Source organism: Conexibacter sp. JCM 18997 (assembly GCF_055391915.1).
In genome coordinates this window covers 4,192,849-4,248,539 of sequence record NZ_AP043885.1, presented here as the reverse complement: position 1 = coordinate 4,248,539, position 55,691 = coordinate 4,192,849, and the positions used below count along the sequence as shown (strand labels likewise).

General features: G+C 74.2%; 51 protein-coding genes (2 of these 51 only partly in view). 18 read left to right on the top strand and 33 right to left on the bottom strand.

The features are described 5' to 3' along the window. Positions 1–3,334, bottom strand: the 5' portion of a protein-coding gene (locus ACZ5UI_RS21420) for an ATP-binding protein (RefSeq protein WP_464190821.1). The gene continues 110 nt to the left of window position 1, outside the view; the window shows 3,334 of its 3,444 coding nt (coding positions 1–3,334); it begins with the start codon at positions 3,332–3,334; its stop codon lies beyond the left edge, outside the window. 84 nt (positions 3,335–3,418) lie between these two features. Here ACZ5UI_RS21420 and ACZ5UI_RS21415 point away from each other — a divergent pair, with 84 nt between their 5' ends. Beyond that, complete coding sequence (locus tag ACZ5UI_RS21415; protein ID WP_464190819.1) at positions 3,419–3,748, top strand: thioredoxin family protein; 330 nt, start codon at positions 3,419–3,421, stop codon at positions 3,746–3,748. Positions 3,749–3,761: 13 nt separating this feature from the next. After that, positions 3,762–5,171, top strand: a complete 1,410-nt coding sequence (locus ACZ5UI_RS21410) for an MFS transporter (RefSeq protein ID WP_464190817.1) — start codon at positions 3,762–3,764, stop codon at positions 5,169–5,171. On the opposite strand, the gene ACZ5UI_RS21405 is transcribed toward ACZ5UI_RS21410, so the two are convergent. Then, on the bottom strand, positions 5,124–5,993 hold the full coding sequence (locus ACZ5UI_RS21405) for a LysR family transcriptional regulator (protein WP_464190814.1): 870 nt from the start codon (positions 5,991–5,993) through the stop codon (positions 5,124–5,126). The two genes, ACZ5UI_RS21410 and ACZ5UI_RS21405, sit on opposite strands and share 48 nt — an antisense overlap. 30 nt (positions 5,994–6,023) lie before the next feature. On the opposite strand from ACZ5UI_RS21405, the gene ACZ5UI_RS21400 reads away from it, so the two are divergent. Beyond that, positions 6,024–6,734 carry a GNAT family N-acetyltransferase gene (locus ACZ5UI_RS21400; RefSeq protein WP_464190812.1) on the top strand — a complete coding sequence of 237 codons (711 nt, stop codon included), beginning with the start codon at positions 6,024–6,026 and terminating at the stop codon, positions 6,732–6,734. Between the two features lies 1 nt (position 6,735). On the opposite strand, the gene ACZ5UI_RS21395 is transcribed toward ACZ5UI_RS21400, so the two are convergent. From ACZ5UI_RS21395 to rpsD, 7 genes are all read right to left on the bottom strand, one after another. Continuing rightward, positions 6,736–7,335, bottom strand: coding sequence for a hypothetical protein (locus ACZ5UI_RS21395; protein WP_464190810.1), 600 nt, complete (start codon positions 7,333–7,335; stop codon positions 6,736–6,738). 23 nt (positions 7,336–7,358) lie between these two features. Further along, positions 7,359–7,901 (bottom strand): hypothetical protein, encoded by a 543-nt coding sequence (locus tag ACZ5UI_RS21390; RefSeq protein ID WP_464190808.1) that lies wholly within the window; start codon positions 7,899–7,901, stop codon positions 7,359–7,361. A gap of 22 nt (positions 7,902–7,923) precedes the next feature. After that, positions 7,924–9,138 carry an ABC transporter permease gene (locus tag ACZ5UI_RS21385; RefSeq protein ID WP_464190806.1) on the bottom strand — a complete coding sequence of 405 codons (1,215 nt, stop codon included), beginning with the start codon at positions 9,136–9,138 and terminating at the stop codon, positions 7,924–7,926. Next, positions 9,138–9,848 carry an ABC transporter ATP-binding protein gene (locus tag ACZ5UI_RS21380; protein ID WP_464190804.1) on the bottom strand — a complete coding sequence of 237 codons (711 nt, stop codon included), beginning with the start codon at positions 9,846–9,848 and terminating at the stop codon, positions 9,138–9,140. Before ACZ5UI_RS21380 ends, ACZ5UI_RS21385 begins: the two co-directional genes overlap by 1 nt. Further along, positions 9,845–11,266: an efflux RND transporter periplasmic adaptor subunit gene (locus ACZ5UI_RS21375; RefSeq protein WP_464190802.1), complete on the bottom strand. Its 1,422-nt coding sequence runs from the start codon at positions 11,264–11,266 to the stop codon at positions 9,845–9,847. The genes ACZ5UI_RS21380 and ACZ5UI_RS21375 overlap by 4 nt, the downstream gene beginning before the upstream one ends. 196 nt (positions 11,267–11,462) lie before the next feature. Continuing rightward, positions 11,463–12,107, bottom strand: coding sequence for a hypothetical protein (locus tag ACZ5UI_RS21370; protein WP_464190800.1), 645 nt, complete (start codon positions 12,105–12,107; stop codon positions 11,463–11,465). Beyond that, entirely contained in the window at positions 12,104–12,736 is a 633-nt protein-coding gene (gene rpsD, locus ACZ5UI_RS21365; RefSeq protein ID WP_464190797.1) for a 30S ribosomal protein S4, read from the bottom strand. The genes ACZ5UI_RS21370 and rpsD overlap by 4 nt, the downstream gene beginning before the upstream one ends. Before the next feature lie 83 nt (positions 12,737–12,819). Between rpsD and ACZ5UI_RS21360 the strand changes: the two genes are divergently transcribed. Next, positions 12,820–14,298 carry a DUF5715 family protein gene (locus tag ACZ5UI_RS21360; protein WP_464190795.1) on the top strand — a complete coding sequence of 493 codons (1,479 nt, stop codon included), beginning with the start codon at positions 12,820–12,822 and terminating at the stop codon, positions 14,296–14,298. A gap of 35 nt (positions 14,299–14,333) precedes the next feature. Next, positions 14,334–15,425 carry a calcium:cation antiporter gene (locus ACZ5UI_RS21355; protein WP_464197854.1) on the top strand — a complete coding sequence of 364 codons (1,092 nt, stop codon included), beginning with the start codon at positions 14,334–14,336 and terminating at the stop codon, positions 15,423–15,425. Position 15,426: 1 nt separating this feature from the next. On the opposite strand, the gene ACZ5UI_RS21350 is transcribed toward ACZ5UI_RS21355, so the two are convergent. Beyond that, positions 15,427–15,885: an NUDIX hydrolase gene (locus ACZ5UI_RS21350; RefSeq protein ID WP_464190793.1), complete on the bottom strand. Its 459-nt coding sequence runs from the start codon at positions 15,883–15,885 to the stop codon at positions 15,427–15,429. A 13-nt stretch (positions 15,886–15,898) separates the two neighbouring features. Then, on the bottom strand, positions 15,899–17,965 hold the full coding sequence (gene tkt / locus ACZ5UI_RS21345; protein WP_464190791.1) for a transketolase: 2,067 nt from the start codon (positions 17,963–17,965) through the stop codon (positions 15,899–15,901). Positions 17,966–18,012: 47 nt separating this feature from the next. Here tkt and ACZ5UI_RS21340 point away from each other — a divergent pair, with 47 nt between their 5' ends. Further along, positions 18,013–18,360 carry a CrcB family protein gene (locus tag ACZ5UI_RS21340; RefSeq protein WP_464190789.1) on the top strand — a complete coding sequence of 116 codons (348 nt, stop codon included), beginning with the start codon at positions 18,013–18,015 and terminating at the stop codon, positions 18,358–18,360. Next, the gene (locus ACZ5UI_RS21335) at positions 18,357–18,713 is read left to right on the top strand and encodes a fluoride efflux transporter FluC (RefSeq protein ID WP_464190787.1); all 357 of its coding nucleotides are present in this window, start codon (positions 18,357–18,359) and stop codon (positions 18,711–18,713) included. The genes ACZ5UI_RS21340 and ACZ5UI_RS21335 overlap by 4 nt, the downstream gene beginning before the upstream one ends. Here ACZ5UI_RS21335 and ACZ5UI_RS21330 read toward each other — a convergent pair. Next, positions 18,710–19,609, bottom strand: a complete 900-nt coding sequence (locus ACZ5UI_RS21330) for an SDR family oxidoreductase (RefSeq protein WP_464190785.1) — start codon at positions 19,607–19,609, stop codon at positions 18,710–18,712. The genes ACZ5UI_RS21335 and ACZ5UI_RS21330 overlap by 4 nt on opposite strands. Positions 19,610–19,696: 87 nt before the next feature. Between ACZ5UI_RS21330 and ACZ5UI_RS21325 the strand changes: the two genes are divergently transcribed. The 3 genes from ACZ5UI_RS21325 to ACZ5UI_RS21315 are packed head-to-tail and all read left to right on the top strand — an operon-like array spanning position 19,697 to position 23,909. Further along, complete coding sequence (locus ACZ5UI_RS21325; protein WP_464190783.1) at positions 19,697–20,995, top strand: hypothetical protein; 1,299 nt, start codon at positions 19,697–19,699, stop codon at positions 20,993–20,995. Positions 20,996–21,035: 40 nt separating this feature from the next. Then, a complete protein-coding gene (locus ACZ5UI_RS21320) occupies positions 21,036–22,457 on the top strand; it encodes a calcium-binding protein (protein WP_464190781.1) in 1,422 nt (473 codons plus the stop codon). A 54-nt stretch (positions 22,458–22,511) separates the two neighbouring features. After that, entirely contained in the window at positions 22,512–23,909 is a 1,398-nt protein-coding gene (locus ACZ5UI_RS21315; protein ID WP_464190779.1) for a calcium-binding protein, read from the top strand. Here the strand turns inward: ACZ5UI_RS21315 and ACZ5UI_RS21310 are convergent. Then, positions 23,906–25,291, bottom strand: a complete 1,386-nt coding sequence (locus ACZ5UI_RS21310) for an adenosine deaminase family protein (protein ID WP_464190777.1) — start codon at positions 25,289–25,291, stop codon at positions 23,906–23,908. The two genes, ACZ5UI_RS21315 and ACZ5UI_RS21310, sit on opposite strands and share 4 nt — an antisense overlap. 45 nt (positions 25,292–25,336) lie before the next feature. On the opposite strand from ACZ5UI_RS21310, the gene ACZ5UI_RS21305 reads away from it, so the two are divergent. From ACZ5UI_RS21305 to ACZ5UI_RS21290, 4 genes are read left to right on the top strand one after another with little or no spacing between them, the layout of a single operon-like run. Then, positions 25,337–27,310 carry an FAD-dependent oxidoreductase gene (locus ACZ5UI_RS21305; protein ID WP_464190775.1) on the top strand — a complete coding sequence of 658 codons (1,974 nt, stop codon included), beginning with the start codon at positions 25,337–25,339 and terminating at the stop codon, positions 27,308–27,310. Beyond that, a complete protein-coding gene (locus ACZ5UI_RS21300) occupies positions 27,307–28,170 on the top strand; it encodes an alpha/beta fold hydrolase (RefSeq protein WP_464190773.1) in 864 nt (287 codons plus the stop codon). The genes ACZ5UI_RS21305 and ACZ5UI_RS21300 overlap by 4 nt, the downstream gene beginning before the upstream one ends. Positions 28,171–28,182: 12 nt before the next feature. Continuing rightward, positions 28,183–28,893 carry a DUF3105 domain-containing protein gene (locus tag ACZ5UI_RS21295; RefSeq protein ID WP_464190771.1) on the top strand — a complete coding sequence of 237 codons (711 nt, stop codon included), beginning with the start codon at positions 28,183–28,185 and terminating at the stop codon, positions 28,891–28,893. 7 nt (positions 28,894–28,900) lie between these two features. Then, positions 28,901–29,263, top strand: a complete 363-nt coding sequence (locus tag ACZ5UI_RS21290; protein ID WP_464190769.1) for a cupin domain-containing protein — start codon at positions 28,901–28,903, stop codon at positions 29,261–29,263. Here ACZ5UI_RS21290 and ACZ5UI_RS21285 read toward each other — a convergent pair whose 3' ends face one another. From ACZ5UI_RS21285 to ACZ5UI_RS21275, 3 genes are all read right to left on the bottom strand, one after another. Further along, entirely contained in the window at positions 29,264–30,802 is a 1,539-nt protein-coding gene (locus tag ACZ5UI_RS21285) for a PH domain-containing protein (RefSeq protein WP_464190767.1), read from the bottom strand. Then, the gene (locus ACZ5UI_RS21280) at positions 30,799–31,257 is read right to left on the bottom strand and encodes a PH domain-containing protein (RefSeq protein ID WP_464190765.1); all 459 of its coding nucleotides are present in this window, start codon (positions 31,255–31,257) and stop codon (positions 30,799–30,801) included. The genes ACZ5UI_RS21285 and ACZ5UI_RS21280 overlap by 4 nt, the downstream gene beginning before the upstream one ends. A gap of 91 nt (positions 31,258–31,348) precedes the next feature. Beyond that, complete coding sequence (locus ACZ5UI_RS21275) at positions 31,349–32,584, bottom strand: hypothetical protein (RefSeq protein ID WP_464190763.1); 1,236 nt, start codon at positions 32,582–32,584, stop codon at positions 31,349–31,351. A gap of 125 nt (positions 32,585–32,709) precedes the next feature. Here ACZ5UI_RS21275 and ACZ5UI_RS21270 point away from each other — a divergent pair, with 125 nt between their 5' ends. Further along, positions 32,710–33,687 (top strand): DMT family transporter, encoded by a 978-nt coding sequence (locus tag ACZ5UI_RS21270; RefSeq protein ID WP_464190761.1) that lies wholly within the window; start codon positions 32,710–32,712, stop codon positions 33,685–33,687. Here ACZ5UI_RS21270 and soxR read toward each other — a convergent pair. Beyond that, positions 33,590–34,045 (bottom strand): redox-sensitive transcriptional activator SoxR, encoded by a 456-nt coding sequence (gene soxR, locus ACZ5UI_RS21265; RefSeq protein WP_464190759.1) that lies wholly within the window; start codon positions 34,043–34,045, stop codon positions 33,590–33,592. The two genes, ACZ5UI_RS21270 and soxR, sit on opposite strands and share 98 nt — an antisense overlap. 42 nt (positions 34,046–34,087) lie before the next feature. On the opposite strand from soxR, the gene ACZ5UI_RS21260 reads away from it, so the two are divergent. Beyond that, entirely contained in the window at positions 34,088–34,894 is an 807-nt protein-coding gene (locus ACZ5UI_RS21260; RefSeq protein WP_464190757.1) for a hypothetical protein, read from the top strand. A 37-nt stretch (positions 34,895–34,931) separates the two neighbouring features. Here the strand turns inward: ACZ5UI_RS21260 and ACZ5UI_RS21255 are convergent, their stop codons facing one another. The 13 genes from ACZ5UI_RS21255 to ACZ5UI_RS21195 all read right to left on the bottom strand — a co-directional run bounded on the left by ACZ5UI_RS21255 (position 34,932) and on the right by ACZ5UI_RS21195 (position 49,720). After that, positions 34,932–35,678 carry an amino acid ABC transporter ATP-binding protein gene (locus ACZ5UI_RS21255; protein WP_464190755.1) on the bottom strand — a complete coding sequence of 249 codons (747 nt, stop codon included), beginning with the start codon at positions 35,676–35,678 and terminating at the stop codon, positions 34,932–34,934. After that, the gene (locus tag ACZ5UI_RS21250) at positions 35,675–36,508 is read right to left on the bottom strand and encodes an amino acid ABC transporter permease (protein WP_464190753.1); all 834 of its coding nucleotides are present in this window, start codon (positions 36,506–36,508) and stop codon (positions 35,675–35,677) included. The genes ACZ5UI_RS21255 and ACZ5UI_RS21250 overlap by 4 nt, the downstream gene beginning before the upstream one ends. Then, positions 36,505–37,413 (bottom strand): ABC transporter substrate-binding protein, encoded by a 909-nt coding sequence (locus ACZ5UI_RS21245; RefSeq protein ID WP_464190751.1) that lies wholly within the window; start codon positions 37,411–37,413, stop codon positions 36,505–36,507. Before ACZ5UI_RS21245 ends, ACZ5UI_RS21250 begins: the two co-directional genes overlap by 4 nt. Continuing rightward, positions 37,410–38,750 (bottom strand): FAD-binding oxidoreductase, encoded by a 1,341-nt coding sequence (locus tag ACZ5UI_RS21240; protein ID WP_464190749.1) that lies wholly within the window; start codon positions 38,748–38,750, stop codon positions 37,410–37,412. Before ACZ5UI_RS21240 ends, ACZ5UI_RS21245 begins: the two co-directional genes overlap by 4 nt. 25 nt (positions 38,751–38,775) lie before the next feature. Beyond that, positions 38,776–40,317 carry an O-antigen ligase family protein gene (locus ACZ5UI_RS21235; protein ID WP_464190747.1) on the bottom strand — a complete coding sequence of 514 codons (1,542 nt, stop codon included), beginning with the start codon at positions 40,315–40,317 and terminating at the stop codon, positions 38,776–38,778. Beyond that, positions 40,314–42,116, bottom strand: a complete 1,803-nt coding sequence (locus tag ACZ5UI_RS21230; RefSeq protein WP_464190745.1) for a FlgD immunoglobulin-like domain containing protein — start codon at positions 42,114–42,116, stop codon at positions 40,314–40,316. Before ACZ5UI_RS21230 ends, ACZ5UI_RS21235 begins: the two co-directional genes overlap by 4 nt. Continuing rightward, on the bottom strand, positions 42,113–42,652 hold the full coding sequence (locus ACZ5UI_RS21225; protein ID WP_464190743.1) for a histidine phosphatase family protein: 540 nt from the start codon (positions 42,650–42,652) through the stop codon (positions 42,113–42,115). Before ACZ5UI_RS21225 ends, ACZ5UI_RS21230 begins: the two co-directional genes overlap by 4 nt. Continuing rightward, on the bottom strand, positions 42,649–43,995 hold the full coding sequence (locus tag ACZ5UI_RS21220) for a LytR C-terminal domain-containing protein (protein ID WP_464190741.1): 1,347 nt from the start codon (positions 43,993–43,995) through the stop codon (positions 42,649–42,651). The genes ACZ5UI_RS21225 and ACZ5UI_RS21220 overlap by 4 nt, the downstream gene beginning before the upstream one ends. 52 nt (positions 43,996–44,047) lie before the next feature. Next, positions 44,048–45,085, bottom strand: coding sequence for an endonuclease/exonuclease/phosphatase family protein (locus ACZ5UI_RS21215; RefSeq protein ID WP_464190739.1), 1,038 nt, complete (start codon positions 45,083–45,085; stop codon positions 44,048–44,050). A gap of 38 nt (positions 45,086–45,123) precedes the next feature. Next, a complete protein-coding gene (locus ACZ5UI_RS21210; protein WP_464190737.1) occupies positions 45,124–46,977 on the bottom strand; it encodes a polysaccharide biosynthesis protein in 1,854 nt (617 codons plus the stop codon). Positions 46,978–47,041: 64 nt separating this feature from the next. Next, the gene (locus ACZ5UI_RS21205) at positions 47,042–47,830 is read right to left on the bottom strand and encodes a methyltransferase domain-containing protein (RefSeq protein ID WP_464190734.1); all 789 of its coding nucleotides are present in this window, start codon (positions 47,828–47,830) and stop codon (positions 47,042–47,044) included. Beyond that, a complete protein-coding gene (locus tag ACZ5UI_RS21200) occupies positions 47,830–49,023 on the bottom strand; it encodes a DegT/DnrJ/EryC1/StrS family aminotransferase (protein ID WP_464190732.1) in 1,194 nt (397 codons plus the stop codon). The genes ACZ5UI_RS21205 and ACZ5UI_RS21200 overlap by 1 nt, the downstream gene beginning before the upstream one ends. Before the next feature lie 34 nt (positions 49,024–49,057). Beyond that, positions 49,058–49,720, bottom strand: a complete 663-nt coding sequence (locus tag ACZ5UI_RS21195; protein ID WP_464190730.1) for an acetyltransferase — start codon at positions 49,718–49,720, stop codon at positions 49,058–49,060. A 91-nt stretch (positions 49,721–49,811) separates the two neighbouring features. On the opposite strand from ACZ5UI_RS21195, the gene ACZ5UI_RS21190 reads away from it, so the two are divergent. After that, positions 49,812–50,963: a glycosyltransferase family 2 protein gene (locus ACZ5UI_RS21190; protein WP_464190728.1), complete on the top strand. Its 1,152-nt coding sequence runs from the start codon at positions 49,812–49,814 to the stop codon at positions 50,961–50,963. 12 nt (positions 50,964–50,975) lie between these two features. Here the strand turns inward: ACZ5UI_RS21190 and ACZ5UI_RS21185 are convergent, their stop codons facing one another. Then, positions 50,976–51,947, bottom strand: a complete 972-nt coding sequence (locus ACZ5UI_RS21185; RefSeq protein WP_464190726.1) for a glycosyltransferase — start codon at positions 51,945–51,947, stop codon at positions 50,976–50,978. Positions 51,948–52,008: 61 nt separating this feature from the next. Between ACZ5UI_RS21185 and ACZ5UI_RS21180 the strand changes: the two genes are divergently transcribed. Beyond that, positions 52,009–53,154: a class I SAM-dependent methyltransferase gene (locus ACZ5UI_RS21180; RefSeq protein ID WP_464190724.1), complete on the top strand. Its 1,146-nt coding sequence runs from the start codon at positions 52,009–52,011 to the stop codon at positions 53,152–53,154. A gap of 154 nt (positions 53,155–53,308) precedes the next feature. Here ACZ5UI_RS21180 and ACZ5UI_RS21175 read toward each other — a convergent pair whose 3' ends face one another. Beyond that, a complete protein-coding gene (locus ACZ5UI_RS21175; protein WP_464190721.1) occupies positions 53,309–54,853 on the bottom strand; it encodes a lactonase family protein in 1,545 nt (514 codons plus the stop codon). A 25-nt stretch (positions 54,854–54,878) separates the two neighbouring features. After that, a protein-coding gene (locus ACZ5UI_RS21170) for a DUF354 domain-containing protein (protein ID WP_464190719.1) crosses the window boundary here: on the bottom strand, positions 54,879–55,691 show its 3' portion. The gene runs 171 nt beyond the window's last position; only the last 813 of its 984 coding nucleotides appear in the window; its start codon lies beyond the right edge, outside the window; it ends in the stop codon at positions 54,879–54,881.

The following is a 55,691-nucleotide window of genomic DNA, read 5'->3' as shown; positions in this document are numbered from 1 at the left end:
CGACCAGCACCCGGGCCAACGCGACGTCGCGGTCGGCGCACAGGCCGGCGGGCGGCTCGGGTCCCAGCCCATCGATCGCCGCGTCGAGGTGGGCCCGCGCCTGCGCGGGGCGCCCGAGCGCGGCCTCCAGCAGCGCCAGCCGGGCGTCGACCGGCCCGTGGACCGTCCCGCCCAGATGCTGGAGGATCCAGCCGCCCGCGTTGGGCGCCAGCGCATCGCGCAGGCGGGCCAGCGCGTCGGGCGGGGCCGCGCTGACCACGCCCGCCGTGGCCAGGTAGGACAGCCCGGTCAGGCGATTGGGGTCGACGATCCGGTCGGGGTCGGCCGCGCACGCGCGCACGACGCGGTCGCGCGCGCCCTCGCGGTCGCCGCTGATCGCCTGGCAGAAGGCCACGCCCGCGTCCCACGCGGGCAGCGTGCCCTGCGAGGCGATCACCGCCTCCAGCCCGCCCCGGGCCGCCTCGATCTCGCCGCTGGCCACCTGCAGCGACAGCCATTGGGCGACCTGCGCGGCCAGCACCACCACGTCGGCGCCCAGCGGCCGGGCCAGCAGGCGGGCGCGCTCGACCTCGTCGCGCACGTCGTCCAGGCGCCCGTCGAGCAGCGCCAGCGTGGGCCGGCGGATGGCGGCCGCCCAGTGGTGGTAGGGCGCGTGGGCGGCGGCCGCCTCGGCGCTCCAGGCGTCCATCTCGGCGCGCGCCTCGGCCAGGCGCCGCCCCTCGAGCAGGTCGCCGAAGCGCAGCAGCCGAGCGTGCAGCGCCAGCTCGGTCAACCCGTGCGCGCGCGCCAGCGCCTCGGCCTCGTCGACCAGCGGCGCGCGTTCGGCGGGCCGCCCGCGGTGCAGCAGCCCGACGTGGCGCCACAGGAGCGTCTCGGCCAGCGCGCGGGCATCGCCGGACGCGCGGGCCAGCGCGACCGCCTCCAGCGAGAGCGCGTCGCGCCGGGGCGCGGGCCCCTCCAGCAGCGCGGCGGCCAGCCGCCCGGCCAGGCGGGCGCGGAGCACGTCGTCGCCCCCGGCGCCGGCGGCCGACAGCCCCTCCTCGAGGACCGGCACCAGCGCGTGATCGCGCAGCCCCGCGCCCATCCGGTGCCCGCCGTGCTCGATCGCCGCGCGGGCGATCAGGTCGCGCCGCCCCAGGCCGCGGGCCCGGGCCAGGGCATCGCCGAGCACCGCGCGCGCCTCGACGGGCGCGCCGGCGCGGTGGCGGGCGTCGCCCTCCAGCAGCAGCAGCGCGACCCGGTGCGCGTCGTCGCCGCCGGCCCCGTCGTGCTGCTCGCGCGCGTCGCGGGCCAGCGTGGCCGCCTGTTCGTAGGCCAGCGAGCCGAGCGCGCGGCGGGCGGCCCGCTCGGCGTAGTGAGCGGCGCGAGCCGAGGTGGCGCGGCCGTCGGCGGCGCCCCAGTGCCCGGCCAGCTCCGCGGCGACGGCATCCAGATCGGCGGCGTGGACGGCCTCGTAGGCCACGGCCAGGCGCGCGTGCAGGGCCGAGCGCTGGGCCGGCCCCAGCGAGGCGAGCACCGCGTCGCGGACGGTGTCGTGCAGCGCGCCGAACGACGCCGGGCCCGAGCGTGGGGCCAGCAGCCCGGCGGCCTGGGCCCGGTCGGCCCGCGCGGCGGCGTCGTCGACGGTCGTGTCGCAGGCCACCGCGAGCACGTCGAGCCCGGCGCGGCCGCCGTCGACGGCCGCCACCTCGACGAACGCGCGCACCCCCGGGCCCGACCAGGTCAGCGCACCGGCCACCGCCCGGACCAGCGCGGGCGTGTCGGCGACGGCGCTGCCGGTGACCAGCGACGCGCGCACCAGCAGTGGGCTGCCGCCGGTGCTGCGGGCCAGGCGTCCGGCCAGCTCGGGATCGGCGTCGGGCTGCTCGGCGGCGACCAGCTCACCCACCGCCGCGGCGTCCAGGGGACCGAGCGCGACCACGGTGGTGACCGACGCCCGCGCGGCGGCGTGCAGATCGCCGACGGCCGCGGGCGGCTCGGGCGAGCCGCTGCGCACGGTCACCGCGACCACCAGCCCCGGCAGCTCGGCGGCGCGCAGCACGTGCCCGGCCAGCTGCGCGCTGGAGCGGTCCAGCCACTGGGCGTCGTCGAGGGCGAGCAGCACGCCGGCGCCATCGTCGAGCAGCGCGATCGCGGCGACGACGGCCTCGAACAGGCGGAAGCGGCTGGTGTCCGGATCGCCCGCGGCGGGCCACTGCGTGGGCAGCCGCCGCTGCAGCGCGGGCACGACGCGGGCCAGCTCACCGGCCAGCGGCCCCAGCGCGGCGACCAGCCGGTCGGGATCGGTGGCCAGCAGCGCCGGGCGCAAGGCCTCGACCAGCGGCGCGAACGGCGCCGTCGGCACCGCCAGGCAGCGGCCGACCAGGATCGTCGCCCCGGCGCCCTGGCGGCGCGCGGCCAGCTCGGCCAGCAGGCGCGTCTTGCCGATGCCCGGCGCGCCCTCGATCACCACGAGCCCCGGCTCGCCCCGCGGCGCGGCGGCGTCGGCCAACTGGGCCAGCTCGGCGCGGCGCCCGGCCAGCGGGCGCCGGCGTTCACGCTCCAGCAGCGGCGGTAGCGCGACGGCGCCGGCCGCCGGCTCGCCACCACCGGCACCGCGCACCAGGGCGGCATGCTGCTCGCGCAGCCGCCGGCCGGGCACCGTGGCCAGCTCGTCGCGCAGGCGCACGCGCAGCGCCTCGTAGGCCTGGAGCGCCGCGGTCTCGTCTCCGCGCGCGACGTAGCCCTCCATCAGCAGCGCGACGCCGCGCTCGTGCAGCGGCGCCAGCGCGACGAGCGCCTCCGCCGCGGCGACGGCCGCGGGCAGCGTCGCCGCGCCCGCGCGCAGCCCGCACGCCGCCGCCAGCGCGAGCGCCTCGCCGCGGCGCTGGACCAGCCGCGCGCGCTGCTCGCGCGTCCACGGGTCGTCGTGCGCGGGCAGCAGCTCGGCGGCCAGCACCTCGGCCGCGCCGGCCGCGAGCGCGTGCGCCTGGGCCGGATCGCGCTCGGCCAGCGCCCCGGCCCCGTCCAGCGCGGCCAGCGCGGCCAGCACGTCGACGTCGGCGGTCAGGCGCAGGCGCACGACACCGCGTCCCTCGACCGGACCGACGCGCCGGCGCAGGCGCGAGAGCAGGGGGTTCAGCGCGGCGCCCGGCGCGCGCGGCGGCTCGTACGGCCACAGGAGATCCACCAGCTCGTCGCGGCGGATGCCCCGCTCGCCCCGCACCACGAGCACCGCGAGCAGCAGCTCCAAGCGGCCGGCCAGGCCGGCCGGCGCGCCGTCCAGTCGGGTCGTGCCGAGCAGCTGCACGGAGGTCACGCTGTGCTGCTGCGCGTCCCGCGCACCGCCGCTCACAGGCGGGATCCTACGGACGCGGCTACTGACTGCCAGAAGCGATTCGACTTGGCCCACCGGCCGGACCGGTGCACCCTGGATCGCATGACCCACCTCCCCACCGTCGACGACGCGCACTTCCACGCCGAGGTGCTCGACGCCGAGCGCGACGTGCTCGTCGAGTTCACCGCCGCCTGGTGCCCGCCCTGCCGCGTGATGGCGCCCGTGCTGGCCGAACTGGCCCAGGAGCGCCCGGACCTGAAGGTCGTCGCGCTGGACGTCGACGACAACCCGGCCACGGCCGCGCGCTACGGCGTCCTGTCGATGCCCACGTTCCTGATCTTCCGCGGCGGCGCTCCGGTCCAGCGGCTGGTCGGCGCGCGGCCCAAGCGGCGGCTGGTGCGCGAGCTCGAGGAGGCGCTGGCGCCCGCGTGACAGACTGCGCCGCGTGAATGGCGCTCCGGGTCGGGCGGGCCACCCGGCGACCACCCTCGTCGTGGCCTCGTTGGCCATCGGGATGGTCGAGATCGACAAGCTGGCCGTCAACGTCGCGCTGCCCGCGATCGGGCACGACCTGCACCGCTCGTTCGGCCAGCTGCAGTGGACGATCAGCGTCTACATGCTGACCCTGGCCGCGCTGCTGATCGTGGCCGGGCGGCTCGGTGACGTGTACGGCCGCCGGCGCATGTTCCTCGGCGGGCTGGCCCTGTTCGCGCTGTCCTCGCTGGGCGCGGGCCTGGCCCAGACCTCGCTGGAGCTGATCGGCGCCCGCGCGCTGCAGGGCATCGGCGCGGCCTTCATGTACCCGGCGACCAGCGCGCTGCTGGCCACCGCCTACCCGGACGCGCGGCGCGCCTGGGCGCAGGGCATGCTGGCCGGCGCCGCCGGGCTGGGGATGGCGATCGGGCCGCTGCTGGGCGGCTTCCTCGTCGAGACGCTGAGCTGGCGCTGGGTCTTCTTCATCAACCCGATCGTGGCCGTGGTGGCGATCGCGCTGACGCTGACCTTCGTGGAGGAGGTGCGGGCCACGTCGACCGACCACCGGATCGACGCGCTGGGCGTGGTCGCGCTGATCGGCGGGCTGACCGCGCTGATGCTGGCCTGCATCCAGGCCGGCGGACGCGACCTGCCCAGCGCGCTGATCGCGCTGGTCGTGGCGGTGCCGCTGCTGGCCCTCTTCGTGCTGCGCGAACGCCGCAGCCCGCGCCCGCTGATCGAACCCGACCTGCTGCGGATCCCGGGCTTCGCCGGCGTCCAGGTCGTGGCGATCACCGCGATGCTGGCGATCGTCGCCTGGCTGTTTTTGACCACGCTCGTGCTGCAGACCAGCTTCGGCGCGTCACCGCTGACCACGGGCCTGCTGGTGATCCCCTACGCGCTGGCCTTCGCGCTGCTGACCCCGTCGGCGGGCCGGCTGACCGACCGCATCGGCTACCGCGGGCCGATGCTGGTCGGGCTGGTCGTGCTCGCGGCCGCGATGCTGGCCATCGGCCTGCTGACCATGGCGGTGCGCTACGACGACCTGTGGCCGCTGTTCGCGCTGATCGGCGTGGCCCAGGCGCTGATCTGGCCGGGCCTGTCGGCGGCCACGATCAACCTGGCCGGGACCGAGCGCGCGGGCGTGGCCACCGGCATCCTGCAGGCCGGCCGCTGGCTGGGCGGTGCGTTCGGCGTGGCGATCGTCGGCGCGGCCTTCGCCGTGCTGAACTCGCTGCTGCGCGAGCCCGACGCGCTCGCGTTCACGCTGCTGATCATCGCCGGCCTGGTCGCCGTGGGCACCGCGCTCAGCGTGCCCTTGATGCGCCCGGCGTCAGCCGTCGGCGCCGAGGTGGGCCAGGAGCAGCCCGCCCGCGGGTGACGGGCCGGCGGCCGGCACGAGCAGCGCGACGCGCAGCTCCAGCGGGCGGGCCAGCGCCAGCCCGCTGACCTCGGGCCCGTCCAGCGCCAGCCAGGCGGCGGGCACCACGCTGACGCCCAGGCCGGCGGCGGCCAGGTGGCGGACCGCGGTCGGGTCGGCGATCTCCAACAGCGGCACCGGGCTGAAGCCGGCCTCCTGGCACGCCGCGACGACCAGCTCGCGCAGCGCGGATCCGGGCTCGCCGAGGATGAACGGGCGGTCGCGCACCTGCTCCAGCGCGACCGGCCCGGCGCCGGCCAGCGGATCGCCGGCGGCCACGATCAGCCGCAGCGGCCGGGTCAGCTCCTCGACCAGGCGCGCGCCCGCGGGCGGCGGGCCGGCCAGCGCGGTCACGCCGACGTCGGCGGTCCCGGCGGCGACGAGCCCCGCGACCTCCTCGGCGGGACCGTGGCGGAGCGCGAGCTGCAGCGCGGGATGCGCACGATGGAAGTCGACCAACGCGGCGGGCAGCGTGACCGCGTCGCCGGGCGTGGCCGCGACGCGCACCCGTCCGCGGGTCGCGCCGGCGTGCTCGTCCAGCTCGGCCCGGGCGGCGGCCGCCTGCGCCAGCATCGCCTCGGCCCGCGGGAGCAGCGCCTCGCCCGCGGCGGTGGGCACCACGCCCCGCGAGCCCCGGCGCAGCAGCGCGACGCCGACCTCGGCCTCGAGCTTGCGCACCTGCTGGGACAGCGCGGACTGCGTCAGCCACAGCGCGTCGGCGGCGGCGGTGAAGCCGCCGTGGCGCACGACCGCGACGAAGTACTGCAGCTGGCGCAGCTCCATGGCGACGAGCCTACGGGTAGCGTTTCGGCGATGGCCCTCGATGGGGATGAACTGGCCCGCCGTTCGGTGGGGGGCTTTGGCGAGACGCTCGCCGCGTTCGGCGCGACGGGCGTGCGGGGGGCGACGGTGCTGCGCCGACCCGAGGCAATCGGAGCGCTGGTGCCGTGGGCGGCCGACAACCACTGGATCGACGCCGCCGTGGTGCCCCCGCGGGCCAGCGCGGTCGCGGGTGACCCGGGCCTGCCGCACTGCCTGTGGTCGGCGCCCGGGGCGGTCGCGGGCGGGACCGACCTGCCCGACGTCGACATGCCGTGCATGGGCGTCGTGCTGGCCGACGCGGTGCTCGATGGCCCGCTGGCCGACGCGCAGACGCCGCCGCTGGACGTCGTCGGCGTGCTCAACGATCGCGCCTACGCGCAACACGACCGCCTGGCCCCGCTGCTGGCCGCGCTGGACGACGCGCGCGTGCAGGCCTACGGGATCCGCGCCGGCGACGACTGGGCCTGCGTGCTGCTGGCGCTGCGCCTGGGCGACGACGTGAGCATCCAGTACGTGGCCACGGAGGTCGCGCACCGTCGCCGGGGCCACGCCAGCGCGCTGCTGCGCACGGTGCTGTCGGCCGCGCGGGCCGACGGGGCGGTCACGGCCACCCTGCAGGCCAGCCCCGACGGGCGGCCGGTGTACGAGCGCCTGGGCTTCGTGACCGTCGCGACGTTGCGCGCGACGGTCGCCTCGGCCTGACCTACGTGGCCGCGCCCGACGGCTGCAGCTCGGACTGGCACTTCGCGCTGGCCGTCCGGAACGACTGGCTCGTCTGGTCGACCTGGTCGGGGTCGAAGATCGGGCCGTCGCCGGAGAAGTCGGGATCGGGCAGGTCGAACCCGTTCTCGCGCACGCACGCGACGTAGGCCTTGACGCGCGCCTGGTAGTCGGCGTCGGTCGTGTCGGGGCGTTGGCCGTCGCCCGCCGGGCGCTGACCGTCGGCGGGCAGGTCGACGCCGCACTTCTTCAGGGCGTCCTGCATCTTCTGGCGATCGGCGTCGGACATGGTCGTGCCGCCCGCGCCCTGGGGCGGACCGCCGGTGCCGCCGGGGAGTCCGGATCCGGGCCCACCCACCCCGCCGTAGCCCTGACCCGCGGGCGGCTGCCCGTCGGCGCCCTGCGGACGCTCGGGCACGTCGACGCCCTGCTGCTGCAGGCACGCGCGCACCTCGTCGTTCATGAACCCGCCGCGCTGGGCGGTGGTGGCCGCCGCGGACGACGACGACCCGTCCGAGCTGCTGCCGCACGCGCTGAGCGCCAAGGCAGCGAGCACCGGCACGATGACCAGGACCTTGTGCATGGGTGATGTCTCCTTTGGGGGTTTCAGCCGCCGAACAGCTGGCCGACGGGATCCCCGGACTGGGATGGCGAAGAGGTTTGTGGTGCGGACGCGGTGACCGCGGTCGCCTTGACCGTGCCGTTGTCCTGGGTGGCGCCCTGGACGACCACGGTGTCGCCCGGGTGGATCGCGTTCTTTCCGGTCTCCGCGGTGCGCGTGACCGTGGCGCCGGCGAGCTTGACCTTCACGGTCGTGCCGTCCGACGTCGTGACGTAGAGGACGTCGCCCTTCTTCGAGCTGACCTCGCCGCTGGTGCCCTGGCTCGCCGTGTCGGCCCCGCCACCCGTCGCTCCGGTGGCGCCACCGGAGCGCGCCGCGGCGAACCCGGCCGCGCCGGGGAAGGCGGACGTCGTGGAGCCCGCGGAGTGCTTCTGCACGAGCACGCCGCCGACGAACCCGGCCGCGGCGATCAGCACGCCCAGCAGCGCCAGCGGGATCGGCGCCAGCAGCCTGCGCCGCGGGCGCGGCGGCAACGGCTCGAAGTCGTCGAGCTGGTCGAGGTCGTCGTCGGTGTCGGTGTCGGTCATCGTGGGCATGGGACTCCTTGGGTCACTCGAAGCGCAGGGCGTCGATGGGGCGCAGCCGGGCCGCGCGGCTGGCCGGGTAGGTGCCGAAGAACAGGCCGCACAGCGCGGCCGCGCCGAAGGCCAGGAAGATCGAGTAGGTGGCGATCACCGGCTCGACCCCGGCGATGCGGGACTGGCTGCCGATCACGCCGATGGCCACGCCGGCCAGCCCGCCGATGGCTGAGACGAGCACCGCCTCGCACAGGAACTGGGCCAGGATGTCGCCCCGGCGCGCGCCGATCGCCTTGCGGATGCCGATCTCGCGCGTGCGCTCGGTGACGCTGACCAGCATGATGTTCATCACGCCGATCCCGCCGACCAGCAGCGAGATCGCCGCGACCGCGCCGAGCAGCGTGGTGAAGACGTCGTTGGTGGAGGCCGACGCCTCCAGGATCGAGCCCTGGTTGATGACCGAGAAGGGCGCGGTGTCGTCGGCGCCGACGTCCTTGCGGTCGTCGAGGATCGACTCGACCTGTGCCTGCGCGGCGTCGAGCGTGTCGCGCGAGGTGGCCTGGACGATGATCTGGCTGACCGAGCCGTACCCGGTGAGCGTGTCCTGGGCGGCGGTGATCGGCAGGATCACGATGTCGTCCTGGTCGGTCGTGCCGTTGGACCCCTTGGACGCGGTCACACCGATCACCTGGAACGTCGCGCCGTCGATCTGCAGCGATTGGCCGACCGGGCTGGTGGCCGAGAACAGGTTCTGGGCCACCGTCGGCCCGATCACCGCGACGCGCTCGTGGTCGGCCACGTCGGCCTGGGTGAACGTCGAGCCGACCTGCGTGGTCAGGTTCTTCGCGCCGAAGTACGCGGGCGTCGTCCCGATCACCGAGCCGGTGTCGTAGGTCACGCTGCCGGCGACCAGCGTCGTCGTGCTGGAGGTGACCACCGGGGAGGCGCTCTTGACGTCGGGAGCCAGGTCGGCGTCCCGGAGCGCGTCGGCGTCGGCCGTGGTCAGCGAGGCCGAGGCGACCGGCGCCGCGCCCGGGCCGCCGCGCGCCCCCTGGCCCATGACCAGCAGGACGTTGGAGCCCAGGCCCTCGATCGACGACTGCACGGCCTTGGACGAGCCGTTGCCCACGGCGACGAGCACGATCACCGAGGCGACGCCGATCGACATGCCCAGCACGGTCAGCAGCGAGCGCAGCTTGTTGGCGGTCAGCCCGCCGAGGGCGACACGCAGCGTCTCGGCGCCCATCAGGCCAGCGCCCCCATCGCCGCGGTGCGCGTGTCCTGCACGATGCGACCGTCGGCCAGGCGCACGATGCGGTCCGCGCGCTCGCCGACCTCCTGCTCGTGGGTGATGACGACGACGGTGCGTCCGCCGTCGCGCAGGCGGTCGAAGATGGTCAGCACGTCGCGGGTGGAGCGCGAGTCGAGGTTGCCCGTCGGCTCGTCGGCCAGGATCAGCGCCGGGTTGGTGACCAGCGCGCGGGCCACGGCGACGCGCTGCTGCTGGCCGCCCGACAGCTCGGAGGGCATGTGCTCCAGGCGTGCGCCCATGCCCACCGCGCGCAGGGCCCGGGTGGCGCGGTCGCGGCGCTCCCGGCGGGGCACGCGCGCGTAGGCCAGCGGCAGCTCGACGTTGGCCAGCGCGGTCGTGCGCGGCACGAGGTTGAACGACTGGAAGACGAAGCCGATCTTGCGGTTGCGCAGGTCGGAGAGCTCGTCCTCGTCGAAGTCGCGCACGTCGACGCCGTCCAGGCGGTAGCGGCCGCCGGTCGGCGTGTCCAGGCAGCCCAGGATGTTCATCAGCGTCGACTTGCCCGAGCCCGAGCTGCCCATGATGGCCAGGTAGTCGCCGCGCTCGATGCGCAGCGACACGCCGGCCAGGGCGTGCACGACGTTGTCGCCGAGGTGGTAGCTGCGGCGCAGCTCCTCGACGTCGATGACCGGCCGCTCGCTCATCCGCCGGGGCCTCCGAAGCCGCCGCCGCCCGCGGGCGGGCCGCCGGCCGGGAACCCACCGCCGCCCCCGCCGAACGTGGCGCCGCCGCTCAGGCGCTGCCCCAGCGCGGCGGCCGAGGAGCCCTGCTGGCCGGCCGCGCCGGAGGTGCCGCCGATCGTGGGCGTCGACTGGATGACGACCTCGTCGCCGGCGGCCAGCCCGCTGGTGATGATCGTCGAGCTGTCGCCCTGCAGGCCGATCCCGACCTGCTTGCTGACCGTCTGGCCGTCGGCCTTGACCATCACCACGCCGGTCGTGCCCCGTCCGGTGACGGCCTGCGAGGGCAGCGTCACGCCGCTGGCCTGCTTGACGATCACCTCGGCGGTGGCGGTCATGCCCGCCTTCACGCCGCGCGCGTTCTGGTCCAGCAGGATCGTCACCGGGTAGCTGACGACGTCGCCGCTGGAGTCGCCCAGGACCGCGACCTGGGTGACGCGGCCCGACAGCTGGACGTCGGTCAGGGCGCTGAGGCTGACCGTCGCGCTCTGGCCGACCTTCACCTGGCCGATGTCGGATTCGGTGAACGAGACCGACAGCTGCATGCGGTCGAGCTTGGCCAGCGTGATGAAGGCCGACGAGGCCGACGAGGAAGCGCCGCCGGCGGCCCCCGTGGCCGACGCGTCGGAGGCCGACGCGGAGTCCGACGCGCCCGACGAGCCCGCGCTGACGGCGTCGCCGGCGGCACCCGAGACGGCGGTGATGGTGCCGGCACTGGGCGCGCGCAGGACCGTGTCGGCCAGATCCTGCTCGGCGTTCTGGACGGCCAGCTGCGCCTTGTCGACGGACGCCTGCGCGGTGGCGATCGCGGCGGCCTTCTGCGCGGCGGTCTGCGTGGAGGCGGCGCTGCTCTGCGCTTGCTGCTGCTGGGATCCGCTCGATTGCGGCGTGGTCGTGGTCGTGGTCTGCGGCGTGGTCGCGGTCTGCGGCGTGGTCGTGGTCTGCGGCGGCGTCGTCGTGTCGGCGACCGACAGGTAGGTGACCTGGTCGTCGGCGGTCGCGGCGACCGTCGCGTCGGTGCTGGCCGACTGCGCGGCCTCCAGATCGGCCTGGGCGGAGTCCAGCGTGGCCTGCGCCTCGTCCAGCGCGACCTGCGCGTCGGCGTCGTCCACCCGGGCCAGGATCTGCCCCTGGGTGACCTTCTGGCCCGCCTTGACGTAGACCTTCGTCACCGTCCCGGCCACACCGAAGTTCAGATCCAGCTGCTTGGCCGGCGCCAGGTTCCCGCTGCCCGAGACGGTCGTCTGCACGACGCCCTTGGTCGCGGTGACGGTGCGTTCGGTGGTCGTGCTCGGCGACGACTCCGGGCCGACGACGAGGACGGCAACGACGATGGCGCCGACGCACAGGGCGGCCAGGATGACGGTGAGAGGTCGAGACATGCCGCATATAGAGATGCGGCATGCGCCGAAGAGCGCACGAAGAAGTGTGCGCGGCGCGCCTCGGCGCGGGAACCCAGACGCCGGGGAATCACTTCCGTCGAGTTGCATCTGAGTTGCGCTGAGCGAGACTCAGATGCAACTCGGCAGAAGTGAGGCGTTAGGTCGCGGTTCCCGCGGCGGCCGCGAGCGCCTGGCGTCAGTTCAGCTTGGAGGCGACGCCGTCGGCGTCGTCGCGCAGCCCGTCGATCGTGCGATCGTCGAGCGGCAGCTCGAGGCGCAGCTGCGCGGCGCGCAGCGCGTCCCCGTGGCGCCCGGAGCGCTGGGCCCGGGCGACGATGCGGTCCAGCAGCATCAGCGCGACCTGATGCGAGCAGCGCCAGGTCAGGTCGCCCGCGGGCAGCCGGGTCGCGTCGATCGGCGACGACGGCGCCATCGGCTCGAGCACGATCGGCGCCTCCAGGTCGCGATGGGCGACGAGCACGTGCTCCTCCTCGTCGGCCACGATCCCCAGCGGGATGCCCGCCTGCTCGGCCGCCTGGGCGCAGATCACGGCCCAGCACACCGGGTCGCCGGCGCCGGTGACCAGCACGCGGTCCAGCAGCAGGTCCTCGATGTGGCCGGGCCGGACGCGCGCGCCGATGCGCCCGCCGACGAGCTCGCCCGCGCCGCCCAGCTGCTCCAGCGGCGAGGCGTCACGCAACGGCGCGAGCGCCGCGGCCAACGAGGACAGCACGCCGGAGGCGGCCGACTCGTCGGCGTCGTGGAACTCGGCCGCCAGGGACAGCGCGAGGGCGGCGTGTGACGGGCATCCGTCCGCCGCCAGGCGGGCGAAGGGGATCACACCCGCGAGTAGAGCTCGACGATCAGCTGCTCGTTGACGGGCGCGTCGATCTCGTTGCGCACGGGCATGCGCAGGACCTTGCCGGTGAGGCCGTCGAAGTCGGCCTGCAGCCAGGGGGTGACGCGGCCGATCAGCTCGGTCGCCTCGATCGCCGCCGGGCGGATCGGGCTGTCCAGCTTGATCGACACGATGTCGCCCTCGGAGACCAGGAACGACGGGATGTCCACGCGCCGGCCGTTGACCTGCACGTGGCCGTGGTTGACGAACTGGCGCGCCTGGGCGCGCGTCGTGGCCAGACCGAGGCGGTAGACGACGTTGTCCAGGCGCCGCTCCAGCAGCACCATCAGACGCTCGCCGACCTGGCCCTCGCGGCTCTTCTGCGCGGTGCGGAAGACCTTGCGGAACTGGCGCTCGCGGACGCCGTAGTAGCGCTTGGCGCGCTGCTTCTCGCGCAGCTGCAGGCCGTAGACCGACTCGCGGCGCCGGCGGGCGTTGCCGTGCTGGCCGGGAGGCGCGTCGCCGCGGCGCTCCAGACCACCCTTGCGGGCCAGGCGGCGCGCGCCCTTCAGCTCCAGCTCGACGCCCTCGCGGCGCGAGAGCTTCTCGGTCGGCCCCGTGTAGCGGCCCACGTGTTCGTCCTTCCGTTCGTCGACGTTCGGATACTTAGGGTAGCCGAATATCTCCTACCTGGCACCCTGACGGACCGCTCCCCGTGCGCAGTCATCGCATCGCCATCGCCCTCGTCGTCCTCGCGGCGCTGATCGTCAGCGCCACGCTCGTGCTGCGCCAGGTGCGCGACGACGGCCCGCCACCGCCCGCCACGCTGTCGCCCGGAGCAGGTCTGCCCGACGAGGATCCGCTGGCCTGGACGAGCGCGCGCTCCGAGGACTACGCCCAGCGCGCGACCGACGGCTGGGCCCACGCCCTCTACACGAAGACCGCCGACGGCCTGGAGCTGGGCATCCGGCGCACGCAGAGCTGGCGCAAGCAGATCGAGCAGGCCACCGAGGGCACCGACATCTCCCCCGACCTGCTCTCGGCGATCGTCCTGCTGGAGAGCGCGGGCCGCCCCGAGGCCCAGGCCTCCGACGACCTCAACGGCGCCGTCGGGCTCACGCAGATCGTGGCCGGGACCGGGCAGAGCCTGCTGGGCATGAAGGTCGACGTCGCGGCCGCGGAGAAGCTCAGCAAGGAGATGGACAAGGCGGCGCGCAAGGGCAAGGACGAGCGCGTGGAGGAGCTGCGGGCCGAGCGCCGCCGCGTCGACGAGCGCTTCGACCCCGAGAAGTCGCTGGCCGGCACAGTGCGCTACCTGCAGTTCGCCAAGGAGCAGCTGGGCCGCGACGACCTGGCCACGGCCAGCTACCACATGGGCGTCGGCAACCTGCAGACGGCCCTGAAGGACTACGGCGACGGCACGGTGCCCTACGTGCGGCTGTACTTCGACTCCACGCCCTCCCACCACGCCGCCGCGTGGCGCTTCCTGTCGGGGCTGGGCGACGACTCGTCGACCTACCTGTGGCGCGTGCAGGCGGCGCAGGAGATCCTCGGGCTGGCCCAGACGGACCCGGCGCTGCTGGCCCGTCGGACCGCGCTGATGAACGAGCGCAACTCGGCCGAGGTCGTCCTGCACCCGCCCGACGTGACCGACCACTTCGCCACCGGCGACGACCTGCGCGACGCCTACGACAGCGGCGAGATCGCCGCGCTGCCGCCCGCCTACCTGGCCACGCACGGGCTGAAGCTGGACCCGCAGATGGGTGAGCTGGCCGCCAAGGTCGACGAGAAGCCCAAGCTCTACCGCGGCCTGCGGCGCGAGGCGCTGGCCCTGCTGGCCTACATCGGGACCGGCGTGCGCGCGCTCTCGGGGGACCAGCGGCCGCTGCGCATCACCAGCACCGTGCGCGACGACGCCTACCAGGACGCCCTGCTGCGGCGCAACGACCAGGCCACCGACGACTACTCGCTGCACACGACCGGCTACTCCTTCGACATCGCCCGCGACTACGCGTCCAACAAGCAGGCGATGGCGCTGCAGTTCCTGCTCGACCGGCTGACCGCGCTGAACCTGATCGCCTGGGTGCGCGAGCCGGGCGCGATCCACGTCACCGTCTCCTCCGACGCGGCCCGCCTGATGCAGCCGATGGGCGTGCTGCCGGCCGACGCCCGCCACGACGGCAACGCCGGCTAGAAACCCCGATCGGGCATCCTGAGGGCATCGCACAGCTGATCTCGCGCATCAAGTCGCTGCCCTGGACGACGATCGTCCCGTTCGTCGCCCTCGCCGTCCTGGCCGTCTCCTGGGGGTCCCATCCCGGCACCGTGGCCGTGATCCTGGTGGCCTTCGTGCTGGCCGGCGCGGTCCTGTCGGCGGTGCACCACGCCGAGGTCGTCGCCCACCGGGTCGGCGAGCCGTACGGATCGCTGGTGCTGGCCGTCGCGGTGACGATCATCGAGGTCGCGCTGATCGTCACGCTGATGGTCTCCGGCGGCGAGAAGACCGCGACGCTGGCCCGCGACACCGTGTTCGCCGCCGTGATGATCACCGCCAACGGGATCCTGGGGATCTCGCTGCTGGTGGCCGCGCTGCGCCGCCACGTGGCGGTGTTCAACGCCGAGGGCACGACCACCGCGCTGGCCACCGTGGCCACGCTGGCCACGCTCAGCCTGCTGCTGCCGACGTTCACCACCAGCCGGCCCGGCCCGGAGTTCTCCCCCGGCCAGCTGGCCTTCGCCGCGGTCTGCTCGCTGGCGCTGTACGCGCTGTTCGTCGTCGTGCAGACGGTGCGCCACCGCGACTACTTCCTGCCGGTCAGCCAGGAGGGCGAGACGATCGACGAGCAGCACGCCGACCCGCCCACGGAGCGGGCCGCGCTGCGCAGCCTCGGGTTGCTGCTGATCGCGCTGGTCGCGGTCGTCGGCCTGGCCAAGATCGAGTCGCCGGCGATCGAGGACGCGGTCCAGTCGGCCGGGCTGCCGCAGTCCGCGGTCGGCGTGGTGATCGCCCTGCTCGTGCTGCTGCCCGAGACGCTGGCCGCCGTGCGCGCCGCGCTGCGCGACCGCGTGCAGACGAGCCTCAACCTCGGTCTGGGGTCGGCGATGGCCAGCATCGGGCTGACGATCCCGGCCATCGCGGTCGCCTCGATCTGGCTGGACGGCCCGCTCGTTCTGGGCCTGGGCGACACGCAGATCGTGCTGCTCGCGCTGACCGTCGTGCTGGGCGCGCTGACCGTGCTGCCGGGGCGGGCGACCGTGCAGCAGGCGGGCATCCACCTGGTCGTCTTCGGCGCGTTCCTGTTCCTGGCCGCGAGCCCGTAGCTCAGGCCGCTTCGAGCCGGTCCAGCAGCGGCCGCTGGCCCTCCAGCAGCTTGCGGCGCGCGGTCTCCAGGTCGAACCAGGCGGCACGATCGACCTCCGGGAAGGTCGCCGTCTGACCCGAGCGCGGCGGCCACTCCAGCTCGAAGGTCATGCTCACCAGCTGGTCGGGCTCGAAGTCGCCCTCCAACGCCCAGGCCACCACGCGCTTGCGGCTCTTCAGCCGCACCTCGCCCAGCGCGAGCGGCTCGCCGTCGGGCGGGGTCGCGCCCAGCTCCTCGGCGAACTCGCGCCGGGCCGCCGCGTAGGGATCCTCCCCGGGATCGACCTCGCCCTTGGGCAGCGACCACGCGCCCTCGTCGCGCTTGGACCAGTACGGCCCGCCCGGATGCACGAGCAGCACCTCGCGGGTGCCCTCGCGCGTCCGGTAGAGCAGGATGCCGGCGCTGAAGGGCGGCGGCATGCGGGCTGGGGTCCTAGCCCTGCGGGGTGTCGGGCGGGAGCGTCTCGCCGGGCTGCTCGCCCGGGACCGAGGTGCCGGCGATCAGCTCCTTGGCGTGCTTGACGACGTTCTCCGCCGTGAAGCCGAACTCCTTGAACAGGGTCTCGGCCGGCGCGGAGGCGCCGAAGTGCTCCAGGGAGACCGACGCGTCGACCCACTTGGCCCAGCCCATGGCCACGCCGGCCTCGACCGACAGGCTCGGCACGCCCGTGGGCAGCACGCTCTCGCGGTAGTCGGCGTCCTGCAGGGCGAACTGCTCCCAGCAGGGCAGCGAGACGACGGTCGCGCCGATGCCCTCCGCGGCCAGCGCCTCGCGCGCGGCCACGCACAGCTGCAGCTCGGAGCCGGTGCCGACGAGCACGACCTGCGCCTCGCCCTCGGCCGCCTGCAGCACGTAGCCGCCCTTGGACACGCCCTCGTAGGTGACGCCCTCGAGGATCGGCAGGTTCTGGCGCGAGAGCATGAACGCGGCCGGGCCCTCCAGGGACTCGAGCACGAAACGCCACGCGTAGGCGGTCTCGTTGGCGTCGCCGGGCCGGTAGAAGTTCATCCCCGGGATGGCGCGCAGCGCGGCGAAGTGCTCGACCGGCTGGTGGGTCGGGCCGTCCTCGCCCAGGCCGATCGAGTCGTGCGTGTAGACCCACGCGACCTCGAGGTCCATGAGCGCGCTCAGGCGGACCGAGCCGCGCATGTAGTCGGAGAACTGCCCGAAGGTCGAGCCGTACGGGCGCAGGATGCCGCCGTGGGCGGCCATGCCGTTGACCGCGCCGCCCATGCCGTGCTCGCGCACGCCGAACTTGATGTTGCGGCCCGGATCCTCGTCGGTGAACGTCTTGGAGGCCGGGAACTCGGTCTTCGTGGACTCCGACAGGTCGGCGGCGCCGCCGAGCATCGTCGGGGTGAACCGCTCGAAGGCGGCCATCACCTTCTGGCCGGCCGAGCGGGTGGCGATGGCGTCGTCGCCCACCTCCCACTTGGGCAGCGCCTCACCCAGGCCGGGCATCGGCTTGGCGGGGGAGGACCAGGCGGCCTCCCACTCCTCGGCCAGCCCGGAGTGGGCCTCGGCCCAGGCGTCGAAGCGCTCCTGCCAGGCGGCCTGCAGCTGGGTGCCCTTCTCGACCTGGGAGAAGTGGTCGTACACGCCGTCGGGCACGAAGAAGGACTTGTCGGGATCCCAGCCCATGACCTCCTTGGTCAGGCGGATCTCGTCGGCGCCCAGCGGGGAGCCGTGGGCCTTCTGCGAGCCCTGCTTGTTGGGCGAGGGCCAGCCGATGATCGAGCGCACCGAGATGAGCGTCGGGCGGTCCTCCTCGGCGATGCCGGCGTCGATCGCCGCGCGCACCGCGTCGAGGTCGTTGGCGTCGTCGACCTTCAGCGTGTGCCAGCCGTAGGCCTCGAAGCGCTTGACCGGATCCTCGGTGTAGGACTCGCGCGTGGGCCCGTCCAGCTGGATGTGGTTGTTGTCGTACAGGTAGACCATCCGGCCGAGCTTCAGGTGCCCGGCCAGCGAGGCGGCCTCGGAGGCGATGCCCTCCTGCAGGTCGCCGTCGGAGCAGATCACGAAGGTGCGGTGGTCCTGGACCTCGGCGCCGAACTTGCCGCGCAGGAAGCGCTCAGCGATGGCCATGCCGACGCCGTTGGCGAAGCCCTGTCCGAGCGGGCCGGTGGTGATCTCGACGCCGGGGGTGACGTGGACCTTGTCGCGCTCGGGGTGGCCCGGGGTGCGCGAGCCCCACTGGCGGAAGGACTTCAGGTCGTCCATCGTCACGTCGAAGCCCGACAGGTGCAGCAGGCTGTAGAGCAGCATCGACCCGTGGCCGGCGCTCAGGACGAAGCGGTCGCGATCGGGCCACGACGGGTCGGTCGGGTTCTGCCGGATGTACTCCGTGAACAGCAGGTAGCCGACCGCGGCGAACCCCATCGGCAGACCCGGGTGACCGCTGTTGGCCTTCTGCACGCCGTCCATGGAAAGCGTGCGGATCGTGTCGATGGAGAGGCGATCGAGGTCGACCGCGTGGGGGGTGTCTTCGACCGTGCTCATTGCTCGTCACACTACCCCGCATGGCCAGATGGCGACCGGATCTTCACATGGCCGCCGTCGTGTTCCTGGGCGGGATCCTGGGCACGTTGACCCGCGCCGGGGTCGACGAGGCGCTCCCGGTCGGGGGTCCGGCGTGGCCCTGGGCGACGCTCCTGGTCAACCTCGTGGGCGCGGCGCTCCTGGGCTGGTCGACGATCGCCCTGACCGGCCACCGGCTGCGCCGCCAGTTCGTCGGGGCGGGCTTCTGCGGGGCGCTGACCACGTTCTCGGCGCTGCAGCTGGAGCTGTACCGGATGGTCGACGACGGGCAGGCGGGGCGGGCCGTCGCGTACGCCGCGGTGTCGCTCGCCCTGGGCCTGGCCGCCGCCGTGGCCGGCCGGCGGGTGGCGCGATGACGCTGCTCGTGTGGGCGGCGATGGCGCTGGCCGGCGGCCTGGGCGCGGTCGCCCGCTGGGGCATCCTGATCGCCTGCGAGCGCACGCTGCTGACCAACGCGCCGGTGGCGATCCTGGCCGTCAACCTGAGCGGGGCGCTGGTGATCGGCGTGCTGACCGGCGCAGGCCTGCACGGCGACGCGCGGATGATCGTGGCCACGGGCTTCCTGGGCGGCTACACGACCTTCTCGACGTGGATGGTCCAGAGCGATCAGATCGCCCGCGAGCAGGGCGCACCGTGGGCCCTGGCCAACGTGTTCGTCAGCCTGTTCCTGGGCTTCGGCGCCGTCGCGCTGGGCGCGGCGCTGGGTTAGTCCTCGCCGGCCACCAGCTCGGGGGCGACCGGGGCGGCGTCGAGCTGGGGCTCGGAGCGGGCGGCGCGCAGCTCGTACTCGCGGCGGCTGGCCAGGTCCGCGTTCCACAGCGGCCGGTCGGCCTTCATCGCCCGGCCGATCACCTCGCGACCGCGGCGCGGGAGGACCCCGGTGACCGCGTAGACGCCCGCGTTCTGGCGGGGCACCCACACGTCGTAGCGCTCGCTGTGCAGCGCCTCGAGGATGCCCTCGGCCACGTCTGCGGGCGTCAGCTCCTTCTGGCCCAGGGGGTTGGCCAGCCCGCCGCCCAGCTCGGTCTGGACGATGGCCGGCATCACGCAGCTGAGCACGACGCCGTCGGCGCCCATCAGGCGCAGCTCGGACTTCATCGACTCGGTCAGGCCGACGACGGCGAACTTCGAGGCGCAGTAGGTGGCGCCGCCGGCGAAGCCGAACTTGCCGGCCTGGGAGGCGACGTTGATCAGGTGCCCGCGGTTGCGCTGGACCATCCGCGGCAGCACGGCCTTCATCCCGAACAGGACGCCGTGGAGGTTGATGTCGATCATCCGCCGGGCGGCGTCGTCGTCCTCCTCCAGCAGCGGCGACAGGGTCATGATCCCGGCGTTGTTGATGAACACGTCGATCGGCCCGAGGGCCTCCTCGACGGCGTCGGCGAACGCCTCCACCGATGCGCGGTCGGTGACGTTGAGCTCGAAGGCGACGGCGCCCCGGCCGAGCTCCTGCGCGGTCTGCTGGGCGGTCTCGACGTCGAGGTCGCCGATCGCCACGCGCATGCCCTGCCGCAGGAGGGCGTCGGCCGTGGCCCGGCCGATGCCGCGCGCGCCGCCGGTGATGGCGGCCACCTGGCCGGTCAGGATCTTCGGTTGCTTGGCCATCGGGACGACCCCTCTCTCGAACGTGACAGGTGCGTCATCTTACGGACGGGTGGCGCGGCCTGCTCGGGCCTGGCCTAGATTGGCGCCATGCGCATCCTGCTGGTGGCGCTGGTGGCGCTCGGGGTCAGTGCCCAATCGGCCGCGGCCGGGACGGTCACCTGGCGGGGCTACGCCGAGCCGGCGCCGGGTGGGACACAGGTCGCCTACGACGCGGCGCCCGGCGAGCAGAACGTGCTGTGGATGACCCGCGACGCCGCGACGGTGCTGATCGAGGACGACGGCGCGACGATCGTCGCCCCGACCGGCCCGGGGCAGTGCATCCAGACCGACCCGCACGTGGTCCGCTGTCCGCTGCTGGGCACGCGCCTGGCCCTGACCGCCCACCTGGGCGACGGCAACGACGTCGCCGACCTGCACGGCGGCGACCAGTCCGTGGGCGTGCTGGACGGCGGCGACGGCAGCGACACGCTGGCGATCGACACCGGGCAGGTCAGCGGGGACGCCGGCGACGACACGATCACGGCGCGGCTGGGCGACAACAACCTTCTGACCGGCGGTCCGGGCACCGACGTGCTGCGCGGCGGCACCGGGTCCGACCTGATCGTCGGCGGTCCCGGCGGCGACGCGCTGGACGGCGGCGGCGGCTCGGACTCGCTGTACGACAACGCGCCCGACGCACCCTCCGACGACGCCAACGACACGCTCGACGGCGGCCCGGGCAACGACGGCATCTACTCGCGCGGCGGCGTGGACGGCGTGCGCGGCGGCGAGGGCGACGACCGCGTCTTCGCCCGCGACGCCGACAGCGCGCCGGGATCGGCGGCCGAGGCGCTGGCCGACGCGATCGACTGCGGCGGCGGGGACGACGCGGTGCGCGCCGACGCGGTCGACGCGATCAGCGGCTGCGAGGGCGTCTACGTGCGCTGCGTGGAGATCGGCGCGCCGCCCTGGACCGACGCCGACGCGCGCTGCCCCGGTGATCCCGAGCCGGTGGCCGACCCCGCGCCGCCGGCCGATCCGGCGGAGCCGGCCGCCCCCGCGGCGGTGCCCGCGCTGGTCGCCCGGCTGCGCCTGGACCAGTCGCGCATCCGGCTGCCGCTGCGCCGCGTCCCGCGCGCGCTGGTCAGCCTCAACCAGACCGCCGCGCTGACGATCACGCTGGCCCGCCAGAAGGGCAAGCGGCGGGTGGCGCTGACCGGCAAGGTGAGCCGCACGCTCGGGGCCGGGACCGACCGCAACATCAGCCTCAGCGGCCTGCTCGGCGGGCGCCGCCACTTCACGGCCGGCCGCTACTGGATCACGCTCAGCGCGACCGCCGCCGGGCGCACCGTGACCTCGCGGGCGCTGCTGCGGTTCCTGCCGGCGAGGCGCGCCACAAGATCGTGACCCGAGCGCCGCGTGGGCGTCGCTATGGTGCCGCCCCTGCATGCGCATGCTCGTCGCAACGCTCGGGATCGCCCTCGCGCTCGCCGCGCCCGCATCCGGCGCCTCGGTTTCGGCGACCAGCTGGTCCCCGGGGCCCTACTCGACGCTGTCGGGCTACACGATCTACGTCAGCTACGCCGCCGGCGCCGGCGAGGCCAACCAGCTGACGATCGCGCGCGACGGGGTCGGCAACGAGTTCCTCGTCTTCCGTGATCCGTCCGCCACGCTGGCCATCCCGACCTGGCCCGTCGAGCCGTGCACGCGGGGCAGCGACCCCAGCGACCAGCACGTCGTCCGCTGCCCGCTGCGGGGCGCCACCGCCTGGGTGACCGTGACGCTGGGCGACCAGGACGACACGGCGATGCTGCGCCCGGGCGCCGGCCAGACGTACCCGAGCTCGATCCTCACGGTGGACGGCGGCAGCGGCGACGACACGATCGACACCGACAGCGGCGGCGAGGTCCGCGGCGGGCCGGGCGACGACACGTTGACCAGCAGCGGCGCGGGCCGCCTGGACGGCGGCGACGGCGCGGACGTGCTGACCGGCTCGGCCTTCGGCGACCTGCTGATCGGCGGCGCCGGCGACGACCAGATCCACGGCGGCGACGGAGCCGACTCGCTGTACGACGGCACGCCCGCGTCCACCAGCGACGACGGCGACGACCAGCTGGACGGCGGGCCGGGCGGGGACGGCATCTACGCGCGCGGCGGCGTCGACCAGGTCCTCGGCGGGTCGGGCGCCGACCTGATCTACGCCAACGACGCGGTCACCGCGCCCGGATCGCCGGATCAGGCGACGGCCGACGTCGTCGACTGCGGAGCCGACAGCGACGCCGCCCTGCTGGACGCCAGCGACACGGTCACCGGCTGTGAGAGCGTCCCGACGAGCTGCACCGGGCTGACGACCTTCCCGTGGGTGCAGCCGTTCGGGCCCTGCCCGGTCAGCGTCGCCAACCCGAGCGGCGGCCTCGGCGGTGGCGGCGGCGCCCCGGTCAAGCTCCCGGTCACCGGGCCGGCCCCGGCGCCGGTGATCGCCGCGCCGGTCCCGGTGGCCACGCCGGTCGCGCCGCCCATCGCGACGCCGGTGGTCGCGCCCCCCGCGCTGGCGCTGCGGGTCGCCCTCGACACGACGCGGCTGCGCCCGCCGCTGCACTACCTCCCACGGGCGCTGGTCACGCTGTCGGCCACCGCCGACGTCACGGTCACGCTGGCCCGCGAGGTGCGGGGCCGCCGCGTCGGCCTCGGTGGGGCGATCACCCGGCGCCTGGGCGCGGGCGAGAAGAACATCAGCCTGTCCGTCCTGCTCGGGGGCCGCCAGAAGTTCGTGCCCGGCCGGTACTGGGTCACGGTCGCCGCGCGCACCGCCGACGGCCGCAGCGCCGCGCGCAGCGCCGTGCTGCGCATGCTGGCCCCCCGGCGCTGAGCGACTCGTCCAACCGCTGTCAAGGTCGCGGGCCGCGCGTCGATCTTCGGGTCGATGTTCCGCGCCACCTCCATCCTCATCACCACCCTGATCCTGCTCGCCGCCGGTGCGAGCGCCGCCCATGCCGCGTCGGTCAACGCCGCCTACGGCGCCAACACGCTGACGCTGGCCATCTCCGGCACCAGCGAGCGCAACGACCTGCGGCTGAGCACCACCGGCGGCACGGTCGTGATCCGCGACGAGTCGGCGCTGTTCACCACGCCCGTCGTCACCGGCGGCGTGTGCACCCGCGACGTGACGCTGCACGAGATCGACTGCCCGGTGGACAGCGCGACGACGCTCAACCTGACCGTGGCCCTGAGCGGCGGCGACGACACCGCCGACCTGCAGACCGCGACCGGGTGGACCGCGGCGTCGGTGTGGGTGGACATGGGCAACGGCAACGACATCGCCGCGATCGACAGCGGCATGCTGATCGGCAACAACGGCAACGACACGCTGACCGTCCGCGGCGGCACGACCAACACGATCTCGGCCGGCGCCGGCGTGGACGCTGTCGTCGGCGGCCCGGGCGTCGAGCTGATCACCGGCGGCACCGGCAGCGACACGCTCGACGGCGGTGGCGGCAACGACACGATCTACGACAACCAGCCGACCGGCAGCGACGTCGAGAACGACACGCTGATCGGTGGCGCCGGGATCGACGCGCTGCTCTCGCGCGGCGGCGTCGACGTCCTCCAGGGCGGCCTGGACAGCGACTACGTCCTGGCCCGCGACGCCGACACCGCCCCGGCGACCGCGATGGCGGCGACGGCCGACACGCTCGACTGCGGCGACGCGACCGACTACTACCTGGCCGATCCTGCCGACGTCCTGACCGCCTGCGAGAGCCTGTACGACGTGTGCCTGTCGCCCGTCTACCCCGGCACGACCAGCACCTGCCCCGTGGCCATCGCCAGCGGGGGCGGGGGCGGGGGCGGGGGCGGCGGGGGCGGCGGCGGAAGCGCCGTGGCCGCGGCGGCCAAGCCCGCCGAGGCGCCCGTGGCGGCGACGCCCGCACCGGTCGCCGCGACCGCGCCGTACGTGCCCGCGGTGACCAAGGCGCCCGCCGCACCGCCCGCGCCCCTGCAGATCGGCTTCGCCCTGGACCTCAAGCGCGTGCGCGCGCCGCTGGACATGATCCCGCGCGGGCTGGTCACGCTCAGCGACACCGCCGACCTGACGATCACCTACGCCCAGGTCCGCAACGGCAAGCGGATCGGCCGCAAGGGCGTGATCCGCCGCCGCGTCGGGGCGGGCGAGAAGAACATCAGCCTCGTCGTCCTGCTCGGCGGACGCCAGGAGTTCCCGGCCGGGCGCTACGTGGTGACCGCCGCGGCGCGCACCGCGGACGGGCGCAGCGACAGCGCCGAGGCGACCCTGCAGATCCTGCCCGCGCGGCGCTCCCGCTAGGGGTAACGCGCTTCGAACCGCGCGAAGGCCGCGCGCTGCGTGCGCAGCGCGAGCGCCTTGTCGCCGTCGGACAGGAAGCTGTAGCGCAGCGAGTCCTGGGCGAAGCGCTTCAGGGCGCGGTAGCCGAAGCCGTTGGCGGTCGCCGCCTGCTCGTACTGCTCGGTCATGTCGCTGCGCGAGACGCCCTCGTCGTCGGTGGCCAGCGCGACCGGGACGCCCGCGTCGACGTACTGGCGGATCGGGTGCTGGCGCCCGCACACCTCCAGGATCTGGCAGTTGGAGACCAGCGGCGACTCGACCAGCACGTGGCGGCGGGCCATCACCCGCAGCAGCTGGGCCGGATCGCGCTCGAGCGTGATGTCGACGCCGTGGCCGATCCGCTCCGCTCCGGCCACCACCACCGCGTCGCGCACGTGGAAGCGCAGATCGGCGGGCGGGGCGATGCCGCGCACGAGCTCGCCGGCGTGCAGCGTCACGTGCTCACCTGGGTACAGCGGACGCAGGAACTGCAGCATCTGCATCTGGCGCTCGTAGTCGGCCAGCGCCACCGGGCCGTCCTCGGGCTGGACCAGGTTGAAGGCCACCCAGCGCGGATCGGTCTTCATCAGCTCGAAGGCCAGCACCATCTGCGTGAACACGAAGGCCAGCGGCTGCGCGCGCAGGCCCTGGAACTGCAGGCGCACGGGCAGGTCGCAGGCCGGATCGGGCGTGGCGGTGGCGCACCCGAGCACCACGCGCTGGCGGGCGAACCAGCCGTCGGTGTCCGCCTGGATCTGCGGGACGATCCCGCGCAGGCCGGCGTCGAGCAGCCGCTGGCGCATGAGCGCCAGGTCGTCGGTCGGCTGGACCGCGTTCAGCACGCGCATCGTGTCGCCGAAGCTCGGCGTGACCAGCGTCTCCAGGTACTGCTCGTTCTGGGCCGCCGCGCGCGCGGCGACCTCGGCCAGCATGTCGCCGGTGCGGCCGCTGCCCGCCGCCGAGAAGCGATCGAACGTGGCGAAGAAGTGGTCGTGCCCCGACTCGACCCCGTCGCGGAAGCCCTTCATCGACCAGGCCTTCAGGACGTCGTTGTAGAGGACGTTGTCGGTGATCGCGTCGCTCAGCGAGCGCAGCCCGTCGGTGCACGGGCCCGAGCGCGCCGTGTACGTGGCGTCGATGCACACGCCGGCCTGGGCACCCCAGCGCACGAGCGACTCGGCGTACACCGCGCCCGACAGGTGGTTGTGCAGGTCCCCGCCCTTGGGCATGTCCCACAGGAAGGCGCGCAGGGCCGTGGGATCGGCCCGGACCGAGGCGAGGTAGCGGGCCGCGCCCTGCTCGGAGCCCCACGCGGAGGTGGCGGGCGCCAGGACCAGGAGCAGCAGGAGCGCGAACCGACGCATCTGCGTAGCATCGCCGATGGGCGGTCGGAAACGGAGAGGAGACCCATGGCGATCAGCGTCGTGCTGTCGGAGATCCAGCGAGCAACGCTTGCCGCGGTATGCGACACGTTCGCGCCGCCGCTGGCGGTCGATGACGATCCCAGCGGCTTCTACGGGCGCAGCGCGTCGCAGCTGGCCATCCCCGACCTGGTCGAGCACCAGCTCGGGGCGACGCTGCCCGAGGAGCAGCTCGACGGGCTGCGCGGGCTGCTGGACGCGCTGGCCGCGCAGGGTCTCGCCGACCTGCCCCAGGAGGCGCGCGAGGCGGTCCTGCACGGCTTCATGGACGCCGATCCGGGCGCGCTGGCCGGGCTGTCGGGCCTGCGCGGGCTGACCTTCCTACTGTTCTACGGCCTCCCCGACGAGCAGGGGCGCAACCCCAACTGGGAGGCGATCGGCTACCCCGGTCCGGTGTCGGCGCCGCCCACGCCCGAGCAGGCGCCCAAGCGGATCGCGCTGACCGTGCCCAGCGGCGACGTGCTCGAGCTGACCGCCGACGCGGTGATCGTCGGCTCGGGCGCCGGCGGCGGCGTGATCGCCGGCGAGCTGTCGGGCGCCGGGCGCGAGGTCGTCGTGCTCGAGGCCGGCGGCTACTACAACGAGGCCGACTTCAACCAGCTCGAGCTGTGGGCCTACGAGCACCTGTACCGGGGCGGCGGCGTCACCCAGACCGCCAGCGGCTCGATCGCGCTGATGGCCGGGTCCAACCTGGGCGGCGGCACGACGGTCAACTGGACGAACATGCTGCGCACCACGCCCTGGGTGCGCGAGCAGTGGGAGACCGAGTTCGGCCTGGAGGGGCTGGCGGGCGCCGACTACGACGCCCACCTGGACGCCGTCTTCGCCCGGACCGGCGCCAACGCCGACTGCAGCGACCGCAACGGCCCCAACCAGCGCCTGGTCGACGGCTGCCAGGCGCGCGAGGTCGACTGGCAACCGATCGTCCGCAATGCCGACCCGGCCGCCTACCGCGCCGACACGGCCGGGTTCCTCGGCTTCGGCGACCAGTCGGGCGCCAAGCAGGGAACGATGAAGACCTACCTGCAGGACGCCTCCGACCGGGGCGCGCGGATCGTCGCGGGCTGCCGGGTCGAGCGCGTGCTCGTCGAGGGCGGCCGTGCGGTGGGGGTCGAGGGCGTGGCCACCGGCGCGGACGGCAGCCAGACCCGCGTCGTGGTGCGCGCGCCCGTCGTGGTCTGCGCGGCCGGCGCGCTGGAGACGCCGGCGCTGCTGCTGCGCTCGGGCATCGGCGGACCGGCGGCCGGCGACTACCTGCGCCTGCACCCGGCGACCGTGCTGGGCGCGTTCTACGACGGGCCGCAGCGCTCCTGGTGGGGCGCACCGCAGTCGGCGCTGTCGGCGCACTGGGCCAACCTCGAGGACGGCTACGGGTTCCTGGTGGAGACCTCCCACGCTTCCCCCGGCCTGACCGGCACCGCCGTGCCCTGGGAGAGCGGGCGCCAGCACAAGGACGACATGGGCCGCGGGCGCAACACGTCGGCGCTGGTGCTGCTCATCCGTGACCGCGGCCACGGGCGCGTGACGATCGACGGGGCCGGGAACGCGGTGCACCACTACGACCTGGTCGACGAGCTCGACCTGCGCCACTTCCGGGCCGGCCTGGCCGAGCTCGTGCGCCTGCACGACGCGGCGGGGGCCGAGGAGATCCTGTCCTTCCACCGCAAGCCGATGCGCTGGCGGCGCGACTCGGACGAGGACATCGAGGCCTACGCCGCGCGCGTGGCCAACGGGCCGCTGACGCCGTACGAGCACCCGCTGTTCGCCCTGCACCAGATGGGCAGCGCGCGGATGGGCTCGGACCCAGCCACCTCGGTGGCCAACCCGTGGGGCGAGCTGCACGACACGCCGGGCGTGTGGATCGGCGACGCGTCGGCCTTCCCGACCGCGACCGGCACGAACCCGATGGGCACGGTGATGGCGCTCGCGCGGCGGACCGCGACGGCGATCGCGGCCTCGTGACCGGGACCACCCGCACCTTCACCCACGCCGGCCACCGGATCGCCTACACCGATCACGGCGAGGGCGCGCGCGTGTGCGTCCTCATGCACGGGCTGCTGATGTCGCAGCGCATGCACGAGCGCCTGGCCGCGTCGCTGGCCGCCGACGGCCACCGGGTGATCACGCTGGACCTGCTCGGCCACGGCCGCTCGGACCGGCCGCCGGACATGTGGCGCTACTCGATGGAGCAGTTCGCCGACCAGGTCGTCGGGCTGCTGGACGAGCTGGAGGTCGACGAGGCGGTGATCGGCGGCACGTCGCTGGGCGCCAACGTGGCGCTGTGCGTGGCCTCGACGGCGCCGGAGCGCGTGCGCGGCATGGTCGTCGAGATGCCGGTGCTCGACAACGCGCTCGTGGCCTGCGCGGTCGCCTTCTCCCCGCTGCTGATCGCCACGACGATCGGCGAGCCGCTGATGCGCATGTGGGCGCGCGCCGCTCGGGCGATCCCCCACCGCGCGGTGCCGTGGGTGGCCGACATCCTGCTCGACGCAGTGCGCCAGGAGCCCAGGCCCAGCGGCGCCGTGCTGCAGGGGCTGTTCTTCGGCGCGGTCGCGCCCCACCGCTCGGTCCGGCGCGGGATCACCGCTCCCGCGCTGGTGATCGGACACCACCGCGATCCGGTGCATCCGTTCTCCGACGCCGGGATGCTCGCCTCCGAGCTGCCCAACGCGCGGCTCGTGGAGGCCAGCACGATCCTCGAGCTGCGCGTCGCCCCGGAGCGCCTGACCGCCGAGATCGGCGGGTTCCTGGACGATTGCTGGAAGCCCAAGCGCGCCCCGAGGCGACGCCAAACGGCCACCAAGCGCAGCGGCGCCCGCTAGATTGCGGCGCCCATGGCCAGTCGTCAGGAAGAGAAAGAGCAGCGCCGGCGCGAGCGCGAGGAAGCCGAAGCGAAGGCGAACGCGTCCGCCGCGCGGGGCAAGCGCCTGCAGATCGTGGGCGGCGTGCTCGTCGGCCTCGTCGTCATCGCCGTCGTCGTCGTGCTGCTCGTCTCCGGCGGCGGAAGCGACAGCGACAACGGATCCGGTAACGCCAGCACGTCGGCGTCCAGCGAGGTCACGCTCCCGGCCCGCAAGATCGAGAACCTCGAGGAGGCGGCCAAGGCCGCCGGGTGCACGCTGAAGACGTACCCGATCCAGGGCTCGACCCACGTGACCGAGAAGGTCAAGTACGACACCAACCCGCCGACCTCGGGCAACCACAACCCGACGCCGGCCGAGGACGGGGTCTACAACCCGGGCAACACGCCGGAGCCCGAGAACTACGTGCACTCGCTCGAGCACGGCCGCATCCAGTTCCAGTACGCCAAGGGCTCGCCGCAGAAGACGATCGACACGCTGGTCGCGCTGTTCAACGAGCCGGTCAACGGCTCGCCCGGCTACCACGCCCAGGTGTTCGAGAACAACACGGAGATGCCGGCCAAGGTCGCCGCGGTGGCCTGGGGCCAGCTGCTGACCTGCGACACGCTGTCGGACGCGACGATCGACGCGATGCGCGACTTCCGCGATCGCTACACCGACAAGGGCCCGGAGTTCATCCCGTAGCCCGGCCATGCCCGAGCTGATCGCATCCCCCACCCGGGTCGAGGCCGCCGGTGAGCCGCCCAAGCTGATCGACGAGGTCGTCGGCCGCGTCAACACCGGCGAGGAGCGCGTCTCGATCGCCCACATGCGCTCCCCGTCGGGCTGGTCGGAGCCGTTCCAGACCCCGGAGTTCGACGAGTGGACCGTGGTGATCGGCGGCTCGGTGCGCGTCGAGCACGACGACGGGGTGCTCGACGTCGCCGTCGGGCAGGGCGTCCTCGTGCGCGCCGGCGAGCGGATCCGCTACTCCTCGCCCGGGCCGGACGGGGCCGAGTACATCGCCGTCTGCCTGCCGGCGTTCGCGCCGGACACGGTCCACCGCGAGGACTGATCAGGCGGCGAAGGTGCTGACCAGGCCGGGCGCGATCTGCTCGGCCACGTCCAGCGCCTCGCCCAACTCGACGTCGCGCACCGCGTAGCGCTGGTTGCCCGCCGCGGTGGTGGCCTCGATCGTGGCCAGGCCGACCCGGCGCTGGAAGAACGACCGGTGGATGGTCACGCCGATCACGCCGTCGGCGGCCAGCGCGCTGCGCCGGCGCGCGAGGCTGCCGCTGCGCGTGACCAGGCGCCCGTCGACGACCGCGTGGCCCAGCGCGCGGTAACGGTCGGCGGCCAGGAGCACCGCGACCGGGAGCGTGAGCAGGGTCAGGAGCGGGACGATCGGCGACCACTCCAGCAGCAGCCAGGCCAGGACGCCGAGGACGATCAGCGCGGCCGCACCGGCCAGCGCGCGGGTGTAGCGGCGCGTGCGCGCCGCCGGGCCGTGCGCGGTCAGCGGCGCCGTGATCGGCGCGTCGTCGCCGATCACCGCGGCGGCCACGCGGCGGGCCTCGGCGGCGGGCGCGGGCGGCAGCAGGAGCGAGCCCCCGCGGGCGCCGCGCAGGCCGGTGGCGATCGCGCTGCAGCGGGCGGCGCCGGCCGCGCGCAGCAGCAGCGGGCGGCTGATCGTGACGCCGTGCAGACGGCGCTCCTCGATGCTCGTCGCGCGCGTGGTCAGCAGGCCGCGGGAGACGTGCAGCGTGCCGCCGGGATGGCGGCTGAGGCGGAAGTTCCAGTAGGCCAGGACGTAGCCGATCGTCGACGTGACGACCACCAGCAGCACGACCACCGCGACACCCAGCGCGATCGTCAGCCCCAGCGGCATGTCGGAGATCGTGCGCACCGCCTCGCGGAACGGGCCGAAGTCCTCCGGATCGAGGTTGGCCTCGCCGATCACCCGGGCCACGACGGCGCCGGCCACGCCGATGGCCACGACGCCCGACAGCGTGAACGGGCCGTAGCGGACCCAGCGCGGGTCCAGGCGGGCGAGCTCGTCCTCGGGCTCGGTGACCGGCGCGGGCGGCGGCCAGGTCGTCGGTGCCCCCGGCTCGGCCGCCGCAGCGGCGGCTGCGTCGGCGTCGGCGGCGGCCGGGCCCGCGGTCGCGGCGCGATGCAGGAGGGTCGCGCGCAGGGCGGCGGCGTCGCCGGCCTCCAGCCCGTTGAGCTGGAGCGCGCCGTCGCGGTCGCGGTCGTTGCGACCGGTGCCGATGTCGACCTTCGTCACGCCGAGGATGCGGTGCATGAGCGATGCGGTCACGTCGACGGTGCGCACGCGATCGCGCGAGACGCTGCGCAGCTGGCGGCGCAGGAGGCCGGTGCGCACCTGGATCTGATCGGGGCCGATCCGGTAGGTCGTGGTGAACCAGCGCGTCAGGCCCAGCCCGATGGCCACCACCGCGCCGGCCGCGGCGAACAGCAGGCCCCGGCCGCTGCCGAACCCGGCGATCAGCAGGCCGACCAGCGCCGGGGCCAGGCGCATGAGCTCGGTCACCGGGTGGACCAACAGCATGCGCGGGCTGAGCCGCGACCAGCCGCCGGTGTCGATGCTCACGTCGCGTCGTCCCGGGCGGCGGCGGCCACGACGGTCAGGCGGTCGACCAGCTCCTGGGCCACGTCGGCGTCCAGGCCGTGGATCTTCAGCGGGCCGGCGGCCGACGCGGTGGTGACCGTGACGGTCGACAGCGAGAACAGCTGCTCGAACGGCCCGCGCTCGGTGTCGACGGTCTGGATGCGCGAGAGCGGCGCGATGCGTCGCTCCTGGTCGAACCAGCCCGACTGCGTGTAGACGGCGGTGTCGGTCGACTCCCAGCGGTGCACGTGGAAGCGCCAGCGCGGCATCCCCAGCGTGTGCGCCAGCGCCAGGACCGCGGTGATCGGCAGCACGATCGGCAGCGCGTCCTTCAGGTCGGGCCAGACCGCGAGACCGAAGAACACCTCGGCGGCGAGCACGACGACCCAGCCCAGCGCGGCGCGCACGGCCCAGTACGACTTGGCGCGCGGGCTCACCCGCTGGCTCGGCGGGCGGAGCTCCAAGGGTCTAGATGATTGATCCTGCGGCGGGCGTGCCCGGATGTGCGTGTGTCGTGGGATCAGTCATCTAGCGGTAGAGCTCGAGCTCGCTGACGCCGACCGACGTCGAGGTGCCGTCGTCGGGGCCGGCGGAGAAGTAGATCAGCAGCTGGCGCACCTTGCCGGTGCCGACCGCGTCCTTGCCCAGGGTGATCTTCGTCTTGCCGGCGACGTCGAGCTGGGTGGCCAGCTTCGTCCAGCCCTTGTCGTCCAGCGTCGCGGGCGCCACGTCGGCGTCGCTGCCGTACACCTCGATCGTGGTTCCCGGGGTCGTCGGCGTGACGACGAGCCGGCGCAGCTTGGTGGCGCTGCCCAGGTCGATCAGCAGGCCGACCTGCGGGTCGGCCACGAGCTCGGGGGTGGGCAGCGCGACCGACCAGGCGGTGGTGTCGTTGCCGTCGAACGCGGCCTTCGGATCGCCGGTGAAGTCGGTGTCGGCGTGCACCTTGCCGTTGGAGACGGGCGGGGTCGCCGGCGTCGTGGTGGTCTGCGTCGGATCGGCCGGCGTGGTCGGCGTGGTGGGCGTCGTCTGGGTCGGGTCCGTGGGCGTCGTCGGCGTGGCGGCCGGCGCCGGCGGGTTGTAGGCGGCGACCACGGTGGTGCCGGCCACGAGCGGGACCTCGACGAGCTCGGCGCGGGCGACGGGCTTGGCGTCGTCGCCGGTGGACGAGCCGGAGGTGTTGCCGTCGGTGTTGTTGTCGGTGCCCGTCGCCGGCGTGTCGGTCCCGGTGGCCGGGGGCGTGTAGACCGGCGCGGGCGGCGTGTACACGGGCGCCGGCGGCGTGTAGACCGGGGCCGCGGGCGCGGGCGGCGCCACCGCGGGCGGGACCTCGGCCGACGCGTCCGGGGTCGGGGTGGGGGTCGCGCCGGCCAGCGGCGGGACCTCCTGCTCGGAGGGGATGTCGATCGGGTCGGGCTGGGGGACGCCGTCTCCGGCGCCGGTCTGGCCCGGGGACAGGACGCTGGCCAGCTGGGTGCCCGAGGAGGTCGTGCCGTCGTCGGAGCGGATCGCCGCGTAGGCGGCCGCGACGGCACCGGAGGCCAGCACGACGGTGGCGACGATCGTGGCCGCACCGGTGCGCCAGCCCGGGAGCGGCGAGCGGCCCTGGCGCACGGCGGTGCCGCACTCCAGGCACCAGTCCTGGCCGTCGGCCAGCGCGGCGCCGCAGTTGGCGCAGGCCAGGCCCTCCGGCTGGGCGGGCTGCTCAGCGGCGGGGTCGGGACTGGCCTCGGGGGCCTGGGGTTCTTGCACGGCGGAGGACATCGGCAGCGGATCAGTGTGGCAGGGTCGCCTCGAGTACCTGAACGGTGGGCTTCCCCGGAAGTTCCTGTCCAAGAACCCGGTGCCGTGCTTGCGCGAACGGCGACCGGTGTGGATTGATAGGTCCCTTGTCCCTGCGTGCCTGGTCCTGCTTCGCCGCCGTCTCGGTGTTGTGGGGCATCCCGTATCTGTTCATCAAGCTCGCCGTCGACGAGTGCCCGCCGGTGTTCGTGGCCTGGGCGCGCGTGGCCATCGGCGCCGCGATCCTGCTGCCCTGGGCCTGGAAGGCCGGGCTCCTGCGCGGGCTGAAGGGCCGCTGGCCGTGGGCGCTGCTGTGGGGGCTGACGGAGATCGCCATCCCGTTCCCGCTGATCGGCTTCGGCGAGCAACGCGTGTCCTCGTCGCTGGCCGCGATCCTGATCGCCTCGGCGCCGCTGATGGTCGCGCTGCTGGGCGAGGTCTTCGACCCGGCCGAGCGCGTGCGCGGCCGGCGGCTGGTCGGCCTGCTGATCGGCCTGGGCGGCGTCATCGCGCTGATGGGCATCGACGTGGCCGGCAGCACGAACGAGCTGATCGGTGCGGGCGCGGTCCTGCTGGGCACCGCCTTCTACGCGGTCGGGCCGTTCAACCTGCGCGGGCCGCTGCTGGGGGCCGACTCGATCGGCGTGGTCGCGGTCGCGCTGACCTTCGCGACGCTCGTGCTGACGCCGTTCGCCCTGGCCCGGCCGCCCGCCACGACCCCGAGCGCGACGGCGATCGCCTCGATCGTCGTGCTCGGCGTGGCCTGCAGCGCGGCCGCGCTGGTGCTGTTCGCGGTCCTGGTGGCCGAGATCGGCGGCGGGCGGGCGATGGTCATCACCTACGTCTCGCCGGTCGTGGCCGTCGCGCTGGGCGTGGCCGTCCTGGGCGAGTCGGTCGGCGCGGGCGCGATCGCCGGGCTGCTGCTGATCCTGGCCGGCTCGTGGCTGGCCACCGGCGGCCGGCTGCCCCCGGGGCTCGGGCGCCGGGTCAGCCGCTGGCGGGCGGCCGGTCGCCCATCCAGTACCGAGGGCCCGGGCCCCGCCGCCCGGCTTGATCGAACGGGTTGGACAGCGGGCAGCGGCTGAGCGACAGGCAGCCGCAGCCGATGCACTCGGTCAGGCTGCCCTTGAGGCGCTGCAGCTCGGCGATCCGCTCGTCGATGCGCGCGCTCCACGTGGTCGACAGCCGGTCCCAGTCGCGCCGGTTGGGCACGCGATCGGCGGGCAGCTTGGCCAGCTCGGCGCCGATCTCCTCCAGGCTCAGCCCGACCTTCTGGGCGAACACGATGAACGCCACCCGGCGCACGACCGCCCGCGGGTAGCGCCGGTGGCGGGCGCCGGTGCGCTCGGACGCGATCAGCCCGCGGTCCTCGTAGTAGCGCAGGGCGCTGGTGGCCACGCCGGATCGGGCCGCGACCTCGCCGATGGTGAGCGGCTCGGGCATCGCTTGACTTCAAGCGTACTTGAAGGTGCAAGGTGCTCGACCATGATCGACGCCACCCTCCTGATCGACCCGGCCTGCCCTTACGGCCACGCGGCCGCGCCCGCCCTGACCACGCTGCGCTGGCGCTACGGCGACGGCCTGCGCTGGACCATCGTGATGGCCTCGCGGGTGGCCGAGGGCCCCGTGCCGCCGGCGCTCGCCGCGCAGCGGCTGGCCCGCATGGGCGACCGCTCCGGCATGCCCGTGGATCCCGTGCCGCGGGCCCGCTCGGCCTCCTCGGGTCGGGCCGCGCGCGCCTTCGTGGCCGCGCGCACGCAGGACCCGGCGCTGGCCTGGCCGGCGTTGCGCGCGCTGCAGTTCGCCTGGTCGTCGTCCAACGCCCTGCTGGACCGCGACGACGCGATCGCCGCCGCGCTGTGGGGCGTCGACGGCCTGGATGCGGGCGACGTGCTGGCCGCGCTGGACCACGACCAGGCGATCGCCACCACGACCGCGATCGAGCGCACGCGGCCCGCCGTGCGCACGCCGACCGTGCGGTTTCGCGGCCGCGACGGGCGCACGCTGACCGCTCGAGGCCTGCAGCCGGTCGAGGCCTACGAGGTGTGCCTGGCCAACCTGGAGCCCGACCTGCCCCGGCGCCCGCGACCGGGCAACGCCGCGCAGGCGCTGCGCGCCTTCCCCCACGGCCTGGCCACCGCCGAGCTGGCCGCGTTGCTGGGCGTCGACCGCGCGGCCGCCCGGGCCGCGCTGATCGACCTGGTCGCCGAGGGCGTCGTGCGGCGCACCCCGCTGGGCGACGACGCGATCTGGCGCGTTCCGCTGCACCGCCTGGCGTCGAGTGGCACATAGCCGCCGCTGAGCGGCGGGAATGTGCCGCTCGGCGGGCTCAGAGACGCTTGGCCTCGAGCAGACGGCGCAGGAAGCGCTGCGTCTCGGGTCGCTCGGGCGCCTGGAAGATCCGCTCCGGCGTGCCGCGCTCGACGATCTGGCCCTCGTGCAGGAAGCAGATCTCGTCGGCCACCTCGGCGGCGAAGGACATCTCGTGGGTGGCCAGGACCATCGTCATGCCGTCGGCCTTCAGGTCACGCACGAGCGCCAGGACCTCGCCGACCAGCTCCGGGTCCAGCGCGCTGGTCACCTCGTCCAGCAGCAGCGCGCGCGGCTGGGTGGCCAGCGCGCGGATGATCGCCACGCGCTGCTGCTGGCCGCCCGACAGGCGGTCGGGGCGCGTGTCGGCGCGGTCCTCCAGGCCGAAGCGGGCCAGCAGCTCGCGGGCCCGCTCGTGGGCCTCCTCGCGCGACGTGCCCTGGGCGCGGATCGGGGCGAGCACGATGTTCTGCATGACCGACAGGTGCGGGAACAGGTTGAAGCCCTGGAAGACCATGCCCAGGCGCTTGCGCACCTGGTCGGGCTTGACCGACGGATCGGTGATCACGTTGCCGTCCAGCAGCACGTCGCCGTCGTCGATCTCCTCCAGCAGGTCGATGCAGCGCAGCAGCGTCGACTTGCCCGAGCCCGAGGCCCCGATCAGCGCGACAGCGCCGTGCTCGGGGACGCTGAGCGAGACGCCGCGCAGGACCTCGCGGTCGCCGAACGCCTTCGTCACGCCGACGCACTCCAACACCGCCGTCATCGCTGGCGCTCCTTGCGCTGCATGCGCTCGACGATCCGGGCCAGCGGGATCGTCACGCACAGGTACAGCAGCGCCGCGGCCAGCAGCGGCGTGTAGTTGAAGTCCGACGCGACGGCGATCTGCGCCTGGCGGAACGCCTCCAGCGGACCCAGGGTGGCCACCAGCGCGACGTCCTTGGTCAGCGAGATGAAGTCGTTGAGCAACGGCGGCGCGACCCGACGCACCGCCTGGGGCAGCACGATGAAGCGCATCGTCTGGTTCGGCGTCAGCCCGACGGCCAGGCCCGCGGCCTTCTGGCTGGGATGGATCGAGTCGATGCCCGACCGATAGACCTCGGCGACGTAGCCGCCGTAGGACAGGATGATCGCGATCCCACCCAGGACGACCGGATCGGTCGGGACGCCGTTGAGGTCCAGCGCCGGCAGCCCGAACCCGATCAGGTAGACGAGCAGGATCGTCGGGATGCCGCGGAAGATGTCGGTGTAGAGCGTGGCCAGCGCCCGCAGCGGGAACAGCACCGCCGCGGTCGACGAGCGGGTCAGCGCGACGACCATCCCCAGGATCAGGACGGCGATCTCGCAGACCACGAACAGCCGGATGTCCAGCCAGAAGCCCGACAGGATGTCGGGGAAGCTGGTCCTGAACGCCTCCCAGGAGAAGAACGTCTCGCGCACGGCCGGCCACCCGGGCGCGGTGACGATCAGCGCGACGAGCACGCCGACGACGATCACCGTCGAGACGGCGGCGATGATCACCGAGATGACGGAGTGACGCCGGCGGGCCGCCGCGCGCGCGGCGGCCCGGGAGCCCGGCGCCGGAACGCCGGTCACTGCAGCTCGGGCGCCCCGGCCGAGTCGCTCATCCACGTCTGGAGGAGCTGGTCGAGCTCACCGGAGGACTTCAGCTCACCGATGGCCTGGTTGACGCAGTCGGTCAGCGCCGAGTCCTTGTCCAGCACCGCGCCCCAGGTGTCGCCGCCGGGGGCGTCGAACTGCCCGACGACCGTGGCCTTGGGGATCTCCGCCGCGGTCAGGTACAGCGCGGTGGGCAGGTCCACGACGATCGCGTCGACCTGGCCGCCCTTGAGCGCGGCGACCGTGTCGTTGGAGTCGTTGAACACCTTGGGCTGCTTGGACGGCTGGATCGTCTCGGTGACCGCATCCAACGACGTGGTGCCGATCTGCACGCCCAGCTGCGCGTCCTTCAGCGCGGCCAGGTCGGTCGCGCTGGCGGCGTCGGAGTCCTTCAGCGCGACGACCGCCTGCGGAGCCGTGAAGTAGCTGTCGGAGAAGTCGACCTGCTTGGCCCGCTTCGGCGTGATCGAGATCTGGTTGACGTCGAAGTCGAACGTCTTGTCGCCCGGCGCGAACGAGGAGTTGAACGGGACGACCGTCCACTTGACCTCGTCCTTGGTGAACCCGAGCTGGTCGGCGATCGCGTAGGCCACGGCGGACTCGAAGCCCTTGCCGTTGGTCGGATCGTCGTCCTCGAAGTAGGGCGGGTAGGCCGGCTTGTCGGTGCCGACGGTGAGCGTGCCGTCGGAGACGAGCGACAGCTGATCCTTGCTGCAGGAGTCGGCCGCGGTGGTCTCGGCGGGCGTGGAGGTGGCGGGGGCAGCGGCGACGGTCGAGGCGGCCGTGCCGGTGTCGGAGGAGTCGTCGGAGCCGCAGGCGGCCAGGACGGTCACGGCCAGCAGCGCGGCCAGCGCGCCGGCGGGGAGGCGGAAGCGGGTCATGGCGTGACGAGCATAACCCCTGGGTTCAGTAGACAATCCGGGTCCAGCGCCCGCTTGACCGCGCGCATCGCGGCGATCTCCGCCTCGCTGCGCACCAGGCCGAGCCAGCGCGCCTTGGCCACGCCCACCCCGTGCTCGGCGCTGATCGTGCCACCGAGCTCCGCGGCCAGCCGCAGGACGGCCTCGTCGACGGCGTCGTCATCGCGCTCCAAGCCCAGCACGTTGACGTGCACGTTGCCGTCGGCCAGGTGCCCGAACAGGATGGTCCGGGTCTGCGGCGCGACGTCGGCGATCACGCCCCGCACCCGCCCCAGGAAGGCGTCCAGGTGGCGCAGCGGCACGCCCACGTCGATCTTGTGGGGCACGCCCGCGGCGTTGATCGCCTCGGTGTGGCCTTCGCGCAGGCGCCACAGCCGGGCCCGGGCGCTCGCGTCCACGGCCACCACCGCGTCGTCGGGCAGGACCGCCGCGAGCTCGTCGCTGGGATCAGCGGCGCCCGCCGCCTCGGTCAGCACGTAGGCGGCGGCGTCGCGCACCGGGGCGCGCACGCCCAGGTGCTCGGCCACCAGCGCCAGCCCGTCGGGCAGCATCACCTCGGCCGCCTCCAGCGAGGGCACGCGCGTGCGCAGCGCCTCCAGCAGCGTCACCGCGTCGGCGATCGAGTCCAGCGGCACCAGCGCCGTGACGCGCTCGGCCAGCCGGGGCACGAGCTTCCAGCGCACCGCGGTGACGATCCCCAGCGTCCCCTCGCTGCCCACCAGCAGCGCCGGCAGGTTGAGCCCCGCGTTGTCCTTCAGCAGCCCCTGCATGCGCTCGACCACGGTCCCGTCGCCCAGCACCGCCTCCACGCCCGCGACGCGGGCCCGGGCCGTCCCGTAGCGCACGGCCAGCAGGCCGCCCGCGTCGGTGGCCACGATGCCGCCGACCGTCGCGCTGTCGCGCGCGGCGAAGTCCAGCCCGGCCTGCAGTCCGGCGGCCCGGGCCGCCGCGTCGACCGCGCCGAGGGTCACGCCGGCGCCCGCGCTGACCTGCGCCGTGGCGCGCTCGACAGCGCCCAGCGTGGCCAACCGCGTGGTGCTGAGCACCACCTCGCCGCCCCGCGGGACCGACCCGCCGGCCAGCGACGTGTTGCCGCCCTGGGGCACGATCGCCGCGCCCGCGGCCTGACAGGCGGCCAGCACGTCGACGACCTGCGCGGTGTCGGCCGGCCGCACGACCAGCGCCGCCGGCGCCCCGAAGCGCCCGGTCCAGTCGCGCTCGAACGGCGCCCGCGTGGCCGGGTCCTCGAGCACGTGCCCGGCGCCGACGATCGCGCGCAGGTCGGCGGCCAGGCTCATACGGCCTGACGCTACCCCAGGCCGACTACTCGGCGCGCAGCGAGCTGAGCGGGATCTCGTCGTCGCGCTCGCGCTTGCGCGTGAGGCGCTCGGGCAACGGCCCGGCGGCCAGCGCGATCCCGACGCCCAGCAGCGCCCAGGTGATCGGGTCCTCCAGGAAGGCGGCGTAGATCATCGTGTGCACGAGCAGCGCGACGAACGCGGCGGCCACGTAGGAACGCAGCGGCGAGCGCGCGACGCCGCCGCCGAACAGGCGGGCCAGCGCGGCGACGAGCAGCGCCAGGTAGACCGCCAGGCCGATCACGCCCTGCTCGGCCGCGACGGTCACCGGGATCGTGTGCGACGCGGTGGTGGCGCGGTCCTCGGAGACGTCCTCGACCTTGCGGAAGACCACGGCGTAGGAGCCCGAGCCCCAGCCCAGGATCGGCTTGTCCTTGAACAGGCGCCCGCCGCCCTTGATCAGGTCCAGGCGCCCGCTGGTCGCCTTGTCAGCCGACTTGGAGTTGCCCAGGTCCAGGTTGATCGCGCCCGGGGCCAACAGCACGATGCCCAGCCCGATGACCACGCCGAGCGTGACCACCGCCGCGGTCCACTTGACCGACCAGCGCAGCGCGGCGAGCACGGCCAGCCCGACGAGCAGCGCGGTGAACGACGACTGCGAGAACGACAGCACCAGCCCGGCCCACAGGACGGCGAGCAGGACGAACCCGCCGACGACGTCGCGCGTGCGCTTCGTCCACACCACGACGGTGGCGATCCCGAGCATGACCATGGCCAGGAAGCGCCCGTAGATGTTCGGGTCGAAGAACAGCGAGTTGACGCGGAAGTAGGACTCGTACTGGCTGGCCGCGACCAGGCGCGGGTTCAGCAGCAGCTCCTTGCGGGCGTACTCGACGAAGCCGATGCCCACGAAGATCAGGGCCAGCGCGACGAGCACGCCCAGGCACTGCAGGGCCAGCCGCTGCGTCCACGGCACCTCGCGCAGCAGCCCGAGCAGCAGCGCGAACGGCACGTAGAAGAACACGACCGACTGCAGGCCCTTGGCGAAGTCGTCGCTGTAGGTGGCCTGTAGCGCGTACAGGACGATCGACCCGCACAGCAGCCACTCCAGCCAGCCCGGCTTGAAGGGCGCGTCGTCGTCCTCGGCCCGCAGCCGCGGGATGGCCACGGCCAGCACGCCCGCGGCGATCACCAGGTACAGCGGAACCAGCAGGTTGGCCGTGTCGCCCCCGGCCGAGATCGGGATGCGGAAGGGCAGCGCCGCGACGGCCAGCAGCGGCATCAGCATCGGCTTGCGCACCAGCACCACGGCCAGCACGGCCACGGCGATCAGCCCGGCCACGACCGCGGCGGCCGCGATCGGCGGGTGGTCGCGCAGCGAGACCAGCGGCGAGGAGTCCCAGATGTCGCCGACCAGCAGCACCGGGGTCAGCGCCAGCGCACCCAGCGCGGCGGCGGCCCGGGCCCGGGTCGACGGGGCCAGCAGCGCGGCCGCAGCCAGCAGCGCGACGACGACGACCCCGATGTGGTCGAGCGCGTCGCCCAGTTGGGAGGCGGCGAAGGTCATTGCGACAGCAGCGTCCACGTGCGCCGCACCAGCTCGGTCTCGTTGCCCGGCGTGCCCAGCCGCTCGGTCAGCTGCGGCAGGCCGAAGCGGATGACCAGCCCGTCGCCGACCTTCTCGGCGACGATCACCTGGCGCCCGTCGTCGGTCGCCGCGCTGGCCACCACCTCGGCACCGGAGCCGGCCGAGGTCAGCGGCTCGAACGTGTCGTAGCCCGCGAACACGCCGGTGCCGCCGTACACGTCTCCGGCGAACAGGTCGATGTCGTCCTTGAAGATGGTCAGCGTGGTGCCCGGCTCGTCGGCCAGCGCGCCCAGCCGCGCGCCGAACGCATCGCTCGCGGCGGCCTCGGTCGGGTTGGTGATCTGCGTCTTGGTCAGGCGCACCTGGCGGCGCAGCGAGTCGACGCCGAACGTGGCCAGCTTGCCGCCCTTGCGCACCCAGGCGACCAGGTCCTTCTGGGTGGCGGCCGGCAGCCAGCGTGTGTCCCCGGCCAGCACGACGCCGGTGTGGTTCTCCAGCCGCGGGCCGACGCCCTCGGCCAGCGCGAGGTCCGTGGTGATGTCGTAGCGCAGGCCGGTGCGATCCAGGTGGATCAGCAGCGGGGCGATGTGCTTGACCAGGTCCTCGGGCAGGCCGTCGACCAGGATCCGCTCCTTGCGCACGGGCAGCCCGTGCGTGAGCGTGTTGGGCCAGCCGTCGCCGTCGTCGTCCAGGGGATTGGTGCCCTGCCAGGTGACGGCGGGCAGGACGACCAGCACCTTGCGCGTGTCGACCGCCTGCACGGGCACCGGGACCGTCGTCGAGTTGGTGCGCGTGTGCGCCTCGAACAGGTACAGGCCCGAGTTGTCGACGTTGGGCGCGTCGATGGCCACGACCGCGCCCTGGCGGGGACGGCCGTCGCGGTAGGGCTCGCGCTCCCCGACGCGGCGCAGCGACCAGGCGAACGTGTGGCCGCGGGCGTCGACGCCGAACGTCACGGGCGAGCCGGCGATCGTCGGCTCCAGGGCCACCTGCGCGCCGATCGCCCGGATGGTGATGCCGCCGTGGCCGGGCAGCGCCTCGCCGTAGGGCGGGTCGGGCGGCAGCTTGAACGACGTGCCGGTGTTGCCGGCCACGTCGCGGGTGCGCAGCGCGACGACGTAGGTGCCGGGCGCCAGCGGGATCCCGTCCTTCGTCTTGCCGTCCCACTTGAGCGCGCGCACGCCGCCGGGCAGCGTGTCCTGCCACACGAGCTTGGGATCCGGGTCGGTGCGGTAGATCAGCACCTCGGTCGGGCTGGAGCGGGCCGGGTTGTAGAAGCGGATGGTCACCGCCTCGCCGTCGGGCCGGGGCAGGATGTCGGGGCCGTCGTTGTCGCGCCCGATGCGCTGCACGCGCGGCTGCGGCGGCTTGGTGTCGACCCGCACGCCGCGCGGCAGCGAGACGGCCCGCCCCTGGTCCTGCAGGTTGACGCGGTAGTCGTAGATCCCGTCGGGCACGCGCTTGCCGTCGCTGTCGCGCCCGTCCCAGGTCACGCGCAGGCGCTTGTGGGCCCGCGCGTTGCGGTTGGACATCAGCGTGGCCACGACGTTGCCCTGGGCGTCGATCACGCGCACGCTGACCGTGTCGGGGCGCTCGAGGACGAACGAGGCCGACGCGGTCTCGTCGCGGCCGTCGCCGTTGGGCGAGAACAGGGGCGTGATCTGCGCCTTGCGCACGTCGGGCGGCTCGCGCTTGATGCGCTGCACGACGAAGAAGGCGGCGAACGTGGCCACGACGAGCAGCGCGAACACGCCGACGCGCAGGCGGCTCGCCGTCATAGGGGCACCAGCGCCCCGTTGGGCACCGGGATCGTCTGGAAGGCGTCCAGGCCCTCGTTGCGCGTGTGGCACAGGGCGGAGCGGATCACGCCGCGGTGGCAGACGACGAGCGCGGGCAGCTCATGGCTCTGGGTGACGTCGACCAGGCCGGCGATCACCCGCTCCTGCTGCTCCTCCAGCGACTCCCCGCCGGGGAACCGCCACGTCTCACCGGCCGCCTGCCAGCGGGCCCACAGCGCGGGGTCCTCGGCCTCGACGTCGGCGAACAGCCGGTCCTGCCAGTCGCCCACGTCGTGCTCGGCGAAGCGCCGGTCGAAGCGCGGCGTCAGGCCGATCGCCTCGGCGACGATCTCGGCGGTCTGACGGGCCCGCGGGATCGGGCTGGCCCACAGCGCCGCCCACTCGCGCTGCGCGGCCACCCGGGCCAGCTCGCGGGCCTGCTCGATGCCCCGGTCGTTGAGCGGCACGTCGCCTTGCCCCTGGAAGCGGTGCTCGGCGTTGTAAGGGGTCTCTCCGTGTCGGGCGAGGAAGATCACGGCGACTGGTCGGCGCCGACCGTCACCACGACGACGGCGTCGCTGCCGGCGGTCGCCGCGGTCACCTCGTCGATCGGGACGACCGCGTCGCTGCCCACGTCGATCGTGCGGGCCACCTGCCGGGCCACCTTCTCCTGGCCCTGCTGGTAGGCGACCTGCGTGGCCGCGCGCTGCTGATCGCCGGCGTTGGTCACGTTGCCGATCTTGTAGCCGGCCGTCTCGAGCTTGTCGGCGACGGCGCGGGCCAGGCCGGGCACGGTGGTGCCGTTGAGCACGGCCACGGTCGTGTCGGCCTTGGGGCGCGACGCGTCGCCGCTGCCCGTGGTGCTGGACCCGGCGGCGCTGGAGATCGTGTTGGTCTGCGGCGCCTCGGTGGTCTTGCTCGCGTTGGTGCCGGTGGTGGAGTCGTCGTTGCCGGTCAGCTGCGTGAAGGCGAAGATGCCCGCGACCAGGACCAGGACGATCGCGCCGACGACCAGGCCGATGCGCAGGCGACGGTTCCCGCCGTCCCCGTCGGCGGGCGCCGGGGCGCGGCCGGTGCCGCGGGGCGGGACCGTCGCGGACGGGTTCGTGGCCCGCAGGGGCTGCGCCGCGCGGGGCCGCTGGGCCGCCGGGGTGCGCACGGCCGGGCGGGCACCGGGCGCGCGACCGGCCGGGGGAACGGGCAGCGGCTGCGGGACGCCGGGGCGCGAGGCGGGCTGCGCGGTCGTGGGCTGCTCGCCCTCGGTCGTGTCCTCGTCGGTCGGCGGCGGGCCGATCGTCGTGTCGTCCAGCGCGGGCGGCGCCGGCGGGTCGGCGGCGGCCGGCGCACCGTCGGCGGGCTTGGCCTCGGTGGGCGCGCCCGGAGCGGCGGACGGGGTGGGCGCGGCGGCGGCCGTCTGGCCGTTGCCCGGAACGGCCGGGCCGTCCGGCGCGGCGGCCGCGGCCCCGGCGGCCGTGGCGGCCGCCGCTGCCGTGGCCGGCTTGCCCGTGCCGGGGGCGACGGGCGCGGTGGGCGCGGGCGGCGTTCCCGGCTTGACCGCAGCGGTCGGGGCACCGGCGGCGGGCGCGGGCTGGGCCGGGCGCTGCCCCGGAGGCGTGGCCGGCATCGGGCGCCCGGGCATCGGCTGCGGGGTCACGCGCCGGGGCACGGCGGCCGCGGTCATGGCCCGGTCCTGCAGCTCGGCGGCCCGCTCCGGCGCCCGGCCGGCCCACTCGCGCAGGCGCTTCAACTCCCGGGCCTGAGCGAAATAGAGCATCGACAACACCGCCAGACCGAGGACGGCGGCAAGCCCAGCAAGGGCGCCGACGGTCTCGACCTGGCTGGGCACGGAGAAGGCAGCGGGCAGCGCGTCGACCGGCATGGGCTCCGGGCAGTCTAGGCGGGGTGCTCCCCGGAAGCCCCGCCGTCGACGATCAGCGCAGGCGGATCGTGGCGACCACTCCCGCGTGGTCGGACGGCCACAGCCCGCCGATCAGGTCGCTCAGCTGGTTGCCGAACACGCTCGTGCGGACGACCGTCATGCGCGGTCGCACCACGATGTGGTCGATCCAGGTCTTCAGCTCCGAGGTGCTGTTGTTGACCGTCTCGTTCTGGCAGCAGGTGGCCACGCGCTTGCCCGTGTCGACGAATCCGGCGGCGATCACCGTGTTGTAGGCGTTGTCGTCACCCGGATCGGCCGGGTCGGAGTTGAAATCGCCGGCGATGATCGTCGGCGTGGTGCGCGAGCGGGCCGGGCCGGCCAGGAGCTCCTTGAACTGGCCGTTGGCGGCCGCGGCGGAGTAGGCCTCGGCGTGCGGGTCCAGGAACCGGAACCGCTTGCCGCCGACCACGCCGTCCAGGCCCGCGTAGCCGCGATGCAGCGCCACCGGGCCGCTGGGGATCGTCACGTTCAGCTGGCTGGCGAACTGGCCCGAGAGCGGCTTGACCTTGCTCACGCGCGCGCCCTTGCCGGTGCGCACCAGGACCGCGTTGCCCAGCTTCAGCCGCAAGCCGTAGCCCTCGGCCGAGGGCACCGTGATGTCCAGCTCGGTCTGCTCGACGACCACGCGGTAGGGCTGCTTGAGCTGCGTCAGCTGCTTCTGCAAGAGGTCCAGCCAGTCGTACAGGACGATCGTCGCGGGCTGGTCGAAGGCCCCGTCGGGCGTCTTGTAGTAGCGCGCCACCTCCTGCAGGCCGATCACGTCGGGCTTGCGGGCGGCGATCTCGCGGGCCAGCGCCTGCACGCGCAACGGGTAGTTCGTCTGGTCGACGACCTGGTGCAGCGCCTGCACCTGCTGCTGCTCACCGGCCAGGTCGGGCGCGCCGACGAGCTTGATGATGTCGGCCCCCAGGTAGAGGTTGCGCGACATGATCGTCAGCTCGGGCGCCTTGGACGTGGCGGCGACGGCGGGGGAGGCGACGACGAGGACGGCCAGCAGACAGCCGGCCAGGGACAGGAGGCGGCGGGACATGGCGCGACCTTAACGCGCCGTTGACAACCGCGGGTCGGTCAGTCGCCGACGGGCGCTTCGCTGCGCCCCGCCGACAGCTCCTGCACCTTGCGGGCCAGCGCCGCGGCGTCGCCCTCCAGCACGAGCAGCCCGATCTCGTTGAACATCGCCTCGACGTCCTCGGGGGCCAGCGGCTCGCGCTCGGCCAGCTGGATCTTCTCGGCGGGCGTGGGCAGCGGGCGCTCGTAGGGGTTGAACAGGTCCTCGTGCAGCTTCTCGCCGGGACGCGGGCCGACCTCCTCGATCACGATGTCGGTGCCCGGCCGCAGGCCCGACAGCTCGATCATGTCGCGGGCCAGCTGCTCGATCGACACCGGGTCCCCCATGTCCAGCACGTAGACCTCGCCGCCGGTCCCCAGCGAGCCCGAGCGGATGACCAGCTGGACCGCCTCGGGGATCGTCATGAAGTAGCGGGTCATGCGCTTGTCGGTGATCGTGATCGGGCCGCCCTTGGCGATCTGCGCACGGAAGATCGGCACCACCGAGCCCGACGAGCCGAGCACGTTGCCGAAGCGGACGGTGGCGAAGCGCGTGTCGGGGTGGCGCACGCTGGCCGCCTCGACGGCGAACTCGGCCAGCGCCTTGGACGCGCCCATGACGGTGGCCGGCGAGACCGCCTTGTCGGTCGAGATCAGCACGAAGCGCTTGGCCCGCGCGTCGCCGGCGACGCGGGCGACGATCCGCGTGGCCAGCGCGTTGTTGCGCACCGCCTCGACGGGGTTGAGCTCCATCAGCCCGACGTGCTTGTAGGCGGCCGCGTGGAAGACGACGGTCGGGTGGTGCTCGGCGAACACCTCCCGCATGCGCTCCTCCTCCTTGCAGTCGGCCAGGACCGCGGCCAGCTGGTAGGGGTGGACGTGGCGGTCGTCCTCCAGCTCGCGCTGGATGCGGAACAGGTTGTCCTCGGCGTGGTCGACGAGCACGAGCTTCTTCGGGTTGCCGCGCATGATCTGGCGGCACAGCTCCGAGCCGATCGAGCCGCCGGCGCCGGTAACCAGCACGACCTCGTTCTCCAGGTAGCGCCCGACGCGCTCCTCGAAGCGCACCGGCTCGCGGCCCAGGACGTCCTCGACCTTGACCTCGCGCACCTGGCGCACGTAGGTCGACGAGCCGCCCTGGAGCAGCTCGAACACGGTCGGCAGCGTGCGCACCGGGATGCCGCGCTTGCGGCACGACGTGACGACGCGCGAGCGCAGCCGGCCCGGGGCCGAGGGAATGGCGATCATCACCTCGTCGGGCTCGACCTCGTCCAGGACGCGGCCGAGCTGCTCGGTGGTGCCCAGCACGCGCACGCCGTTGACGCGCATGCCCCGCTTGGTCGGGTCGTCGTCGACGAAGCCGACCGGGTTCAGCGCCAGGTCCCGGTTGCGCAGGATCTCGTCGACGACCAGCCGGCCGCCGTTGCCCGCGCCCACGATCAGCACGGCGCGCGCGTCGCCGCGGGCCCGGAACGCGCGCGGGCGCTCGTACAGCAGCCGGGCCAGGAAGCGCACGCCGCACAGCGCGACGAGCGCCAGCAGCCCGAACAGCACGATCACCGACGCGGGCAGGCCGAGGCCGACCTCGCCTTCGCTGGTCGTCTTGGTGACCGGGTGGAAGATGGCGATGCCGGTGACCAGCGCGAGCGTGACCAGGAAGACCGAGCGCACGACCACGAGCAGGTCGCGCTGGCCCACGTAGCGCCACCACTTCCCGTACATGCGCGACAGGAAGAAGATGACCAGGCCGCCGCCGACGACGAACCAGATCGTCTTGCGCAGCAGGTCCTCGTAGAGCGCCGGGATGCCGCCGTCGAAGCGCAGCCGGTAGGCCGCCCAGTAGGCGAACGCGAGCAGGACGGCGTCCACCGCCATCTGCGGAATCGAGTGGCGATGGAGAACGAAGACGGACCGGACGCCGCGGCGCACCGGGAGAAGTCTACGGCCAGTAGCCGCAAAAACCCTGGGAGACGGCGATCTCTCCAGGCAGGAAGGGTGCGGCCTCGCGCACCCGCTCGACGTCCTCGCGCAGCAGGCACCACAGCCGCGCCTGCACGGCGTACAGCGACGCCGCGTAGCCCCACTGCTCGGCCAGCAGCGCCATCGCGCGGTTGGTCAGGAACGTGCAGTGGACCGGCAGCAGGTAGAACCAGCTGGGGTCGTCGGGGATCTCCTCGCGCACCAGCGTGTGCAGGCCCATCGCGCCGTCGTCGGCGACCAGGCGGTTGACCTCGTCCAGCGGCTCGCGCGAGCGGACGTGCTCGAACACGCAGGTGGTCAGCACCAGGTCGAAGGCGCCGGGGCGCAGGTCGGACTCGGTCAGGAAGTCGCCCGCGTCGTCGGGGAGGTAGCGGTCGAACTTGCGCAGGTCGACGCCGGCGGGCGCGACCATGTCCGACAGCTTGCCGTCGCCGGCGCCGTAGTCCAGCCAGGGGCGGCGGGTCGGGGCCAGCCCGGCGGTGGCGATCGCGGGCAGCACCTGCGCCTGGTGCTCCATCCGCTCCAGCCAGCGCGGGTCGTCGTGGTTGACGTCGCTGCCGAAGAACGCCTCGTGGTAGCGCGCGTTGAGGTCCTCCCAGGCGCCGTCGGACAGCTCGTAGTGCGTGCGCGAGACGACCAGGCGGCAGTCGGGACAGCGCTCGTAGTGGACGCGATCCAGGCCGTAGGCGCCGTCGAAGTCCTTGTGGAAGGCGGCGCGCATCGGCGTGCCGCAGACCATGCAGTCCATCAGCCGCCCACCTGCGTGACCTCGGCGATGCGCTCGACGTGCGCGTCGGGCAGCCGGTTGGCCATCGGCAGCGACAGCGAGCGCGCGGCGATGTCCTCGGTGACCGGGAGCGGCCCGGCCAGCGGGGCCCAGCGCTCGAACGCGGGCTGGCGATGCACGGGCGGATCGAAGTAGGCGCGCGCCTGCACCGACAGCTCGCCGGCCCGCTGGAGCATCGCGGCGCGCAGCGAGGCGTCGGCCGCGGTCACCTGGCAGACCTGGAAGGTCGAGCCCTCGACGCCGCGCTGGAAGGCCACCGGCGCGCTGCGGCGCTCGATCGCCGCGCGCAGGCGACCGGCGGTGCCCCGGCGCTCGGCCAGCGTGTCGTCGTAGCGGTCGAGCATGGCCAGGGCGATCGAGGCGTGCAGCTCCGACAGCTTGGCGTTGATGCCCGCCTCGGCGCTGGAGCGCCCGCCGCGCTCCATGCCGAAGTTGATCAGGCGCTCGGCCCGGTGGGCCAGCTCGGCGTCGAACGTGACGATCGCGCCGCCCTCACCGACCGCGAACGGCTTGGTCGCGTGGAAGGAGAAGATCTCGGTCTCGCCCAGGCCGCCCACGGGCTGGCCGTCGGCGTCGACCGCACCGAAGCCGCCGGCGGAGTCCAGCAGCAGCGGCACGCCGAAGGCGGCGCAGGCGGCCTTCCAGGCGGCGCGGGCGCGGACGGGCGGCGCGGTGCCGAAGGTCGAGCAGCCCAGCACGCCGGCGACGCGGCCCTCGTGGGTGGCCAGCGCGTCGGTCAGCGCCTCGTGGTCCATCTGCCACGACGCGGGGTCGCAGTCGACGAACAGCGGCTCGAAGCCCGCCCAGACGATCGCGCAGGCGGTGGCGGTGAACGTGAAGGAGGGGGTGGCGATCAGCGAGCGGGTCCCGGTGGGCTCGCCCAGCGCGGCGCGCAGCGCGACCATCAGGCCCAGCGTGCAGTTGGCCACCGGCAGCACATGCGCGCCGTTCAGGCGCGCGGACATGCGCTCGCGCAGCAGCTCGTGGCACGGCCCGCCGTTGGAGTAGAACGCGGCCTCCTCGGCCAGCGCGTAGTAGTCGGCGGCCTCCGACAGCGGCGGGACCTCCGGCTGCAGGAAGCGGACCGGCTCGAGCTCGACGGCCAGCCGCGGAGCGCGGCGGTCCAGGTCGGCGACGGTGACGCGAGGAGTCATCTATCCCGCGTGATCGGCCGCCCTGGCCGTTTCTTCACCCCGCGCGGTACAGCTCGCGCGCCTTGGCCGGGTTGCCCGCGGCCAGGCAGCGGTCCCCGACCGTGCGCGTGACCACGCTGCCGGCGGCCACGCTGGAGTCGCGCCCGACCGACTTGCGGGGGCTGACCACCGCGTGCGCGCCCAGGAAGCCGTTCTCGCCCAGCCGCGCGTAGCCCAGCAGCGTGCTGTAGGGCGACAGGACGCTGAACGCGCCGGCGGCGGCGTCGTGACCGACCTGCGCGTAGGTGTTGACGACGACGTGGTCCCCGACCGTGGCGTCCGGCCCGATGCAGGCGAACGGCGCGATCACCGCGCCCTGGCCCAGCTGCGCGCTGGGCGCGACCCAGGCCAGCGGATGCACGACGGTGGCGAAGCGCGCGCCGAGCGCGGCCAGCTGCTCGGTCACCGCCCGGCGCGGGGCGACGTCGCCCAGGCCGACGGCCACCAGCTCGTCCGGCTGCGGACGGTAGGCGGCGATCGGACCGAGCAGCAGCGCGGCCAGGTCCGGGTGGTCGTCCAGCGAGCCGGGATAGGCGTCGAGGTCGTGCAGCACGCCGCGCACGTGGAAGCCGGCGTCCCGGGCGTAGGCGATCAGCTCGCGCCCGAAGCCCCCGGCCGCGGCAACGACCAACGTGCGATCGGCGGCCAGATCGGGCATCACGTCGGGTGATCGGCAGGTGCGGACCGAACTTGAGGGTCGGTTGCTCAAGTTCCCGCGCGTCCGGTCGACCACCCGAGCGAGCGCCCGCATGACCGATCTCTCCACCACGTCCGCGCCGACCCTGCTGCGCCCCGACTGGGCGCGCCCGTCGACCTGGCTGCCCCAGCTGGCCGCCCACCTCAGCGGCCCGCCCTCGGCGGGGGCGCTGCACCTCGACGCGACGCGCTACGACCCGCCCGCCGAGATCGTGCACCCGATGCTCACCGAGGCGATCGGCGCGCTGACCACCAGCACCGCCCTACCGGAGATCGTGCTGCACGACGACGCCGCCGAGCTGGCCGCCGTCGGCCCGCTGCCCGCGCCGCCGATGCCGCCCGAGCGACCCGCCGCGACGCCCGAGGGCGCGCTGGCCCGCGCGCGCGACGTCAAGGCGATCGCCGACGCCGCGCGTGACCGCATCGACCGCTGGCGCTTTGCCCAGACGGCCGCTCCCGGCACCGACGACCCGCTGGTCACCGTCCGCATCCCCACCTGGCGCGGCCACGAGACGCTGGTCAACCGGACGCTGCCCTCCGTGCTGAAGGGCGGCTACGACAACCTCGAGGTGCTCGTCTGCTCCGATGGGCCCGACCCCGAATGCCGGGCCATGGTCGAGGAGGTGGCCCGCCGCGACTCGCGCGTGCGCTTCCTCGAGCTCGACGAGCGCCCCGTGTACCCGCAGGCCAAGGCCAACCTGCACCGCATCGGCGGCACGCGCGCGGCCAACGCCACGATCGACGCCGCCCGCGGGGCCTTCCAGTGCCCGCTGGACCACGACGACGCGTTCACGATCGACCACGTGCCGGTCCTGCTGCAGGCCATCCGCCAGAGCGGCTGCGACTTCGTCTACGGCCAGGCGATGTGCGAGATCGGCGACGGCACGTGGGGCCTCAACGGCTTCTCCCCGCTGCGCAAGGGCGACATCTCCCACGGGACCGTCATGTACTCCTCGCGGCTGGCGCACATGCGCTACGACGAGGAGGCGTGGATCCTGGGCGAGCCCGGCGACTGGAACATGTGGCGGCGGATGGTCGCCGCGGGCGCACGCAGCGGGCTGGTGCCCACCTCGGTGCTCGTGCACTTCGCCGAGCGCACGTCGATCGACAGCGTGCACGAGGCGCCGCCGGAGCCGGACGCCGCGCAGGCGCTGGCCGACGTGCGGGCCACGCCGGCGGCGTGGCTGCTGCACGTCGCGCTGTAGGCCGCCGGGCCGCTACGCCGCCTGCGCGAGCGACACGGCGCCGCCGGCCAGCAGGCTGCCCCACACGGCCACCGCGCTGTCGCGCTCGGCCAGCTCGGAGTACGTCTGGTGGACGAACGCGCTGGCCTGCCGGCCGACGCGCTCCAGCTCGGCCTGGTCGCCGGCCAGCAGCTCCTCGACCAGGCGCGCGTAGGCCACGATGTCGCCCTGGTCGACCGGGAAGGCGTGCGGCGCCTTGATGTAGTCGCGGCCGCCCATGCCGTGGTAGCCGACGACGGCGCAGCCGGCGGCCATCGCCTCCTTGGGCGGGCACGGGCAGCCCTCGGGGTAGCCGAAGGACAGGAACATCATGGTCTCGCGCAGGGCCGCGGCGACCTGGCGCTCGGTCATGTTCTCCAGCGCGACGACGTCGACGCCGGCCAGGGCGCCGCGCGCGCTGAGCATGTGCAGCACCTGCTGGGCCTCGTCGGCGTGCTTGCGCGGCATGAAGGCCAGCTGGCGGCGCTTGACCGCCGGGAAGAACAGGGAGGGATCGACGCAGTTGACCGTGCGGCGCACGTCGAGGCCCGGGAAGGCGTGGCGCAGGTAGGCGCGGTTGTCCTCGGAGACGACGACCGCGGCGCGCACCTCGGGATGCGCGTAGGGCGACTGGGCGCCGCCGGGCACCGCGGGGTAGCCCTTGAACGTGTTGTAGGCGTTCTGGTTGAAGATCGCCTTGGGCACGCCCGGGCCGATGCCGGCCAGGTTGGGGCCGTAGATCTCGGGGATCACCAGCAGGTCGTCGCCGGTGGGCGTGATCTGGTCGGCGTAGACGATCGGCACCTCGTCCTCGAACCAGGTGACCTGGAAGCCGATCTGGCCGTGCACGACGGCCGCGTCGATGCCGGCCGCGTTGAGGTGGGCGACGTGGCGGTAGATCACGCGCACGCCACCGCTGGGGACGTCGGTGTCGGGGCAGATGAAGTAGGCGCGCGGGGAGCTCACCCCCCGGTAGTCGGCCGCGCCGCCTCAAGCTTGCGTCCCCGCGACCGACTGCCTGGGAGAGATGCTGAACTGGCTCGCCCGCTATGCGCCGCTGCGCGACGTCCTGCTGGACGCCGACGGACGCCCGCACACGAGCATCCTCGACGTGGGCTGCGGCTGCCACGGGCTGGCCTGCGCCTTCCCCGACGTGCCCTTCACCGGCACCGACGTGCTCTTCCCCTTCGCGCTCACGCCGACGATGGTCGGCGTCCGCTCGCGTCCCGGCCCGCTGCCCTTCGCCGACGGCGCCTTCGGCACGGTGCTGTGTCTCGACGTGCTCGAGCACATCCCGCCGGCCGACCGGGCCCCGTTCGTGGCCGAGCTGACCCGGGTGGCCGCCGAGCGCGTGATCCTGGCCTGCCCGTCCAGCGAGGCCCAGTACGTCGACGACTTCGTGCGCGACCTGCTTCGCCCCACGCCGGTGTGGCTGGCCGAGCACTACGAGTGCGGCCTGCCCACGCCCGCCGCGATCGCCGCCTGCGCCGGCGGCGTCGACGGCTTCGTCGCGCGCGAGCTGCCGGCCGCCAACGGCCTGCTCTCCGTGCTGCTGGCCGTGGCCGACTCGATGCCCCAGTTCGCGGGCGTCGCGGGGGCCGAGTACGCCCGCCACCGCGAGGAGTGGAACGCGCTGCTGGGCTCGGCCACCTTCGGCGAGTCGCCGCGCAAGTGCTGGTCGATCGAGCGCGTCGCCGCGCGCCCGCCGCTGGTCGCCGCCGACTCGCCGCGCGACGACGTGGCCGCCGCGTTGCGCTGCCCCGAGTGCGGCGGCGCCCATCGCGACCGGGCCTGCGTCGACTGCGGCCGCCCCCTGACGCTCGACGCGACCGGCGCCTGGGACGTGGCCAGCACGTTCGCCGGCGCCACGCTCGACACCGACGCCGCCGCCGTGCTGTGGCTGGCTCCGCACTGGGCCGTGCCCGAGACGTGGGCGCCCGCGCTGGAGGCCTACATCGCGCTCAGCTCGCCCGACGACGACTGCTGCCTGGTGCTCGACGCGTCGGACGCGCCCGCGGCCACCGCCGCCATCGCCCAGACCGTCGGCACGTTGGCCGGCGACCGCGCGTTCGGCGACGTGCTGCTGATCAGCGAGCCGACGCCCCGCCCGGGCCGCACGCGGTTCGTCGACAGCGCCGAGGCCGTCGCGGCCGCGCTGCCCGTGCGCGTCTAGTGTCCATTCAGAAATTCGTGTGCAGCTGGTGGATGCCGGTGCCGGCAGACACGATTCCGGCGCCGCCAGATGCGGGCGAATTAGTGACTCAGGGCACTAGTGTCCTGATTCGGAAATTCGTGTGCAGATGCGGGCGAATGTTTGAATCAGGGCACTAGGACCTCGACTTCAACGTGACGCGGGCCTGGAGCGCCGCGGTCGCCATGGTGCGCCGCAGCGTCAGCGTCGCCGACAGCCGCCGGTGACGGCGCAGCTCGCGCTGCCCGGCGGCGTTGAGCCGGATGGTCAGCGCGGCGGTGGTGCCGCCGGGGACGGTGCCGGCGACCCGGCCGAGGGTCGCCTCACGGCGCGTCAGCTGGCCCGCGAAGCGGCAGGTCGTGCCGCTGGGCGCCGGGCAGGCGAGGCGCACGGTCGCGCGCCCGCGGCGGTCGACGGCGAAGGTCGAGCTGGCCAGGCGAGGCTTCGTGCGCGGCGGCGCGGCCGCCGGGAGCGGTTGCCCGACCGGCGGAACGGGCGGGGCCGGCGTCGTGATCGGTGCTGCGGTCGTCGGGTCGGCGCCTGCCGGCGGCGGCGGGAACGGGAACGGAGGCGGCGTCGGGGCGACGGCCAGCCCGAAGACCTCGCTGTCGGTCACCGTGTACGGCGATCCCACGACCTCGGTCAGCGCGCCCGTCGACTGATCGATCGCGTAGCCGCGCAGGAGCTTGCCGTCGCCCATGTACAGGTATCGGCCGTCCGCGCCGACGACGACGTTGCCGGGGTCCTGGTCGGCCAGGTACGACGCGGGCGTCAGCGGATCCAGCGCTCCGGTGCTCGGATCGATGGCGAAGGCGGTGATGCCCTTGTCGGGGCCGAAGTCGGTGTGGTTGGCCACGTAGAGGAAGCGTCCGTCCGGCGTGGTGTCCAGGCCGGCGGGATCGCTCAGCCCGCTGGGGTAGGGCGAGCCGGCCAGCGGCGTGAGCGCGCCGGTGCCCGGGTCGACGTCGTAGGCGCTGATCGTCTCGTCCTCGCCGTTGCCCACGTACAGGTGACGCCCGTCGGGCGTGAAGACCAACGGGGCCGGCGCGATCCCGGCAGCGAACGGCGAGCCGGGCACCTCGCTCAGCGCACCCGTGTCGGCGTCGACGCGGTACACCACCACGTCCCCGGGAGCCGACGGCGAGTCGCCGAGCAGCGTGAGGGCCAGGAAGCTCCCGGTGGGATCCGCGGCGGCCGCCCACGGGCCCAGCCCCGCGCTGAGCGGGAATCCCGGCAGCTGGGTCAGCGCGCCGCTGCTCGGATCGACGCGGTAGCCGTTGATGTCGCCCGGATCCGGCGCGCCGGTCGGCACGTAGAGGAAGCGGCCGTCGGCGCTGAGCGCCGGCACCGTCGGCTGCCCGCCAACCGCGAACGGCGAGCCGATGAGCGGCAACAGCCCCGCCGTCGAGGTGGCGAAGCCGTTGACCGTGGCGCTGAAGTAGCCCGTCGCGTAGACCCGCCGGCCGTCGGGCGTGGCGATCACGCCGTTCTCGGTCTGCCCGGAGGCGAACGGCGAGCCCGGCACCGCGGTCAGCGCGCCCGTCGCGCTGTCGCTCTCGAAGGCCAGCAACCCTGAGCTTGCATCGCCGGCGTAGACCCAGTCGGCGGACGCGGCGGACGCGCCGAACCCAAGGCTGCCAGCGAGGGCGAGGCCGGTGACCACGAGCGGACGGAGGCGCATACCGAACATCGTACGCATTGAGGCGCTACGGCAACAGGAGCGCGGCCAGCAGTGCCGGATCCCGGCGCACGCGCTCGGCGCCCGCTCCGTCCGGTCGCTTGGCCAGCACGATGTCGTCGGCGGACTCCAGGCGGCGCATGCGGCCGCTGGCGATCAGCTCCGCGTCGACCGCGCCCAGCTTGCCCTCGAACGTCGTCCACACCGGCGTGCTCAGGGCGACCGCCTCGCGGTTCATCGTGCCGCCGGCGCTGACCACGAGGTCGGCGTAGGCGATCAGCGACTGGGTGTCGACGACGCGGTCGGGGATGACCAGGCCCGCGCCGAGCTCCTCGCGCTGCTGCGGCGTCCGGGGCAGCACCACGGTCTGGGTGCCGCGCAGGCGATCCAGCACGGTGGCGAAGACGCTGTTGGAGAAGCGGTGGTAGGCCGACATCTCGGCCGGCGTGCGCACGACGGCGATCGGCCGGGTGGGATCCAGCCCGAGCTGGTCCAGGACGGCCGGATCGGGCTCGAAGTCAGCCAGCGCGTACTCCTCCTTCAGCCCCGGGTACTGGCGCACCTTGCCGTGCGCGCCGTAGCGGTCCAGGCGCTCGGCGGGCAGCAGCTCGGGCACGACGACGGCCCGGGCCAGGCGGCAGTTGATCTGGTGCTGGAAGGTGGCCCACTCGTAGTCGAACGTCGTCGTCGAAGGGATGCGCAGGAGCTTGGCGGCCACCGGCTGGTCGTTGGAGCCGTGCCCGACGGCGGCGTCGAACGGGCCGGTGCGCCGGGCCCAGCGCACCAGCGCGCGCGAACGGGCGCCCAGGCCGCGGGCCTTGGCCGGTAGGCCGGCGCCCTG

Bases quoted from the DNA above. Each gene is read 5' to 3' on its own strand.
- ACZ5UI_RS21195 (WP_464190730.1), bottom strand. From the start codon at position 49,720: ATGCCCGATCTGGCCGCCGATCGCACGTTGGTCGTTGCCGCGGCCGGG.
- ACZ5UI_RS21405 (WP_464190814.1), bottom strand. From the start codon at position 5,993: ATGGAGCTGCGCCAGCTGCAGTACTTCGTCGCGGTCGTGCGCCACGGC.
- ACZ5UI_RS21200 (WP_464190732.1), bottom strand. From the start codon at position 49,023: ATGACTCCTCGCGTCACCGTCGCCGACCTGGACCGCCGCGCTCCGCGG.
- tkt (WP_464190791.1), bottom strand. From the start codon at position 17,965: ATGAGCACGGTCGAAGACACCCCCCACGCGGTCGACCTCGATCGCCTC.
- ACZ5UI_RS21255 (WP_464190755.1), bottom strand. From the start codon at position 35,678: ATGACGGCGGTGTTGGAGTGCGTCGGCGTGACGAAGGCGTTCGGCGAC.
- ACZ5UI_RS21175 (WP_464190721.1), bottom strand. From the start codon at position 54,853: ATGCGCCTCCGTCCGCTCGTGGTCACCGGCCTCGCCCTCGCTGGCAGC.
- ACZ5UI_RS21210 (WP_464190737.1), bottom strand. From the start codon at position 46,977: ATGGCGGTGGACGCCGTCCTGCTCGCGTTCGCCTACTGGGCGGCCTAC.
- ACZ5UI_RS21260 (WP_464190757.1), top strand. From the start codon at position 34,088: ATGATCGACGCCACCCTCCTGATCGACCCGGCCTGCCCTTACGGCCAC.
- ACZ5UI_RS21180 (WP_464190724.1), top strand. From the start codon at position 52,009: ATGCTGAACTGGCTCGCCCGCTATGCGCCGCTGCGCGACGTCCTGCTG.
- ACZ5UI_RS21350 (WP_464190793.1), bottom strand. From the start codon at position 15,885: ATGCCGCCGCCCTTCAGCGCCGGCATCCTGCTCTACCGGACGCGCGAG.
- ACZ5UI_RS21385 (WP_464190806.1), bottom strand. From the start codon at position 9,138: ATGGGCGCCGAGACGCTGCGTGTCGCCCTCGGCGGGCTGACCGCCAAC.
- ACZ5UI_RS21330 (WP_464190785.1), bottom strand. From the start codon at position 19,609: ATGGCCAAGCAACCGAAGATCCTGACCGGCCAGGTGGCCGCCATCACC.
- soxR (WP_464190759.1), bottom strand. From the start codon at position 34,045: ATGCCCGAGCCGCTCACCATCGGCGAGGTCGCGGCCCGATCCGGCGTG.
- ACZ5UI_RS21305 (WP_464190775.1), top strand. From the start codon at position 25,337: ATGGCGATCAGCGTCGTGCTGTCGGAGATCCAGCGAGCAACGCTTGCC.
- ACZ5UI_RS21245 (WP_464190751.1), bottom strand. From the start codon at position 37,413: ATGACCCGCTTCCGCCTCCCCGCCGGCGCGCTGGCCGCGCTGCTGGCC.
- ACZ5UI_RS21290 (WP_464190769.1), top strand. From the start codon at position 28,901: ATGCCCGAGCTGATCGCATCCCCCACCCGGGTCGAGGCCGCCGGTGAG.
- ACZ5UI_RS21315 (WP_464190779.1), top strand. From the start codon at position 22,512: ATGTTCCGCGCCACCTCCATCCTCATCACCACCCTGATCCTGCTCGCC.
- ACZ5UI_RS21295 (WP_464190771.1), top strand. From the start codon at position 28,183: ATGGCCAGTCGTCAGGAAGAGAAAGAGCAGCGCCGGCGCGAGCGCGAG.
- ACZ5UI_RS21215 (WP_464190739.1), bottom strand. From the start codon at position 45,085: ATGTCCCGCCGCCTCCTGTCCCTGGCCGGCTGTCTGCTGGCCGTCCTC.
- ACZ5UI_RS21400 (WP_464190812.1), top strand. From the start codon at position 6,024: ATGGCCCTCGATGGGGATGAACTGGCCCGCCGTTCGGTGGGGGGCTTT.
- ACZ5UI_RS21310 (WP_464190777.1), bottom strand. From the start codon at position 25,291: ATGCGTCGGTTCGCGCTCCTGCTGCTCCTGGTCCTGGCGCCCGCCACC.
- ACZ5UI_RS21335 (WP_464190787.1), top strand. From the start codon at position 18,357: ATGACGCTGCTCGTGTGGGCGGCGATGGCGCTGGCCGGCGGCCTGGGC.
- ACZ5UI_RS21190 (WP_464190728.1), top strand. From the start codon at position 49,812: ATGACCGATCTCTCCACCACGTCCGCGCCGACCCTGCTGCGCCCCGAC.
- ACZ5UI_RS21240 (WP_464190749.1), bottom strand. From the start codon at position 38,750: ATGAGCCTGGCCGCCGACCTGCGCGCGATCGTCGGCGCCGGGCACGTG.
- ACZ5UI_RS21205 (WP_464190734.1), bottom strand. From the start codon at position 47,830: ATGGACTGCATGGTCTGCGGCACGCCGATGCGCGCCGCCTTCCACAAG.
- ACZ5UI_RS21220 (WP_464190741.1), bottom strand. From the start codon at position 43,995: ATGCCGGTCGACGCGCTGCCCGCTGCCTTCTCCGTGCCCAGCCAGGTC.
- ACZ5UI_RS21395 (WP_464190810.1), bottom strand. From the start codon at position 7,335: ATGCACAAGGTCCTGGTCATCGTGCCGGTGCTCGCTGCCTTGGCGCTC.
- ACZ5UI_RS21415 (WP_464190819.1), top strand. From the start codon at position 3,419: ATGACCCACCTCCCCACCGTCGACGACGCGCACTTCCACGCCGAGGTG.
- ACZ5UI_RS21275 (WP_464190763.1), bottom strand. From the start codon at position 32,584: ATGTCCTCCGCCGTGCAAGAACCCCAGGCCCCCGAGGCCAGTCCCGAC.
- ACZ5UI_RS21230 (WP_464190745.1), bottom strand. From the start codon at position 42,116: ATGACGGCGAGCCGCCTGCGCGTCGGCGTGTTCGCGCTGCTCGTCGTG.
- ACZ5UI_RS21325 (WP_464190783.1), top strand. From the start codon at position 19,697: ATGCGCATCCTGCTGGTGGCGCTGGTGGCGCTCGGGGTCAGTGCCCAA.
- ACZ5UI_RS21235 (WP_464190747.1), bottom strand. From the start codon at position 40,317: ATGACCTTCGCCGCCTCCCAACTGGGCGACGCGCTCGACCACATCGGG.
- ACZ5UI_RS21320 (WP_464190781.1), top strand. From the start codon at position 21,036: ATGCGCATGCTCGTCGCAACGCTCGGGATCGCCCTCGCGCTCGCCGCG.
- ACZ5UI_RS21390 (WP_464190808.1), bottom strand. From the start codon at position 7,901: ATGACCGACACCGACACCGACGACGACCTCGACCAGCTCGACGACTTC.
- ACZ5UI_RS21375 (WP_464190802.1), bottom strand. From the start codon at position 11,266: ATGTCTCGACCTCTCACCGTCATCCTGGCCGCCCTGTGCGTCGGCGCC.
- ACZ5UI_RS21340 (WP_464190789.1), top strand. From the start codon at position 18,013: ATGGCCGCCGTCGTGTTCCTGGGCGGGATCCTGGGCACGTTGACCCGC.
- ACZ5UI_RS21380 (WP_464190804.1), bottom strand. From the start codon at position 9,848: ATGAGCGAGCGGCCGGTCATCGACGTCGAGGAGCTGCGCCGCAGCTAC.